Genomic DNA, 56,245 nt, shown 5'->3' with positions numbered 1-56,245 from the left:
CGGAAAATATGCGACATTGGAGGGAACGCGGACGCACAGCTTCCGCACAGGTCACGCAGCGTGGAGGGCCGGTCGATGTCTGTAGTCGAGCAGTACGCGCGAGCCCACATCGTCACGGACGCGGACCTCCTCGAAGAGGAGCAGCGGGCCGTCCCCGTCGTCCTGCGCTACGACCCCGAGGACGATCCCCGCTCCGTCCGGGTCGGTCTGCCCGACCGGCGCGAGTGGACCCTCGCCCGCGCCCTGCTCGAACAGGGACTGCGCGCCCCGGTCGGCGCCGGGGACGTGCGGGTGTGGCCCTGCGGCCGGGTGCAGACCGTGGTCGAGTTCCACTCCCCGTGGGGCGTCTCGGTGGTGCAGTTCGACACCAAGACGCTCGTACGCTTCCTGCGCCGTACGTACACGACGGCGGCCCAGCCCGTCAGCCGGTAGCCGGCTTGCGGGCGCCGCTCGGCCGCCCGCGCTCGGCCGCCCGCGCTCGGCCGCCCGCGCTCGGCCGCCCGCGCTCAGCCGCCCGCCCTCAGCAGCGCCGCCACGATCGGCCCGGCCGTCTCGCCGCCGTGGCCGGCCGCCTGGACGACGCCCGCGGCCGCGAGGTCGCCGCGGTAGGCGGTGAACCAGCCGTTGGGCTTCTCCTGGCCGTCCACCTCCGCCGAGCCGGTCTTCGCGCCGTAGTCGGGGCCGAGGCCGGACATCGCCTCGGCGGCCGTGCCGTACGCGGCCGTGTAGTTCATCAGCCCGCGCAGCTGGGACAGCGTCGACGACGACATCGTGCGGGCGGCGGTGGCGAGCGTGCGGTCGTCCACCGACGGGGCCACCAGGTACGGCTGGTGGAAGGAGCCCGACTTGACCGTCGCGGAGACCGACGCCATGTTCAGCGGGTTCATCCGCACCCCGCCCTGGCCGATCAGGGACGCGGCCATCTGCGCCGCCGACTGCACCGGGACCGATCCGTCGAAGGTGGGCACGCCGACCGCCCAGTTGTTCAGGGACAGGCCGAAGACCTGCTGGGCCTGCTTGGTCAGGCTGTCGTTGTCGAGTTCGCCGGCCTGGCTGATGAAGGCGGTGTTGCAGGAGCGAGCGAAGCTCGCCTTGAAGGTGCCGCTCTTGATCTCGAACTCGTCGTCGTTCTGGAACTTCCAGCCGCCGTAGCTGAAGTACTTCGGGCAGGGGTGGGCCTTGTCCGCCGACGCCAGTCCCTTCTCGATCAGCAGCGAGGAGGTGATGACCTTCATCGTGGAGCCGGGGGCCAGGGAGCCCTGGAAGGCCGTGTTGAAGTTCGGGTTGCTGTTGGCGACGGCGAGGATCTCGCCCGTGGAGGCGCGCATCATCACGACCGACGCGCGCGACCGGCTCGCCACCTGCTTCTCCGCCTCCGCCTGCAGGGTCGGGCTCAGGGTCGTCCGGACGGTGCCCGGCGTGCCCTCGCTGAGCTCCAGGAGGGTCTTGTCGGAGGACTTCTTCGCCTTGGAGGCCTTGCCGCGCACCACCCGCAGTTCGACGCCCGCCGTGCCGCCGGCCTTCTTGCCGTACTTCTCGCGCAGTCCGTCCAGCACGGTCCCCAGCGACGGGTACTTCTCGGCGGTCAGCTCGCCGCCGTGCTTGTCGAGCGCCTTGACGGGCGGGGTGCCGGACTCGCCGGTCACTAGGGTGTCGCCGTCGGTGAGGTCGGGGTGGACCACGGAGGCGTGCCAGTCCACCAGTGGCCTGCCGTCCTCCGCCCGGCGCACGACGGTCAGCGCGCTGCTGTACGCCAGGGGCTTGCTCGCCTTCTTGTAGGTCACCGTGCCCTTCACCGAGAACGGGACCTTGTCGCCCGCGCGCGGGCCGGCGGTGAGGGTGACGCCGGTGATGTGCGCGTCCTTGGTGTAGCCGGTGAGCAGGGCGGTGGCGGCCGTCGGGTCGTCGGTGGCCGCGGCCGCCTGGGCGACCTTGCCCTGCTGCCAGGCCGTGAGGAAGGTCCGGGCCGCGGTGGTGACCTCGGTGGCCGACAGCGGGCCGGTCCTGACCGCCGGCTTCTTCCCGGCGGACGTCGCCGAACCGTCCTCGGCCGCCGCTCCGCCGCCGTAGAGCGCGTAGGCGCCGATGCCGGCAGCGCCGAGGACGACGGCGATCATGCCGGCGACCATGACGGGCCGCTTGTTCCGCCGCTCGGCGACGCGCCTTCTCTTGCCCACTGCCTGAGTCCTCCGCGCTTCCGGGGCCGTCTCGCCCCAACGGCCCCACCGTTGTCGTTGCCCTCACCGACCCCAACGACGGCGACCAGCCTAGAGTCCCCTGCTGTGAGGGTGACGTCACCTGTGACGTCACCCACCTCGCCTACAGGACCCTCCCGCGCGCTCAGCCGCCGGCCCGCAGGACCGCCGCCACGATCGGGCCGGCCGCGTCGACGCCGTGGCCGCCGTCCTCGGTCATGGCCGCGGCGGCGACGTCGTCGCGGTAGCCGGTGAACCAGCTGTTGGACTTGGTCTTCCCGTCCACCTCGGCGGAGCCGGTCTTGGCGCCGATGCGGCCGGTCAGGCCGGACATCACCCCCTGGGCGGTGCCGCTGGTGGCGGTGCGGTTCATCATCGAGCGGAGTTGCCGCACGGTGCCCGCCTCCAACCCGCGCGCACGGGCCAGTTCACGGTCGTCGAGGCTCTGCGGCACGATGACCGGCTGCCGGAAGACGCCGGTCATCGCGGTCGCCGTCACCGACGCCATGTTCAGCGGGTTCATCTGGACCTGGCCCTGGCCGATCAGGTTGGCGGCGGTGTCCGGGCCGCCCGAGGCCGGGACGGAACCGTCGAAGGAGGGGATGCCGGTCTTCCAGTTGTCCCGCCCGAGCCCGAAACGATCCTGCGCCTCCTTGGTGAGCGAGTCGACCTGCACCTCGTCCGCGAACTTCACGAACGCCGTGTTGCAGGAGCGCGCGAAGCTCCAGGAGAGGGTCGCGTCGTCGTTCGGGGCCAGGTCCTTGATGTTGTGGAAGGTCTGGCTCTCGGAGATCGCCTCGTCGGGGCAGGGCGCCGGCCCGTTCGCCGTGGTGAGCCCGTTGTCGATGAGGGTGGCCGCGCTGATGATCTTCATGGTGGAGCCGGGCGCCGCCTGGCCCAGGAAGGCGGCGTTCCAGGCGTCGGTGCGGTGGTTGGCGACCGCCAGCACCTCCCCGGTGCTCGGCTTGACGGCCACCACCGACGACTGGCTGTACTCGCGCACCGCCTTCTCGGCGGCCGCCTGCACGTCCGCGTCGAGGGTCGTGGGCAGCCGGCCCGCCTTGCCCTCGGTGAGGGTCAGCAGCGGGGTGTCGGCGGTGTCGGGCGTGGCGTGCCGGATCGCCAGCTCGACGCCGGCCGTTCCGCCCGCCTTGTCGCCGTACGCGGCGCGCAGTTCGTCCAGGATCGGCCCGAGCGAGGGGTACTTCTCCTTGGTGAGGACCCGGCCGTCACGGTCCACGGCCTCGATCGCCGGCGCCGCCGACTCGCCCGTGACCAGCGTGTCGTCCATGTTCGTCAGCCGCGGGTGCACCACCGACGGCAGCCAGTCCACCAGCGCCCGCCCGGTGGTGAGCCCCCGCACCACCGTCAGCCGGCTCTGGTACGTCAGCGGCTCGGACACCCCCTCGTGCGACACCGTCGCCCGCACGGTGAACGGCACCGTGTCCCCGGTCGCCGCCCCCGGTGTGATCTTCACCCCGGTGATGTGCGCGGCCTGACCGTACGAGGTCAGCAGCGGCTCCGCCTTCTGCGCGTTGTTGGTGTACGACGCCGCCGTCGCCGCCTCGCCCTTCTCCCACGCCGCGAAGAACCGGGCGGCCGTGTCCTTCACCTCGGAACCGCTCGGCGGTCCGCTCTTCTTCACGGTCGCCGGCCCGCCGTCCGCCGATCCGCCGCCCCCGTCGCCGCTCAGCGCGTTCACCATGTTGTACGTGCCGTAGCCCGCCCCGCCCACCATCACGGCGAACACCGAGCCGACGATCGCCGCCTTGGCTCCTTTGCGCATGATCCGAACCCTCCCCGTCTCTCCCCGTTTCCCCGTGCGCCTCTCCGGACGTTTTCTGAACGCGTTCAGAAAGGCCGGTCATGTGCGCACTGTATGCGGAGCGGGGGGCTCACGTGGTCGGAGTTTCCGGAAGTTGTCCTAACGGAGATCGGGTCATGGTGACAAATGTGCGATCACGGGGGCGACTCAGACCCAGGTGTCGAGCCACATCCGCGACCGCCAGTCGTCGATCGGGATCGCCTGGCCGGTGTAGATCGGCCAGAAGTAGATGAAGTTCCACGCGATCAGCAGCACCAGCACGCCCGCGCCCGTCGCGCCCGCCACCCGGCGGGCGTCGCTCGACCCCGGCCGGCCGACGATCGCCCCGATCATCATCGCCACCGCCAGACACAGGAACGGCAGGAAGACGACGGCGTAGAAGAGGAAGATCGTGCGCTCCTGGTACAGGAACCACGGCAGGTACCCGGCCGCGATGCCGCAGACGATCGCGCCGGCGCGCCAGTCGCGCCGGAAGAACCAGCGCCACAGCACGAACAGGATGGCGAAGCAGGCCGCCCACCACAGCATCGGCGTACCGAGCGCCAGGACCTCACGCGCGCACTTCTCGCCCGCGTCCACCGGGCAGCCGTCCCTGCCGGGCGCCGGCGACTCGTAGAAGTACGACACCGGACGGCCCAGGACGATCCAGCTCCACGGGTTCGACTGGTAGGTGTGCGGAGACGTCAGATGGGTGTGGAACTCGTACACCTCGTGCTCGTAGTGCCACAGGCTGCGCCACCAGTCCGGGAACAGCCACGTCCAGCTGCCGCCCTTGCCGTCGCCGGCCGCCCAGTTGCGGTAGTAGCCGCCCGAGCCGTCGTCGGCGGACAGGATCCAGCCCGTCCACGACACGAGGTAGGTGACCAGCGCCACCGGGACGGTGGCCAGGAACGCCAGGCCCGTGTCCCGCTTCAGGACCGTCCGGTACGGGTGGCGCGCACCGGCCACCCGGCGCGAGGCGACGTCCCACAGGACCGTCATCAGGCAGAACGCGACCATGATGTACAGGCCGTTCCACTTGGTGCCGATGGCCAGGCCCAGCATCAGGCCGGCCGCCCAGCGCCACGGCCGCCACCCCAGGCGGGTCGTCTCGGCGACGTGGGCGTCCGGGCGGTGGCGGCCCTCCGCGTCCGGTGGCAGCGCGGCCGCGAGCCGCTCACGCGCCTTGTCGCGGTCGACCACCAGACAGCCGAACGTCGCCAGCACGAAGAACATCAGCACCCCGTCCAGCAGCGAGGTGCGGCTCATCACGAAGTGCAGGCCGTCGACGGCCATCAGCGCGCCCGCCAGGCAGCCCAGGAACGTGGAGCGGAAGATCCGGCGGCCGATCCGGCACAGCATGAGGACCGACAGGGTCCCCAGCAGCGCGGTCATGAACCGCCAGCCGAACGGGTCGAACCCGAAGATCAGCTCGCCCAGCCCGATGACGTACTTCCCGACCGGAGGATGGACCACGTACGCCGCGTCCGCCGGGATGGTGACATCACCGCCCGAGGAGAGGATGAGGTCGTTGGCGTTCTTGTCCCAGTTGACCTCGAAGCCGCGGTGGACGAGCGCCCAGGCGTCCTTGGCGTAGTACGTCTCGTCGAATATCACCGCCTTCGGGCTGCCCAGGTTCCAGAACCGCAGCACCCCCGCCACCAGCGTGACCAGCAGCGGACCGCCCCAGCCCGACCAGCGCGTGAACCGTTCCGCCACGGTGGGCGGGACACCGAGCGCCTGCCACAGGCGCGGGCTCGGCTCGGCGAACGGCGGCACCAGCCGCTCACGGACGTCGCGGGCCGGCTCCGCCGTGTATCCGAATCGGCGCAGCCGCTGCTGCCACGACGGCCGCCGGTCCTGCGGCGCCTGGTCCTGCCGGTAGTCCGTGGAGTCCGTGGAGGACGCGGTACTGGTCACCGCGCCATCGTAGGGAACCCTTCTGTGGGATTCCCGTGCTTGGGGTCCTGCGAGACTGGAAACGTGACAGTCGCACCCGGAACCCTGGTCCTTGCAGGCACCCCCATCGGGGACATCGCGGACGCCCCGCCCCGGCTCGCCGAGGAGCTGGCAGGCGCCGACGTCGTCGCCGCCGAGGACACGCGCCGGCTGCGCCGGCTGACGCAGGCGCTGGGCGTGACGCCCAAGGGCCGGGTGGTGTCGTACTTCGAGGGCAACGAGTCCGCCCGTACGCCCGAGCTGGTCGAGGACCTGCTCGGGGGCGCGCGGGTGCTGCTCGTCACGGACGCCGGGATGCCGTCCGTCTCCGACCCCGGGTACCGGCTGGTCGCCGCGGCCGTGGAGAAGGACATCCGGGTGACCGCCGTGCCCGGCCCCTCCGCGGTCCTCACCGCCCTCGCCCTGTCCGGCCTGCCCGTGGACCGCTTCTGCTTCGAGGGGTTCCTGCCGCGGAAGGCGGGGGAGCGGTTGTCGCGCCTGCGGGAGGTGGCCGGGGAACGCCGGACCCTGGTCTACTTCGAGGCTCCGCACCGGCTGGACGACACCCTCGCCGCGATGGCCGAGGTGTTCGGCGGGGACCGCAGGGCCGCCGTCTGCCGGGAACTGACCAAGACGTACGAGGAGGTCCGGCGCGGCCCGCTGGCCGAGCTGGCGGCGTGGGCGGCCGAGGGGGTGCGCGGCGAGATCACGGTCGTCGTCTCCGGGGCGCCCGAGCCCGGGCCCGAGGAGCTCGACGCGGAGGAACTCGTGCGGCGGGTGCGGGTGCGCGAGGAGGCCGGCGAGCGCCGCAAGGAGGCGATCGCGGCCGTGGCGGCGGAGGCGGGGCTGCCGAAGCGGGAGGTGTTCGACGCCGTCGTCGCCGCGAAGCACTCCACGGCCTGAGCGGGTCCGGACCGTCCCGCGGGCGGATCGCCGTGGGGTAGTCCCACCCGGCGGTAAAGAGTTCCCGTCGAGTGCAAAGCCCAGGAGTCACCCTCCGTACCGCCTCGGCAAGGAACGGCCAAATCGGATCCAACACTCGACAGGCCTGCTGCGCTCGTCCCGGCGCGGGAGTCCACTGGACCGAGGGACGCACCCGTCCCGCGTCCCCGAGGGATTCCGGGGGGAATCCCCGTGCCGGGGGCGTTCGTCCGGCGGACGGACAGGAGCTGGCATGAGCGAGATCACAGGGCGGACCGGCCTGCGCACCGCGGCGACACCGGTCGTGCACGAGTCGTACTCCTTCGCCTGCATGCGCTGCGGGCACGCCTGGGAGCAGTCGTACGAGATCGAGCACCACAGGGACGCCGACGGACACGAGTTCGTCGTCTACGTGGCGAACGGCCGGATCGTGCCGTCCCCGCTGAGCCGCCCCGCGTGCCAGAACTGCGACGGGCACGTCGTGCGGATCATGCGGGCGGGGCAGGTGTCCTCGGTGCTCAGCGCCGCCCGGAGGCAGCGCCCGATGCCCCCGGCCGGCCCGGTGGAGGCGCCGACGACCGCCGTGGAGGACGCGGGCGGCGGCAGCCGTGCGGCGCACGGAGGACCGCACGGCGAGCAACCGCGGCACCACCACTGGCACCTGTCCGGCCTGCTGCACCCCTTCCAGCGCAAGGCGGGCTGAGCCGGTCGGCGACCGATGGGCGGCCCCGCACGCGGGCATGGACCCTTTCGTAGGATCGGGGCATGCCTTCGAACGCCGACAAGAACGCGGCGCCGCCGCTCCCGGCCCCCCTCCAGGTGCCGGTCGCCGACTCCCACACCCACCTCGACATGCAGTCCGGCACGGTGGAGGAGGGCCTCGCCAACGCCGCGTCGGTCGGCGTGACGACGGTGGTCCAGGTCGGCTGCGACGTCCGCGGCTCCCGGTGGGCGGCCGAGACGGCGGCCGCGTACGACTCCGTCCACGCCGCCGTCGCCCTGCACCCCAACGAGGCTCCGCGCATCGTGCACGGCGACCCCGACGGCTGGTCCCGGCAGGGCGCGCGGCAGCCGGGCGGAGCGGCGGCGCTCGACGAGGCCCTCGCCGAGATCGACCGCCTCGCCGCGCTTCCCCAGGTGAAGGGCGTGGGCGAGACGGGACTGGACTACTTCCGCACCGGCCCCGAGGGCAAGGAGGCGCAGGAGAGGTCCTTCCGCGCCCACATCGAGATCGCCAAGCGGCACGGCAAGGCCCTCGTCATCCACGACCGAGACGCCCACGCCGACGTCCTGCGCGTGCTGAAGGAGGAGGGCGCCCCCGAGCGCACCGTCTTCCACTGCTACTCCGGCGACGCCGAGATGGCGGAGATCTGCGCCCGCGCCGGGTACTACATGTCCTTCGCCGGCAACGTCACCTTCAAGAACGCCCAGAACCTGCGCGACGCCCTCGCCGTCGCGCCGCTGGAGCTGGTCCTCGTGGAGACCGACGCGCCGTTCCTCACCCCGGCGCCCTACCGGGGACGGCCCAACGCCCCGTACCTCGTGCCGGTCACGGTCCGCGCGATGGCCGCCGTCCGCGGCATCGACGAGGACGCCATGGCGACCGCCCTCGCCGCCAACACGGCACGCGCGTTCGGCTACTGACCCTCCCGGCGGCCATCCGAACACAACTCTGGGTAGTGGGGTTGCTTGGGAGAGTCACGATCGCTCCGCTAGGTTCTGGGGGCCCGATCCGGACCCCTCCGGACCCAGGACCCTGGAGCGTGTCGGCGTGACCAACTCGCACTCCTCGCGGGACGCGCGGTACGCGCACAACCCCGACCACGGCCCCTACGGCCACCACGGCCCGTACATCGACGTCCACAACGCGCAGACGCTGGCCTACGGCGTGTACGCGGCGCCCGAGGACCAGGGCGCGCCCGTCGCCCACGGGACGCCCGCGGCGTACGAGGACACCTACCGGCCCGCGTACGAGGCCGCCGAGCGTGAGCGTGCGCGCCGGGCGGACCGGGGTGCCGGACGCCCAGGAGCGGGAGCCGCGGCGGAGACGCGCACGCCGGCCCGGGAGGCCGCCGCGCCCGGGCCCCTCCCGCGCACCGGGACCGGGCGGCGGGCCGCGCACCGGCGCAGGCCGCGCTACGCGGAGCGCCCGGACGTCGCCTCCATGCGCCGACTGCTCCCCCAGGCGCTCGTCGTCGCCTTCCTCGCCGGCGGCACCACCGCGTTCGTCGCCAAGGACAAGGCGGTCGAGCTGACCGTCGACGGCAGGTCGCGGACCCTGCACACCTTCGCCGACGACGTGACCGAGCTGCTGGCGGAGGAGGGCGTGCGGGTGGGGGCCCACGACGTGGTGGCGCCCGCCCCCGGCACGGCGCTCGCCAGCGGTGACGAGATCGCGGTGAGCTACGGCCGCCCCGTGCGGCTCACCCTCGACGGACAGCGGCGCGAGGTGTGGACGACGGCGCGCACGGTGGAGGAGGCGCTCAGACAGCTCGGGGTGCGCCCCGAGGGCGCCTACCTCTCCGCCTCGCGCTCCCAGCCCATCGGGCGGGAGGGCCTCGCCCTCGACGTCCGCACCGAGCGCGCGCTGACGATCATGGCCGACGGCCGCTCCCGCACCCTGCGCACCAACGCGGCGACCGTGCGCGAGGCGGTCGAGGAGGCCGGGATCACCCTGCGCGGCCAGGACACCACCTCCGTGTCGCCCGGCAGCTTCCCGCGCGACGGGCAGACGGTCACCGTGCTGCGGATCACCGGCGCCAAGGAGGTGCGGGAGGAGCCGATCCCGTTCGAGGTGCGGCGGACCGAGGACCCCTCGCTGCTCCGGGGCACCGAGGTCGTGGAGCGGGCCGGACAGCCCGGGCTGCGGCGGCACACGTACATGGTGCGCACCGTCAACGGCGTCCGGCAGAAACCGAAACGGCTCAGGACCGAGCTGGTGCGCGAGCCGCGCCCGCAGACGGTGAAGGTGGGCACCAAGCCGCGGCCCGTCGCCGTGCGCGACGCCGACGACCTGAACTGGAAGGGCCTCGCGGCCTGCGAGTCCGGCGGGCGGCCCGACGCGGTGGACCCGTCGGGGACGTACGGCGGGCTGTACCAGTTCGACACCCGCACCTGGCAGAAGCTGGGCGGCACGGGGCGCCCGCAGGACGCGCCGGCGGCGGAACAGACGCTCCGCGCGAAGAAGCTGTACATGCGCCGGGGCGCGACCCCCTGGCCGCACTGCGGATCCCGCCTCTACAGCTGACGACCCACGCCCCGGCTCCCCTGCGAGCGGGGCCTTCGGCCGCGGGCGGTCCGTGGGGTTGCTCGCGCAGGGATTTGCGGCCGCGGGCGGTCCGTGGTTGCCCGCGCAGTTCCCCGCGCCCCTTGGGGGTGGCCCCGCCGCCGGCCGAACGGTCCCGCCGGGCCGCGGGCGGTCCTGCCGCGTTACGGCGCGGTCGAGCCGTGAACCGCGGGGCGGTTGTGCCGCCACCGTCGCCTGCTGCCGCGTTCCGGCGCGGTCGAGCCGCAAACTGCGGGCAGTCGTGCCGCCTGGGGCGGCACGGGTGGGCGCGGCGGCACCCCGCCGGCGCCGGGCTGCGCGTCCCACCCCCCGGCACCAGCCCCCCGCACCCGCGCCGCCCGGCGACCCGGCGACCTGGGACGGCCGGGCCCGGCACCCCCCGTACCCTTGTCCCGTGAGCAGCCCCTCCCCCGACGCCCTCCTCGGCCCCGCCGACATCCGCGAACTCGCGGCGGTCCTCGGCGTGCGCCCCACCAAGCAGCGCGGCCAGAACTTCGTGATCGACGCGAACACCGTCCGCCGGATCGTCCGCACCGCGGAGGTCCGCCCCGACGACGTGGTGGTCGAGGTCGGCCCCGGGCTCGGGTCCCTCACCCTCGCGCTGCTGGAGGTCGCCGACCGGGTCACCGCCGTCGAGATCGACGACGTGCTGGCGGGCGCGCTGCCCGCGACGATCGCGGCGCGCATGCCGGAACGCGCGGAGCGCTTCGCGCTGGTGCACTCCGACGCGATGCACGTGACCGGGCTGCCGGGCCCCGCCCCGACCGCGCTGGTCGCGAACCTGCCCTACAACGTCGCCGTGCCCGTGCTGCTGCACATGCTCGACACCTTCCCGAGCATCGAGCGCACCCTCGTCATGGTCCAGTCGGAGGTCGCCGACCGCCTCGCCGCCCCGCCCGGCTCGAAGGTGTACGGCGTGCCGTCCGTGAAGGCCAACTGGTACGCCGAGGTCAAGCGGGCCGGCGCCATCGGGCGCAACGTCTTCTGGCCGGCGCCGAACGTCGACAGCGGGCTGGTCTCCCTGGTCCGCCGGGCCGAGCCGCTGAAGACCACCGCCTCGAAGGGCGAGGTCTTCGCCGTCGTCGACGCGGCGTTCGCACAGCGCCGCAAGACGCTGCGGGCCGCGCTCGCCGGCTGGGCCGGTTCCGCCGCGCGGGCCGAGGAGGCGCTCGTCGCGGCCGGGGTCTCCCCGCAGGCGCGCGGGGAGTCGCTCACCGTCGAGGAGTTCGCGCGCATCGCCGAGCACAAGCGGAAGGACTCCGAGTGACCGTCACCGTGCGCGTGCCCGCCAAGGTCAACGTGCAGCTCGCCGTGGGCGCCGCCCGCCCCGACGGCTTCCACGACCTGGCGAACGTCTTCCTCGCGGTCGGCCTGTACGACGAGGTCACGGCGGCCCCGGCCGAGGAGCTGCGCGTCACCTGCGAGGGCCCGGACGCCGGCCAGGTCCCCCTGGACCGTACGAACCTGGCCGCGCGGGCCGCCCTCGCCCTCGCCGAACGGTACGGCCGCAGCCCCGACGTGCACCTGCACATCGCCAAGGACATCCCCGTCGCCGGCGGCATGGCGGGCGGCAGCGCGGACGGCGCGGCCGCGCTCGTCGCCTGCGACGCGCTGTGGGGCACCCGCGCGAGCCGCGACGAACTCCTCGACATCTGCGCCGAACTGGGCAGCGACGTGCCCTTCAGCCTGGTCGGCGGGGCCGCCCTCGGCACCGGCCGGGGCGAGAAGCTGACCGCCCTGGAGGTCGGCGGAACCTTCCACTGGGTGTTCGCGATGGCCGAGCGGGGGCTGTCGACACCGGCCGTGTTCCGTGAGTTCGACCGCCTGGCCGAGGGCGTCGACATCCCGGAGCCCGTCGCCTCCGACGCACTCCTCGACGCCCTCGCCGACGGCGACCCGGACGCCCTCGCCGCCGCCGTCTCCAACGACCTCCAGCCCGCCGCCCTCTCGCTCTTCCCCGAGCTCGCCGGCACCCTCGCCGCCGGCCGCGCGGCGGGCGCCCTCGCCGCGCTCGTCTCGGGTTCGGGCCCGACCACCGCGTTCCTCGCGCGCGACACGGCCTCCGCGACGGAGATCGCCGAGACGCTGCGGACGTCCGGGACCTGCCGGAGCGTGCGCACCGCGTCGGGGCCGGTGCCGGGCGCGACGCTGCTCGGCGGGCGCCCCTGACCTGCGGGGGAACGGTCACCGACCGGCGCACATTACGCTGGGAGGCTGACCGATCCCCCCGGGCAGGAGAGAAATGGCCGTCAACCTGGTCAATGTCGAGAACGTCAGCAAGGTGTACGGCACGCGTGCCCTGCTCGACGGCGTCTCCCTCGGCGTCTCCGAAGGGGACCGCATCGGCGTGGTGGGCCGCAACGGCGACGGCAAGACCACCCTGATCCGGATGCTCGCCAAGGTGGAGGAGGCCGACACCGGGCGGGTCACCCACTCCGGGGGCCTGCGCCTCGGGGTGCTGACGCAGCACGACTCCCTCGACCCGGCGGCCACCGTCCGGCACGAGGTCATCCGGGACATGGCCGACCACGAGTGGGCCGGCAACGCCAAGATCAGGGACGTCCTCACCGGCCTCTTCGGCGGGCTCGACCTCCCCGGCTTCCCCCAGGGCCTCGACACCGTCATCGGGCCGCTCTCCGGCGGCGAGCGCCGCCGCATCGCGCTCGCCAAGCTGCTCATCGACGAGCAGGACCTGATCGTCCTCGACGAGCCCACCAACCACCTCGACGTCGAGGGCATCGCCTGGCTCGCCCAGCACCTGCGCGAGCGCCGCTCCGCCCTGGTGTGCGTCACCCACGACCGCTGGTTCCTCGACCAGGTCTGCACCCGCATGTGGGACGTCCAGCGCGGCACCGTCCACGAGTACGAGGGCGGCTACTCCGACTACGTCTTCGCGCGCGCGGAGCGCGAGCGCATCGCGGCCACGGAGGAGTCCAAGCGGCAGAACCTCGTCCGCAAGGAGCTCGCCTGGCTCCGCCGCGGCGCCCCCGCGCGCACCTCCAAGCCCCGCTTCCGGGTCGAGGCGGCCAACGAGCTCATCAAGGACGTGCCGCCGCCCCGGGACAGCAGCGAGCTGATGAAGTTCGCGTCCTCGCGGCTCGGCAAGACCGTCTTCGACCTCGAGGACGTCACCGTCCAGGCCGGTCCGAAGGTGCTCCTCAAGCACGTCACCTGGCAGCTCGGCCCCGGCGACCGCATCGGCCTCGTCGGCGTGAACGGCGCCGGCAAGACCTCCCTGCTGCGGGCCATGGCCGAGGCGGCCCGGACGCAGGGCGAGGCGCAGCCCGCGGGCGGGCGGATCGCCGTCGGCCGGACCGTCAAGCTCGCCTACCTCTCCCAGGAGGTCGCCGAACTCGACCCGAACTGGCGGGTCCTCGAAGCCGTCCAGCGGGTCCGGGAGCGCGTCGACCTCGGCAAGGGGCGTGAGATGACCGCCGGGCAGCTCTGCGAGACGTTCGGCTTCGGCAAGGAGAAGCAGTGGACGCCGGTCGGCGACCTGTCCGGCGGTGAGCGGCGCCGCCTCCAGCTCCTGCGTCTGCTGATGGACGAGCCCAACGTCCTCTTCCTCGACGAGCCGACCAACGACCTCGACATCGAGACCCTGACCCAGCTCGAGGACGTTCTCGACGGCTGGCCCGGCTCGATGATCGTCATCTCCCACGACCGCTTCTTCGTCGAGCGGACGACCGACCGCGTCTTCGCGCTCCTCGGCGACGCCACCCTGCGGATGCTGCCGCGCGGCATCGACGAGTACCTGGAGCGCCGCCACCGCATGGAGGAGGCGGCCGCCGCCGCGGCCCCCGTACCGGCCGCCCAGAAGGCCGTCCCCGAGAAGAGCGCCGCCGACCAGCGCGCCGCCAAGAAGGAACTCCAGAAGATCGAGCGGCAGTTGGACAGGATCTCCGAGAAGGAGACGAAGCTCCACACCCAGATCGCCGACGACGCCACCGACTTCGAGAAGGTCGCCCGGCTCGACGCCGAACTGCGGGAGTTGGCGGGGGAGCGCGAGGAACTGGAGCTGCGCTGGCTGGAGCTGGCGGAGGACGCGTAGCGGGGGACGCGCCGCGGGGGCTGCGCTGCGGAGGACGTGGAGTCACGGCGCGCATCGAACGTGCGCGCCGTCCAACGCGGGGGCGCGTGCGCCGCGTGAAGGGGGCGTGAAGGCGCGTAACGACGGCATCACGGGCCGGTGCTCCCTTGGGAACAGGCGTGCAGCCGGGCCCGTGGGGCGTCCGTCCCGGGTGATAGAAAGAGCCGTCTGAAACCTTTTTGAGAACGACTCTGGGTCCGTCACGAACCTCAGGGCGTGGCTAAAAATCAGTGAACGAGGGGGAACACGCTGATGACTCAGCCGCCCAACCAGCCGCCGCAGCCCGGCGGTTTCGGAGCACCGCAGCAGCAACCGCCCCAGGACCAGCCGCAGCCTCCGCAGCCGCCGCACGCTCCGCAGCCTCCGCAGGGTGGCTTCGGCGCGCCGCAGATGCCGGCCCAGCCGCCGCAGTCCCCGCAGCCCGGTTACGGCTACCCGCAGCCACAGCCCCCGCAGCCCGGCCCCTACGGCGCCCCGGCCGCCCCCGGCCCTTACGGCGGTCCGCCGCAGCCGGGCCCGTACGGCCGGCCCGGCGGGCCCTACGGACAGCAGCCCGGTTACGGCTACCCGCCCCCGCCCGGAGCCCAGTTCCCCGGTGCCCCCGGCACCCCGCCGCCGCCCGGCGGGCGCGGCCCCTCCAGGAGGAAGCCCGCTCTGATCGCCGGGGCGGCGGTGGCGGCGCTGCTGGTGATCGGCGGCACGGTGTTCGTGGTCACCGGCGGAGACGACGGCGGGAAGAAGAAGCCCGTCGCCGGGCCGAGCGACGACGCGAAGGCGTCCACGAGCGGGAGCCCGGTCAACCCCGGTGACGGCAGCGGCGACGGCGGCGAGGACCCGGAGGACTTCAACGCGGACCGCAAGTCCGGCGAGGCCAAGGTGCTCTGGTACAAGGAGGCGCCCGACGCGCCCGCCTCCGGCGCCGACGCCCCCGGCATGTGGATCACCTCCAAGACCGCGGTGAAGGCCGCCTACAAGGATCTCGTCGCCTACAACGTCGGTGACGGCAAGCCGACCTGGGACACCATCACGTTCCCGCAGAAGATCTGTGCCGTCACCCCGCAGAAGACGGCGGACGACAAGGTCGTCGTCGCGTACATGAGCGGCACCAGCGACCGCGCCAAGTGCAACCAGCTCCAGCAGATCGACCTCAACACCGGCGCCAAGGGCTGGAAGGGCGTGGTCGAGGACGGCGCGCTGTTCGACAGCGCGATCACCATCGAGCTGTCCCTCGCGGGCAACACCCTGATGGTGGGCCGTTCGCAGTCCGGCACGGCCTACGACGTCCGGACCGGCAAACAGCTGTGGGAGAAGAAGAAGTACGGCGACGCCTGCTTCCCCACCGCCTTCGCGGGCGGCCCGAAGCTGATCTCGGTGGCCTCCTGCGACGCGAGCGGCGCCAACGAGCACGACGAGGTGCAGGAACTGGACCCGGCGACCGGCAAGGTCAAGTGGACCCAGAAGTTCGACAAGGGCTGGCGGGTCTCGCGGACCTACTCCGTCGACCCGCTGGTCATCTACAGCACCAACAGTGACAAGAAGGCCTGGAACATCTCGACGCTCAAGCCGAACGGCACGTTCCGTTCGCAGGTCTCCGTCGACGAGAACTTCCAGCCGGAGTGCGGCTGGGCCGTCCTGCAGCGCAAACTGACCGGCTGTGAGGGCACGGCCGCCGACGCCAACACCCTGTACCTGCCGACCGAGGCGACCAGCGGCCCCAATGAGATCGTCGCGATCGACCTCGGCACCGGCAAGGAGAAGTGGCGCGTGAAGTCACCGGCGGACGAGTCGATGCTGCCGGTGCAGGTCGAGGGCGGCAACCTCGTCGCCTATGTCGAGCCGTCGTACGACGCGGCCGGCCGGGTCGTGTCGATCCCCACGGGCGGCTCCGCGCACACGCCGACGACGCTGCTGCAACTGCCCGAGAGCACGATCGACCTCGAGGACGGCTTCTACTCGCGGGACATCGCCTGGGTCGACGGGCGCTTCTACCTCTCCTCCACCCGGCTGACGGGCAACGACGACGCGAAGGAGAAGCTGATGCTCGCCTACGGCAAGTGAGGCTGTCTCCCCGGTCCTTCCGTCCCGGCCCCGTGCCCCGTCTCCCCGAGCGTTCTCCCGAGGTACCCACACCATGACCCAGCCGCCACCCACGCCGCCGAACCAGCCCCCGCAGGGCACGCCCCAGGACCGGCCCCCGCAGCCCGCGCAGCAGCAGGGCGCCTTCGGCGCGCCCCAGCCGCCGCAGGCCCCCCAGGACGCCCCGCCGCAGGACGCGACTCCCCAGGACGCCCCGCCGCAGGACGCCCCGCCGCAGGGCGGTTCCGGCGCCCCGCAGCCGCCCGCGGCGCCGCCGGCGCCGCCCGGGGGCCCGCAGCTCGGCAAGTCGCCGGGCGACCCCACGCCCCAGCAGGCGGCGCAGAACCGCCAGGCGCCCCAGGCCGGTCAGCCCCCGCAGGCTCCGCCGACCCCGCCGCAGCCCCCGCAGCCCCAGCCGGGCTACGGCTACCCGCAGGCGGCCCAGCCCGCCCAGCCGCCGCAGCCCCCCACGGGCCCCGGCTACGGCTATCCGAACCAGCAGGCACAGCCGGGCCAGCCCGCGCAACCGGGTCAGCCGAACCCCTACGCCCAGCAGCCCGCGTACGGCCAGCAGCCTCCGTACGGCCAGCCGCCGGCGTACGGCCAGCAGCCCGCGTACGGCCAGCCGCCCGGCTACGGCTACCCGGGGCAGCCGGGCCAGCCCGGTCAGCCGGGTTACCCGGCCGGCTACGGCTACCCCGGCCAGCCGCCGACGATGCCCATGAACGCCCAGCCCGGCGGGCAGCCCGGCTCGGGCCGGAAGATGAACGCCCAGGTGGCCATCATCGTCGCCGCGGTGGTCGCGATCGCGCTGATCGTCGGCGGCGGCGTCTGGTACGCGAAGTCGGGCGACAGCGGCAAGAAGGACGACACCGCGAGCTCCGGCGGCACGAACGGGGGCGGCGACGACAAGGGCGGCACCGGTGGCACGTCCTCCTCGGGATCCGAGAAGGTGCCCTCCGACCCCGCCTCCAAGGTCCTCTTCCAGCTCCCGTCGCCCCCGGTCGCCAAGGACGACAGCGTCGTCGTGACCGGCTCCTGGCTGACCGAGAAGGCGTACGTGAAGTCGGGCGTCGCCGAGGTCGTCGGCTACGACCCGGACAAGGGCACGAAGCTGTGGACGATCAAGCTGCCCGGCCCGGTGTGCACGGCCAGCAAGTACGCCACCGAGGACGACAAGACGGCGATCGTCTTCCAGCCGAAGATGCCGCCCAAGGACTCCTCGGCCGGCTGCACGCAGGTCGCGGCGATCGACCTCGCCGCCGGCAAGCAGCTGTGGACGAAGAGCGTCTCGTCCGGCGACTACCCGGTCACCTTCGACAACGTCACGGTCAGCGCGAACACGGTGGCGCTCGGCGCGACCGAGGGCGGCGCGGCCTTCGACATCACCACCGGCAAGCAGCTGTGGGCCCCCAAGCCCGCCGACACCTGCTACGACTCCGGCTACGGCGGCGGCGCCAAGCTGGTCGCGGTGCGCAAGTGCGGTGACTACGACGCGCGCGAGCTGCACATCCAGACCATCGACCCGGCCTCCGGGAAGGTGCTCTCCGAGTACAAGATGGCGACCGGCATCGAGTACGCGAGCATCGTGTCGACGGACCCGCTGGTCGTGGCCGCCGACGTCGGCGACAGCGCCCAGGACGGCAGCGGCATCTCCGACTTCTTCTCCATCGACAACAAGACCGGCAAGCTGAAGACCCGCATCTCCGCGCCGGGCGAGCAGTTCGCGGCCCGCTGCGACGGCATCACCAAGATCGAGCACTGCACGGGCCTGGCGGTCGGCGGCAACCGGTTGTACATCCCGACCGAGGAGCACGACGGCACCGGGGAGTACAGCCGGACCAACGAGATCGTCGCCTTCGACCTCACCACCGGCAAGCAGACCGGCCAGCGCGCCGACGCCGGCGACGGCTACGAACTCGTCCCGCTGCGCATGGACGGCAACAACGTGATCGCGTACAAGCGGGCGCCGTACGACGAGGGCGGGCAGATCGTCAGCATCGACGGCGGCTCGTTCAAGCAGACGAAGCTGATGCAGAACCCGTCGACGGAGGCCGTGCGGGACGCGGAGTCCAGCATGCTCCCGGAGTACTCCGAGATCATCTACTCCCAGGGGCACCTGTACATGTCCGCGGTGTACGCGGACGACTCCAGCTCCGGCGACAAGGAGTACCTGGCACTCGCCTTCGGCACGAGCGGCTGATCGCGGGCGTCCGCTCGCCCCACCGGGTGCCGCCGACGGCCCCGCCCCGCTCGGGGGCGGGGCCGTTCGCGTACCGCTCGTCACCCTCACAGGAGAGGAAGTTCGGCGATCCGGGCACTTCTGACGAGTAGGGGGAGCGCAACGTCGAACAAGCGTGTAGCTTCCGGGGGCATGAAGGACGAGGTGCCGGGGGGCACCTTTTGTCTGTCGGAATCTGGCTGTTTCCGGCTTTGCCTGTTTGCCCGTGTGGGCATCCATGGGGGGACTGGGGGGTTGCTCGATGGGAGTGCGGCTCATGGTGGTCGACGACCACCGTCTGCTCGCCGAGGCCTTGGCCTCGGCGTTGAAACTGCGCGGGCACCGCGTGCTCGCCGCGGCGGCGCCCGCCGCGGGCGCGGCGGAACTCGTGATCACCCGGGCACCGGAGGTGTGCCTGCTGGGGACGGCGACCCCGGCCGAGCCGGGCATCTTCGACCCGGTCGTACGGATCAAGCGGGAGCGGCCCCAGGTCGCCGTGCTGGTCCTGGGCCCGGTGCCGAGCCCACGCGGCATCGCGGCGGCCTTCGCGGCCGGCGCCTCGGGGTACGTACGGCACGACGAGCGCATCGAGGGCGTCGAGCGGGCGATCATGAAGGCGCGGGCGGGCGAGGCGGCGGTCGCGCCGCAACTCCTGCAGGGCGCCTTCAGTGAGCTGCTGAACCCGGCCGCCCAGCCCGACGACGAGGGTCAGCGCCTGCTCCAGATGCTCACCCCGCGCGAGGTCGAGGTCCTCGTGCGTGTCGCCGACGGCGAGGACACCCGCCTGATCGCGGCCGGCATGGGCATAGCCCCCTCCACGGCCCGCACCCACGTCCAGCGCGTGCTGATGAAACTGGGCGTCGGGTCACGGTTGGAGGCCGCGGCACTGGCCGCCAGAACGGGCCTGCTGGACCGGGCGGGACCGTTGCCGCACGGTCCCCGGGACATGGCACAGGGGCCGGAGTCCTGAATCCTGGCTCATCACGCCGCGCCGACCACTCCGCCGCCCGCCCGTATGCCCGCGAGGAGGTGGGCCATGGCGGTGGGGGTGGCGGTGAGGGCGGTGGCAGGGGTGTCGCTCTCTCGGAGGTGGATCTCTCCGGGGGAGGCGGCGAGTTCGACACAGGTGTCGCCTTCGCCGCCACCGGAGAACGTGGACTTCTGCCAGTGCAGGGCGTGTTGGTCCATCGCGTACCTCACAGCTCCTTCGTCAGGCGGTGGATGAAGTCCCGTGACGCCACGGGGTCCAGTGACGCCTCCCTCACCCTACGGAAGAGTGTTCGGAGCTGTTTCAACTGCGCTTGCGCGTCGATGAAGAGAACGCCGGTGGGGCTGTCGCGAAGCCCGGTGTCCAGTTCGGGCACGGGCCCTGCCAGGTACATCATCGAGGCGGCAGCACCGCCGAATCCGTCCTGGTCGGTGGGAATGACGCGCACGCTGACGTGGCCTTGTTCGATCTCGTCGAGGATGCGGCGGAGTTGCGCGAGTGCGACCTGGCGGTCGGCAACGCGGACGCGCAGCGCGAACTCGTGGACGATCGTCTCGTACGGCATGGGGTTGTCGCCCTCGATCACGCAGCGTCGCCGCATCCGGTGTTCGACGCGGGGTGCCAGCTCGCTCTCGGGAAGTTCCGGACGCACGTAGCTGAAGACGGCGCGGGCGTAGTCGGGGGTCTGGAGCAGGCCGGGAACGTAGGTGATGACGATCTCCCGCAGGGCCGTCGCATGGTGTTCCGCCTCGGCCACGTCCAAGTGCACCTGCGGAAGAACGCCTCGGTATTCCTCCCACCAGCCACGTGTGCGGTCGGTGGCCATGGACACGAGGGCCTCGATCAACTCTTCGTCCGTGCAGGCGCAGTGAGCCGCCAGCCTCCGTAGTCGCTCCTCGCTGATGGCGGAGCTCCCGGCCTCGATCTGACTCATGTGGGCCGAGCTCGACCCGAGAAGCGCGGCCACCTCCTTGGCCGGCTTCCCCGCAGCATCTCGCAGTTTGCGCAGCTCGGAGCCCAGACGGACCTGTCGTGCGGTGGGCTGGTTCCGCATGGTCATCCGCGTAACTGCCTCTCTGGAGCTACTCGTTCGAGGGTCAGATTACGGGAGCCGGTTGCAGGGGTAGGAATTTCTACCCTACCGTCAGTGACGCGACCTTCACGCAGCGGAAGCGCACCGCTCCGTCCAGCCATGGCGGCTGCGGCACTGCCACCGCACCCCAACCACCCCCCTCACTGCCGGAGTTGACGCATGCCCACAACTGAAGCCGCATCCTGGGAGTACTCCCTCTACATCCCCAACGACCCCAGAGCCGTCCCCGTCTCCCGCCGCACCCTGCGCCTGATCCTCACCCTCCACGGTCTGATCCACCTCGCCGACACCGCGGAACTGATCGCCACGGAGCTGCTCGCCAACGCCGTCCAGCACACCACCGGCCCCGCCGCCCTCCGCGTCCGCTACACGGACGGCGTACTGAGGGTCGGCGCCTGGGATGCCGACCCCGAACCCCCCGACCCACCCGCCAAGCTCGACGAACTCACCGACGCCGAGGGCGGCCGGGGCCTCGCCCTGGTCCGGGCCTGCGCGGACGTCTGGGGCTGGCAGCCGCTCTCCCGGTTCGGGCACCGGGGCAAGTACGTCTGGTGCGACCTGGCCGTCGCGTAGTGCCCAGCCCCTCGTATGGGGGCCTCGATCCCCCGATTGGTGTCCGTTTGTTTGCCGTGGTCGGCCCCGGCGTGTTGGAGTGCAAAAGGTGCAATCGTAACATACGGTGCACAATCGTAACGTTCCGTGCTCGGACGGAGCGCAACCAGACTGAAAGGTACGTAATGCGCAAGCTTCGCAAGGCCGCTCTCGTGGCCGCCATGATCGGAAGCCTCAGCATGGCCGGCGCGGGCGTCGCCTCCGCCACGGACTACGCCAAGTCCACGGACGGCGGGGACGACGTCAGGCAGTGCCTGCAGAACGCTCAGGCGGGCAACCAGGAGGCGGGTGGCCTCATCAGCGCCCTGAACAACCTGAACGTCAACGTCCTCGGCGTTCAGACGATCTCCAACTCGGCCCAGAACTCCTGCGTCATCGGGGACAACTCCTTCTCGGCGAACTTCAACGAGGTGGAAGCCGACAGGAACGACGCCGGTCTCCTGAACCTTCTCTGAGCGGCTTAACCGAGGCGGCTCCGGGATCCAAGAACTCCGGATCCTGGAGCCAGCTCGTGCCGTCAGCAGGCGGCATCGCCTGACATAGCCGTACGGGGCCGGGACCCCCGCCGCACCTGGCGGGCCCCGGCCCCGTACGCATGCCGCTACTCGCCCCGCGGCCGCTCGCCCTCCGGCGACGCCGCCTCCGGCGGCAGCGTCGGCGTCGGGTGCGACGTCGGCCGCAGCTTCAGCCACACCAGGAAGAAGATCCCCAGCAGCAGCATGCCCAGGCCGGTCCACAGGTTGATGTTGATCCCCTGGGCCTTGTCGATGGCTGCCTGGTCGTCGGTCAGGCCGACGATCATGACGATGACGCCGTAGACGACGAACAGGCCGCCGATGATGCGGCGCAGGTCGAAGATGCGGGCCGCGGTCTCGGACTTCTCCTCGAGTTCGGTGACCTCCCGCTGGACGTCCGCCTCGGAGAATCCCGCATGCCGCAGTCGCTCGGCTGCCCTGGCCCGCTCGTCGGGCTCGAATTGCTCAGACATGGTCTTTCCATCCTCCCGCGATCGGCGTCGGCGGGCTCAGAACGAGAACGGGATGTAGCAGGCGGCGGCCAGGATCACCGCGCCCCAGCCCAGCAGGGCCGGCTTGCGGTACCAGGCCTCGTCGCCCGGCGCGGGCGGCTCGGCCATGCCGGGGGAGCGGGTGCCGTAGACGAGGCCCTGGAGCTCCTCGGTCGGCTTGGGGGCGGTGAAGAGGGACACCGCGAACATCACCACCGCGCCCGCCACGAAGCCGGCGATCGCCGAGACGAAGTTGGCGCCCTGGTCGGTGGGGATGTCGATGATGCCCTGCTTGTAGATCCAGAAGTAGTTGACCATCGCCGCCGTGGTGCCGGCGAGCAGTCCCCAGAAGCCCGACTTCATCGACGCCCGCCGCCAGAACATGCCGACGATGAAGACGACGAACATCGGCACGTTGAAGAAGGAGAACAGCGTCTGGAGGTAGGCCATGATGTTCGAGAAGGAGGAGGCCAGGAACGCCGTGCCGATCGACGCGAGCACACCGATCGCGGTGATCAGGCGGCCGAAGCGGACGTAGTAGTCGTCCTGCCGGCCCACCACCACGTACTTCGCCCAGATGTCGTTGGTGAAGACCGTGTTGAAGGACGAGACGTTGGCCGCCATGCCGGCCATGAACGCCGCCAGCAGGCCCGTCACCGCGATGCCGAGCACGCCGTTGGGCAGGAGCTGTTCCATCAGGTACGGGATGGCGTCGTTGTACTGCAGGTCGGAGTTCGCGGTGCCGATGTTCGGGACCAGGGCCGCCGCCACCAGGCCGGGGATCATCACCAGGAAGACGATGAAGATCTTCGGGAACGCGGCGATAAGCGGGGTGCGCTGGGCCGCGGAGAGGTTCCTCGCCGACAGGGCGCGCTGGACCTCCGCGAAGTTCGTCGTCCAGTAGCCGAAGGACAGCACGAAGCCGAGGCCGAGGACGATCGTCAGCCAGTTCGCGCCCAGCGGGTTGTCGCTGCCGATGCCGGTGCCGCCCCAGGCCGTCACGAAGTCGTCGCCCCGGGTCGTCGTCAGCGTGTCGGTCAGGCCGTCCCAGCCGCCGGCCCTCTTCAGGCCCAGCACCGTCAGCGGGATCAGGGCCGCCAGGATCACGAAGAACTGGAGCACCTCGTTGTAGATCGCCGACGACAGGCCGCCCAGGGTGATGTACGCGAGGACGAAGAAGCCCGCGACCACGATCGCCACCCACTGCGGCCAGCCCAGCAGCGCCTCGACGACGATCGCGAGGGCGTACAGGTTCACGCCCGAGATCAGGATGGCGGCGAAGGCGAACAGGACGGAGCTGAGCAGGTGCGCTCCCCGGTCGAAGCGCAGCAGCAGGAACTCGGGGACCGATCGGACCTTGGAGCCGTAGTAGAACGGCATCATCACCAGGCCGAGGAAGACCATGGCCGGGATGGCGCCGATCCAGTACCAGTGGACCGTGTACGCGCCGTACTGGGCGCTGTTCGCGGCCATGCCGAGGATCTCCGTGGCCGCCAGGTTGGCGGAGATGAAGGCGAGGCCGGTGATCCAGGCGGGCAGGGAGCGGCCCGAGAGGAAGAAGTCGAGGCTGGTCTTCACCGAGCGGCGGGCGGCGAAGCCGATGCCGAGGACGACCACGAAGTAGATCCCGAGGATCGTGTAGTCCAGCCAGTTGGTCGGAAGCCGTAGCTCCGCCGCGAGATACGTGGGGGTTCGCATGCGCTGCTCACTTCGCTTGGTGTTCTCTGTTTGGTTGTGGTGGTGACTTTCGTGGGGGATTGTGGTTTGATGTGTTCGGTTCTGTTTGAAGCATGAACTGCATGATCGTTTCGACCGTCACGGCTGTTCCGGCCGATTCGATCGGCTCGATCTGCTGTGCTCGGTGTACGGATGGAGAGTCGCGGTGAAGAAGACCTCGACCCGCTTGGCCGACGGTCGTGAGCTCATCTACTACGACCTGCGGGACGACTCGGTGCGCGACGCGGTGGACCGCCGCCCGCTGGAGCCCACGGTCACCACTTCGGAGGTACGCCGGGACGCGCTCCTCGGCGACTGTGTCGCCATCGCCTCGCACCGGCAGGGGCGCACCTACCACCCGCCGGCCGACGAGTGCCCCCTGTGCCCGTCGCAGGGCGAGCGGCTCAGCGAGATCCCCGACTCGTCCTACGACGTCGTCGTCTTCGAGAACCGCTTTCCCTCCCTCGCCGGCGACTCCGGGCGCTGCGAGGTCGTCTGCTTCACCTCCGACCACAACGCCTCCTTCGCCGACCTCACCGAGGAGCAGGCGCGACTGGTGCTCGACGCGTGGACCGACCGGACGTCCGAGCTGTCGCATCTCCCCTCCGTGGAACAGGTGTTCTGCTTCGAGAACCGCGGTGCCGAGATTGGCGTGACCCTGGGTCACCCGCACGGGCAGATCTACGCCTACCCCTTCACCACCCCTCGCACCGCCCTGATGCTGCGCCAGGTGGCCGCCCACAAGGACGCCACGGGCGGCGAGAACCTGTTCGACGCGGTACTGGAGAGGGAACTCGCCGACGAGCGGGTCGTCCTGGAGGGTGAACACTGGGTCGCCTTCGTGCCGTACGCGGCGCACTGGCCGTACGAGGTGCACCTGTACCCCAAGCGCCGCGTCCCCGACCTGCTCGGCCTCGACGAGGACGCGCGCACAGAGTTCCCCAAGGTCTATCTGGAACTGTTGAGGCGCTTCGACCGGATCTTCGGGGAGAGTGAGCCTCCGACGCCGTACATCGCCGCCTGGCACCAGGCGCCGTTCGGCCACCTGGAGGACTTCGAGGGCGTCAACCGCGACGACTTCGCGCTGCACCTCGAGCTTTTCACCATCCGCCGTACGTCCGGCAAGCTGAAGTTCCTCGCGGGTTCCGAATCCGGCATGAGCGTGTTCATCAACGACGTGCCGCCGGAGCGCGCGGCCGAGCGACTGCGAGAGGTAGCGAGTTCATGAGCGGCAAGTACCTGGTCACGGGTGGCGCGGGATACGTCGGCAGCGTCGTCGCCCAGCACCTGCTGGAAGCGGGACACGAGGTCGTCGTCCTCGACAACCTGTCCACCGGCTTCCGCGAGGGCGTCCCGGCCGGTGCCTCCTTCATCGAGGGCGACATCCGCGACGCCGCCAAGTGGCTCGACGCCTCCTTCGACGCCGTCCTCCACTTCGCCGCGTTCTCCCAGGTCGGCGAGTCGGTGGTGAAGCCGGAGAAGTACTGGGACAACAACGTCGGCGGCACCATGGCCCTGCTCGGCGCCATGCGCGAGGCCGGCGTGCGCAAGCTGGTCTTCTCCTCGACGGCCGCCACCTACGGCGAGCCGGTCAGCACTCCCATCACCGAGACCGACCCGACCGCGCCGACCTCCCCCTACGGCGCCTCCAAGCTCGCCGTCGACCACATGATCACCGGCGAGGCCGCCGCCCACGGGCTCGGCGCCGTCTCGCTGCGCTACTTCAACGTGGCCGGCGCCTACGGCGCGTACGGCGAGCGCCACGACCCCGAGTCGCACCTCATCCCGCTCGTCCTCCAGGTCGCGCAGGGCAGGCGGGACGCGATCTCCGTCTTCGGCGACGACTACCCGACCCCGGACGGCACCTGCATCCGCGACTACATCCACGTCGCGGACCTGGCCGAGGCCCACCTGCTGGCCGTCGAGGCCGCCACCCCCGGCGAACACCTCATCTGCAACCTCGGCAACGGCAACGGCTTCTCCGTCCGCGAGGTCGTCGAGACCGTCCGCAAGGTCACCGGCCACCCGATCCCCGAGGTCGTGGCCCCCCGCCGCGGCGGCGACCCGGCGGTCCTGGTCGCCTCGGCGGCCACCGCCCGCGAGCGGCTCGGCTGGAATCCGTCCCGCGCGGACCTCGCGGGTATCGTCGCCGACGCGTGGGAGTTCACGCAGAAGATCGCAAGGGAGCAGTAGTGGCGGCACAGCAGCAGGTCAGGGACGCCTTCGTCACGCTGTACGGGGCCGAGCCCGAGGGCGTCTGGTCGGCGCCCGGCCGCGTCAACCTCATCGGTGAGCACACCGACTACAACGACGGCTTCGTGATGCCCTTCGCGCTGCCGCACACCGCGGTCGCCGCGGTCTCGCGCCGCGAGGACGGCCGGCTGCGCCTGCACTCGGCGGACGTCGAGGGCGGCGTCGTCGACCTGGCGCTCGACGACCTCGCCCCCGAGTCGGACAGCGCCTGGACGGCGTACCCGGCCGGCGTGGTCTGGGCCCTGCGCGAGGCCGGCCACCCCGTCACCGGCGCCGACGTCCACCTCGCCTCCACCGTCCCCTCGGGCGCGGGCCTGTCCTCGTCGGCGGCCCTCGAGGTCGTCGTCGCGCTGGCCCTCAACGACCTGTACGACCTCGGCCTGCAGCGCTGGCAGCTCGCCCGCCTGTGCCAGCGCGCCGAGAACGTCTACGTCGGCGCCCCCACCGGGATCATGGACCAGACCGCGTCCGCCTGCTGCGAGGCCGGCCACGCCCTGTTCCTCGACACCCGCGACCTCTCCCAGAAGCAGATCCCCCTCGACCTGGCCGCCGAGGGCATGCGCCTGCTCGTCGTCGACACCCAGGTCAAGCACGCCCACAGCGACGGCGAGTACGGCAAGCGCCGCGCCGGCTGCGAGAAGGGCGCGGCCCTGCTCGGCGTCGACGCCCTGCGCGACATCGCCTACGCCGACCTGGACACGGCGCTGGAGCGGCTGGGCGACGAGGAGGAGATCCGCCGCCTGGTCCGCCACGTGGTGACGGAGGACGAGCGCGTCGAGCGGGTCGTGTCCCTCCTCGAGGAGGGCGACACCCGCGCCGTCGGCCCGGTCCTCACCCAGGGCCACGCCTCCCTCCGCGACGACTTCCGCATCTCCTGCCCCGAGTTGGACCTGGTCGTGGACACCGCTCTCGCCTCCGGCGCGCTGGGCGCCCGGATGACCGGCGGCGGCTTCGGCGGCTCGGCGATCGTCCTCGTGGAGGACACCGACGTCGACACCGTCACCAAGGCGGTCGTGGAGGCCTTCGCCGCGGCGGACTTCACCTCGCCGCGCGTGTTCGAGGCGGTGCCTTCGGCGGGGGCGCGGCGGCTCGTCTGAGCTTCCTCGCAGGTGTGGCGGCCCGCGTCTCCCGTCGACGCGGGCCGCCTCACCCCAGCCGCTTCGTCAGCGTGAACTCCGTGAGCCCGGGCGGGTAGTCCTCGATCACGCACGCCACCTCGTACCCGAGCTTCTTGTAGAACCCCGGCGCCTGGAAGTCCCACGTCTCCAGCCGCACCCGCCGGCAGCCCCGCTCCTCCTTCGCGAGGCGTTCGGCCTCCGTGAGCAGGTTGGTGCCGAGGCCCGTGCCGCGGTGGCGCTCGTCGACCCAGAGGTAGGTGACGTGCAGCCAGGTGGTCCAGGTGTGGCCGACGAGACCGCCGGCCAGTTCGCCGGCCGGGTCCATGGCCCACACGTGCAGGGGGGCCTCGCGTTCGGCGGGCGTACCGCGCAGGGCCCGCAGGATCGGGGAGGCCGCCGTGTTGGTGTCCAGGAGCCGCGAGCGGAGCAGATCACGCCGGGTCCTGTCGACTTCTGTCTCAAGACGAAACATGCGGCTCACCATAAACGTGCAGGACAGCCAGTTCTGCAAATTGCCTTCCGCTCCCCGCCCACAGCCCTACCCTGTGAACAGCACCGGTGGGGGCCGGTGCTGATCAGGGGGCGAGACAGTCGGGTACGGCGCCCGCGGTGGGGGTATCGATGTCTGCACGGCGGCGGCCGTGCGGTACGCACCACCCTGCGGGCGTCGTGTCCGCGCCGGTCGTCGTTCTCCGGACCTGGGGTATCCCCTGCTCTGTGAAGGAGCCTGGGGAAGGGGGTTTCGTGGTTCGCATCCGAGTTCTGGTCGTCGACGACCACCGTATCTTCGCCGAGTCGCTCGCCGCCGCACTGGCCGCCGAGCCCGACGTCGACGTCTCCGCCGCCGGCAGCGGCCCGGCGGCCCTGCGCAGCCTGGAGCGCGCGGCCGCCGAGGGACGCCGGTACGACGTGCTGCTCGTCGACGCCGACCTGGGCGGCCATCTGCCGGGCGTGCGGCCCGCGGTGCCCGTGCAGGAGGTGGGCGAGGACGGGCTCGTCGACGGGATCTCCCTCGTCACCGGCGTCCGTGCCGCCCAGCCGCACGTCCGGGTCGTCGTCCTCGCCGAGAAGGACGACCCGCGCCGCGCGGCCCTCGCCCTGCAGGCCGGGGCGTGCGGCTGGGTCGCCAAGGACTGCTCGCTGTCCCGGCTGCTCACCGTCATCCGCGGGGTGCTGCGCGAGGAGACGCATCTGCCGCCGGCCCTGCTCACGGGCGTGCTCAAGGAGCTGACCGCCGCGCGCAAGCACCGCACCGAGAGCGAGCGGCTCGTGGAGTCCCTCACCCCGCGCGAGCGGGAGGTGCTGCGCTGCATGGTCGCGGGACTGGGGCGCAAGGCCGTCGCCGAGCGCCTGTTCCTCTCCCCGCACACCGTCCGCACCCACATGCAGAACGTCCTCGGCAAACTGGGCGTGCACTCCACCCTGGCCGCCGTCGCCCTGGCCCGCCGCGCGGGCGTGGGGCCGGTGGATCTGGGGCCCGCCGGACGGATCATGTCGGAGGAAAGCAGCACCGCCTGATGGGTACCGGACAGCAGTAGCGCTCCGAAGGGGCGCGGGGAACTGCGCGACCAGCCGCGACGGCGCCGCAGCCGAACGAGGGCACATCGCGGCACCACCCACGGCTGTCCCAGCGGAGCGCCTAGCCGGGGATGTTGTCGAACGGCGCGGTCAGCTGGCGCAGCAGGCCGGCCAGTTCACCGCGCTGGGCGTGCGACAACTCGGCCAGGATCGCCCGCTCCTGGTCGAGCAGCCCGGCCAGCGCCTGGTCGGCGCGGTCCTTGCCGTCGTCCGTGAGCCGCACCAGCACACCGCGCCGGTCGCTCGGGTCCGGCAGCCGCTCCACCAGGCCCTTCTTCGCGAGCCGGTCGATGCGGTTCGTCATCGTGCCCGACGTGACCAGCGTCTGCGTCAGCAACTGCCCCGGCGACAACTGGTACGGCGCCCCGGCGCGCCTGAGCGCCGTCAGGACGTCGAACTCCCAGGGCTCCAGCTGGTGCTCGGAGAACGCCAGACGGCGCGCCCGGTCCAGATGCCGGGCCAGTCTGCTCACCCGGCTCAGCACTTCCAGCGGCTCCACGTCGAGGTCCGGGCGCTCCCGGCGCCACGCTGCGACCAGCCGATCGACCTCGTCCTCCATGACGATCAGTGTAGTGGTTGTGTCGACGTGAAGTCTCTTGATATCGAGCTTCTTGACGTCGAGAGAAGGTCGGGAGGAAAGTAGGAGACATGACCAACCCCACCTGGGACCCCGCCCAGTACCTGCGCCACGCCGGCCACCGGGCCCGCCCCTTCACCGACCTCCTCGCCCGCGTCCCCGACCCGCCCCGGCGACCACCCGCGGGGCCCCGCATCGCCGACCTCGGCTGCGGCCCCGGCACCCTCACCGCCGTCCTCGCCGACCGCTGGCCCACCGCCCGCGTCACCGGCTACGACAACTCCCGCCAGATGCTCGACCGGGCCCAGGCGCACGCGGGCGCACACCTCGACTTCGCCTACGCCGACCTCACCACCTGGGCGCCGACACAGACCTACGACCTGATCGTCTCCAACGCGGCCCTCCACTGGGTCCCCGGCCACCTCGACGCCTTTCCCGCCTGGCTCGACGGCCTCACCCCCGGCGGCACCTTCGCCTTCCAGGTCCCCCACAACATCGACGCACCCCTGCACGCCCTCATGCGCGAACTCGGCAACACAACCCGCTGGAAGGACCGCCTCGGCCACGTGCTGCGCCCCGAGGACTCCGTCCACGCCCCGGGCGTCTACCTCGACCGGCTCGCCCGCCTGGGCTGCGACACCGACGTGTGGACGACCACCTACCAGCACGTCCTCCAGGGCGAGGACGCCGTCCTCGACTGGGTCAAGGGCACCGGCCTGCGCCCCGTCCTCACCGCCCTCGCCGACGACCCAGAGGCCCGCGACGCCTTCGTCGCCGACTACCGCGACCTGCTGCGCGAGGCCTACCCCCGCCACGCCTACGGCACGGTCCTGCCGTTTTGCCGCCTGTTCGCCGTCGCCCGGAAGAAGGCCTGACCGTGCTCACCGCCGTCGACCACGTCCAGCTCGCCGCCCCACCCGGCTCCGAGGACCTCCTGCGCCCCTTCTACACCGACGCCCTCGGCATGACCGAGATCCCCAAACCCCCCGCCCTCGCCGCGCGAGGAGGCTGCTGGTTCCGGGCGGGAGACGTCCAGCTCCACCTCGGCGTCGAGGACGGCTTCCGGCCCTCGCGCAAGGCCCACCCGGGTCTGAGGGTCACCGCCATCGAGGCGTACGCCGGCCGCCTCGAAGCCCACGGCGTGCACGTCACCTGGGACGGCGACCTCCCCGGCCACAGGCGCTTCTACGCCCACGACCCCGTCGGCAACCGCCTGGAGTTCCTGGAGCCCCGCGTTTGAGCCGCGCGCGAGCGGGTCACCCGGGGGAGCAGGCGAAGACGCAACGGCCGCGTGAGGTGATTGACGGTGGCACGACAGCGGAAGTCCGGGGACCAGAAGTCCAAGGCGAAGATGGAACAGGCCAAGGGCAAGGCCAAGGAGACGATGGGCCGAGCCGTGGGCAACGAGCGGATGACGGCCGAGGGCCGCGCCGAGCAGGTCAAGGGCGACGCGCGCCAGGCCAAGGAGAAGACCAAGGACACCTTCAAGCACTGAGCGACCGCGGCCGCCGGCACCGGCCGCTCCCCGCAGACACCTGGGGGCCCCGTCCGCCGGACGGGGCCCCCAGGTCACGTGTCAGCTCTTGCGGTGCCCGATCAGCCGCGGCTTCTGCTCCAGCCCGTCCAGACCGTGCCACGCCAGGTTCACCAGGTGCGCCGCCACCTCCGCCTTCTTCGGACGGCGCACGTCCAGCCACCACTGCCCGGTCAGCGCGACCATCCCCACCAGCGCCTGCGCGTACAGCGGCGCGAGCTTCGGGTCGAAACCGCGGCTCTTGAACTCGCGGCCCAGGATGTCCTCCACCTGTGTGGCGATGTCCGAGATGAGGGAGGCGAAAGAACCCGTGGACTGCGGGATGGGCGAGTCCCGTACCAGGATGCGGAAACCGTCCGTGTACTCCTCGATGTAGTCCAGGAGGGCGAACGCCGCCTGTTCGCACAGCTCACGCGGGTGCCCGGCGGTCAGCGAGCTCGTCACCATGTCCAGCAGGCGCCGCATCTCCCGGTCCACCACGACCGCGTACAGCCCCTCCTTGCCGCCGAAGTGCTCGTACACCACCGGTTTGGACACTCCGGCCTTCGCCGCGATCTCCTCCACCGACGTGCCCTCGAACCCCTTCGCCGCGAAGAGGGTGCGACCGATCTCCAGCAGCTGCTGGCGGCGCTCGGCACCGGTCATCCGGGTGCGACGCGCTCGCCGCGGCTTCTCATTGCTCGGGTTACTGCTGGAGTCGGTCGCCACGGCGTCCATCATGCCGCTTCAGCGGTCACCTTCCGGCGCCGGGAGCCGTCCCCGCCCGTGTTCCGGCGCGAATCGATACGCGAGCGTGACGGCCAGCGCACGTCGTACGCCCAGCCGAGCATCTCGAACCAGCGGATGAAGCGCGCCGACGAGTCGAGCTGCCCGCGCTCCACCCCGTGCCGCGCCGACGTCGGGTCGGCGTGGTGCAGGTTGTGCCACGACTCCCCGCACGACAGGATCGCCAGCCACCACACGTTCCCCGAACGGTCACGCGACTTGAACGGACGCTTGCCCACCGCGTGACAGATCGAGTTGATCGACCAGGTCACGTGGTGCAGCAGCGCCACCCGCACCAGCGAGCCCCAGAAGAACCCGGTGAACGCGCCCCACCAGGACATCGTCACCAGCCCGCCGATCAACGCCGGCAGTGCCAGCGAGACCGCCGTCCACAGCACGAACTGCCGGGAGATCGTCCGGATCGCCTTGTCCTTGATCAGGTCCGGCGCGTACTTGTCCTGCGGAGTCTGCTCCTCGTCGAACATCCAGCCGATGTGCGCCCACCACAGGCCCTTCATCAGCGCCGGAACCGTCTCCCCGAACCGCCACGGCGAGTGCGGGTCGCCCTCCGCGTCGGAGAACTTGTGGTGCTTGCGGTGATCGGCCACCCACCGCACCAGCGGCCCCTCCACCGCCATCGACCCCATGATCGCCAGCGCGATCCGCAGCGGCCGCTTGGCCTTGAACGAGCCGTGCGTGAAGTACCGGTGGAAACCGATCGTGATGCCGTGGCATCCGAGGAAGTAGAAGAAGACCAGCAGACCGAGGTCCAGCCAGCTCACCCCCCAGCCCCAGGCCAGCGGCACCGCCGCCAGCAGCGCCAGGAACGGGACGGTGATGAAGAGCAGCAGCGTGATCTGCTCGATCGAACGCTTCTGTTCGCCGCCCAGCGTTGCGGAGGGCGTGGAGGAGTCGGGCTCCTTCGAAGGGTCTTCGATCACGTCGGAGCTTGTGGTCATGCGCGTCCCCTGGGGGGTCGTGGATGTGAGACAGATGCCGGGCCGGCAGCCGCTGTGTACTTCCTACGGTTCCGTAACCTACGGCGTCGTAAGTATGGCAGTGCGTAGCCCGGCGGCAAGAGCCCCAGAAACTGCCCGTCCGCACGGACACCTATCCTTGGAGACGGTCGGACAGCGCGGTCCGCTCTGTTTTCTTCCCTGATGTCCGGCCCGTATGCGGCAGCCGCCGCCCGGCCCGGCTGACGGGTTCCCTCCCAGACGAGCTTCAACACTGCAAGGAGCCGCACCTGTGAGCAGTGCCGACGACCAGACCACGACCAGCACCGAGCTGCGCGCCGACATCCGCCGACTGGGTGACCTCCTCGGTGAGACCCTCGTCCGGCAGGAGGGCCCCGAGCTCCTCGACCTGGTCGAGAAGGTCCGCCGCCTCACCCGCGAGGACGGCGAGGCAGCCGCCGAACTGCTGCGTGGCACCGAACTGGAGACCGCGGCCAAGCTGGTCCGCGCCTTCTCCACCTACTTCCACCTGGCCAACGTCACCGAACAGGTCCACCGCGGCCGCGAACTGCGCGCCAAGCGCGCCGCAGAGGGCGGCCTCCTGGCCCGCACCGCCGACCGCCTCAAGGACGCCGACCCCGAGCACGTCCGCGAGACCGTCCGCAACCTCAACGTCCGGCCCGTCTTCACCGCCCATCCCACCGAGGCCGCACGCCGGTCGGTACTCAACAAGCTCCGGCGCATCGCCGCGCTCCTGGAGACCCCCGTCATCGAGTCCGACCGCCGCCGCCACGACACCCGGCTGGCGGAGAACATCGACCTCGTCTGGCAGACCGACGAACTGCGCGTCGTACGCCCCGAGCCCGCCGACGAGGCCCGCAACGCCATCTACTACCTCGACGAGCTCCACGCGGGCGCCGTCGGCGACGTCCTGGAGGACCTCACCGCCGAACTCGAGCGCGTCGGCATCACCCTCCCGGACGACACCCGCCCGCTGACCTTCGGCACCTGGATCGGCGGCGACCGCGACGGCAACCCCAACGTCACCCCCCAGGTCACCTGGGACGTCCTCATCCTCCAGCACGAACACGGCATCAACGACGCCCTGGAGATGATCGACGAACTCCGCGGCTTCCTCTCCAACTCCATCCGGTACACCGGCGCCACCGAGGAACTCCTGGAGTCCCTGAAGACCGACCTCGAGCGCCTGCCCGAGATCAGCCCCCGCTACAAGCGCCTCAACGCCGAAGAGCCCTACCGCCTCAAGGCCACCTGCATCCGGCAGAAGCTGGAGAACACCAAGCAGCGCCTCGCCAAGGGCACCCCCCACGACCCCGGGCGCGACTACCTCGGCACCAGCGAACTCCTGCAGGACCTGACCCTCGTCCAGACCTCCCTGCGCGAACACCGCGGCGGCCTCTTCGCCGACGGCCGCATGAACCGCACCATCCGCACCCTCGCCGCCTTCGGCCTCCAGCTCGCCACCATGGACGTCCGCGAACACGCCGACGCCCACCACCACGCCCTCGGCCAGCTCTTCGACCGCCTCGGCGAGGAGTCCTGGCGCTACGCGGACATGCCCCGCGAATACCGCACCAAGCTCCTGGCGAAGGAACTCAGGTCCAGGAGGCCGCTGGCCCCCACCCCGGCCCCCGTCGACGCGGCCGGCGAGAAGACCCTCGGCGTCTTCCTCACCGTCAAGCGCGCCCTGGAGGTCTTCGGACCCGAGGTCATCGAGTCGTACATCATCTCCATGTGCCAGGGCGCCGACGACGTCTTCGCCGCCGCCGTCCTCGCCCGCGAGGCCGGCCTCATCGACCTCCACGCCGGCTGGGCGAAGATCGGCATCGTCCCGCTGCTGGAGACCACCGACGAGCTCAAGGCCGCCGACACCATCCTGGAGGACATGCTCTCCGACCCGTCGTACCGGCGCCTGGTGGCCCTGCGCGGCGACGTCCAGGAGGTCATGCTCGGCTACTCCGACTCCTCCAAGTTCGGCGGCATCACCACCAGCCAGTGGGAGATCCACCGCGCACAGCGCCGCCTGCGCGACGTCGCCCACCGGTACGGGGTGCGGCTGAGGCTGTTCCACGGCCGCGGCGGCACCGTCGGCCGCGGCGGCGGCCCCTCCCACGACGCCATCCTCGCCCAGCCCTGGGGCACCCTCGAAGGCGAGATTAAGGTCACCGAACAGGGCGAGGTCATCTCCGACAAGTACCTCATCCCCTCCCTCGCCAGGGAGAACCTGGAACTGACCGTCGCCGCCACCCTCCAGGCCTCCGCCCTGCACACCGCCCCCCGCCAGTCCGACGAGGCCCTCGCCCGCTGGGACGCCGCGATGGACGTCGTCTCCGACGCCGCCCACGCCGCCTACCGTCGCCTCGTCGAGGACCCCGACCTGCCGACGTACTTCCTCGCGTCGACGCCGGTGGACCAGCTCGCCGACCTGCACCTGGGCTCCCGGCCCTCCCGCCGCCCCGGCTCCGGCGTCTCGCTCGACGGCCTGCGCGCCATCCCCTGGGTCTTCGGCTGGACCCAGTCCCGGCAGATCGTCCCCGGCTGGTTCGGCGTCGGCTCCGGCCTCAAGGCCCTGCGCGAGGCCGGCCTCGACACCGTCCTCGACGAGATGCACGAGCAGTGGCACTTCTTCCGCAACTTCATCTCCAACGTCGAGATGACCCTCGCCAAGACCGACCTGCGGATCGCCCAGCACTACGTCGACACCCTCGTCCCCGACGAGCTCAAGCACGTCTTCGACACCATCAAGGTCGAGCACGAGCTGACCGTCGCCGAAGTCCTGCGGGTCACCGGCGAACGCGAACTGCTCGACGCCACACCCGTCCTCAAGCAGACCTTCACCATCCGCGACGCCTACCTCGACCCCATCTCCTACCTCCAGGTCACGCTCCTCAAGCGCCAGCGTGACGCCGCGGCCGCCGGCGAGGAACCCGACCCCCTCCTCTCCCGCGCCCTCCTCCTCACCGTCAACGGCGTGGCGGCCGGCCTGCGCAACACCGGCTGACCCGCACGACACACGAGGGGCGCCCCCGAGCTCGTACGAACTCGGGGGCGCCCCTCGTATGCGCAGCGCCGTCAGCCGCGGCGGCGACGCGCCAGCAGGTAGCCGCCCGCGGCGAGCAGCGCCGCCGCGACAGCCGCGAGGACGCCGACCGGGGCGCCGTTGCCCGTCTCGGCCAGGTCACCGCCACCGCCCTGCGGCGAGGACGACGACCCGGTCGAGGAACCCGGCGCGACAGACGCCGACACCGAGGGCGAGGACGGCGAGGACGGCGACATCGAGGACGGCGACGAGGACGCCGAGGGCGACGCCGGGGAACCCGGACCGCCACCCCCCTCCTCGTCCTCGCAGTCCGTCCAGAAGACCTTGTGCTTCGCGGCCCCGTTCTCGCCGTCGAAGTTCCAGAACAGTTTGTAGTGCCCGTCGGGCAGCGACAGATCCTGGGTACGGCCGTGACCCGAGCCGTCCAGCGTCAGCGTGCCGGACTTCACGGTCTCGCCCTTGACGCCGGCGGACGGCGCCCACGCCTCGATGTGCCAGGCGACCTGCTGACCGCTGTCGAAACCGAAGGCGTCCAGGTAGAACGTGCAGACGTGCGGCTCGTTGTGCCGCAACTCCTCCCCGGTGGCGGCATCGTGGATCTTGACGGTGCCGTTGTCCCCGGGCGGGGTGGCATGAGCGGAAGGGGCCACGCACAGCGCGGCCGCGGCGACGGCGGACAGGGCGCCGGCGCGGGAGAGGTTACGCATGGGGCAGTCGTCCATCTTCGAGATACGAACGGGAAGACGTGGAGGGGGCGGCTCAGCATCCAGCCGGGACTGACCGAGGGTCAATCACGAACAGGCAACACACACACTCTCCACAGACTGAGGAACGCCCCAACCCTCAAATCGTCACGAACACCGCCGTCAACAACGCCACCCCCGACCCCGCCAGCACCCACCCCACCCGGGTCCGCCCCAGTCCGCCCGCGACCACCACCGACGCCAGCAGCAGCGCCCCGCCCATCGGCACCCACGAATACAGCACGCCCGCCGGACCGGACCGCACCACCTCGTCACCCTCAGGCTTGACCACCACGGTGTACGTCTGCCCCGCCCGCACGGCCACCGTCTTCTCGATCACCACCCGCGTCCGCGCCTGCGAACCCGCCGACAACGGCCTGTACGGCCCCGAACACGACTCCGCACCGCACCGCGCCACCTCGATCGTGCCCTGCTCCCGCCCCTTCGTCAGCATCACGTGCTGCGCGGTCCCCCACGACCCCCACACCCCCGCGACCAGGATGAGCACCGCGACCGCGGCCATCGCCGCCAGCCGGCCGAACCGCAGCGCGGCGACCGAGAGTTGACGGGACGGGCGGGCGGCCCCCCGGCGGGAGGACCCCTTACGGGACGGCGACGCCCGACGCGACGACGCCCGGCGAGAGGAGGCGGCTGTGGCAGGCATGGCGGGGATCATTGGCCATGCCTGAACGGCCCGTCAACTTCGCCGGGGGACAAGTCAGGAGTTGTACGTGCTTTGCGCCCGCTCCAACCCGTCGATCACCAGACACTCCACCGCGTCCGCCGCCCGGTCCACGAAGTAGTCCAGCTCCTTGCGCTCCGCCGACGCAAAATCCTTCAACACGAAGTCCGCCACCGGCATCCGCCCCGGCGGCCGCCCGATCCCGAACCGCACCCGGTGATAGTCCGCACCGAACGCCTTCGTCATCGACTTCAGACCGTTGTGCCCGTTGTCACCGCCACCCAGCTTCAAGCGCAAGGTCCCGTAGTCGATGTCCAGCTCGTCATGGACCGCCACGATGTTCGCCACCGGCACCTTGTAGAAGTCCCGCAGCGCGTTCACCGGACCACCGGACAGGTTCATGTACGACATCGGCTTCGCGAGGATCACCCGCCGGTTCGCCGGCCCCGGCGGCCCGATCCGCCCCTCGACGACCTGCGCCTGCGCCTTGCTCGCCCGCTTGAACCTCCCCCCGACCCGCTCCGCCAGCAGATCGGCCACCATGAACCCCACGTTGTGCCGGTTCATCGCGTACTCCGGACCCGGATTGCCCAGCCCCACGATCAGCCAAGGGGCACTGGGGTCGCTCGTCACGTGCATGTCTCCTTGATACGCGCCAGCCGCTGACCCCGTGCACGACGCACGGGAACAGCGGCTGACGAACGAACGACGAAGGCGAGGATCAGGCCTCCGCGGCCTCTTCGCCCGCGGTCTCCTCGCCCTCCGCGGCCTCCTCGACCTGCGCGGCCAGGACCTGCAGGACGACCGCGTCCTCGTCGACAGCCAGCGTCACGCCGCTCGGCAGCGCGATGTCCTTGGCGTGGATCGAGGCACCGGCCTCCAGACCCTCCACCGACACGGTGACGGCCTCGGGGATGTGCGTCGCCTCGGTCTCGACCGGCAGCGCGTTCAGGACGTGCTCCAGCAGGTTGCCGCCCGGAGCCAGCTCACCCTCGGCGTGCACCGGGATCTCGACCGTGACCTTCTCGCCACGCTTCACCAGCTGCAGGTCGACGTGCTCCAGGAAACCCTTCAGCGGGTCACGCTGCACGGCCTTCGGGATCGCCAGCTCGTTGGTCTTGCCGTCGATGTCCAGCGAGATCAGCACGTTCGGCGTACGCAGCGCCAGCAGCAGGTCGTGACCCGGCAGCGTCAGGTGCAGCGGGTCGGAACCGTGCCCGTACAGAACACCCGGAACCTTGTTGTCGCGGCGGATACGACGCGCGGCACCCTTGCCGAACTCGGTGCGCGTCTCGGCGGCGAGCTTCACCTCGGACATATGGATCACTCCTCGTAGGAACTAGGAACGGACGTGGTCACCCGGCCACGAACGGCCTGCTACGAAGAGCGCGTCGATAACGGACCGCCGACCCCGTCTCACGGGAACGGCCTCCCTCGCCGAGCAACCCGGACAGTCTACTCGGCGCGGGAGGCCGCGGAGAAATCGATCAGCAGAATCGATCAAGCGCCCCGGTCAGCGGCTCACTGCTCGTCGAACAGGCTCGTCACCGAACCGTCCTCGAACACCTCACGCACCGCACTCGCGATCGTCGGAGCGATGGACAGAACCGTGATCTTGTCCAGCTCCAGCTCGGTCGGCGTCGGCAGCGTGTTCGTGAACACGAACTCACTCACCTTCGAGTTCTTCAGACGGTCGGCGGCCGGCCCGGACAGCACACCGTGCGTCGCCGTCACGATGACGTCCTCCGCACCATGCGCGAACAGCGCATCCGCAGCGGCACAGATCGTGCCACCCGTGTCGATCATGTCGTCCACGAGCACACAGACCCGGCCCTTGACCTCACCCACGACCTCGTGGACCGTCACCTGGTTCGCCACGTCCTTGTCACGCCGCTTGTGCACGATCGCCAGCGGCGCACCCAGCCGGTCGCACCAACGGTCGGCGACACGCACACGACCGGCGTCCGGAGACACGACCGTCAGCTTCTCCTTGTCGACCTTGGCGCCCACGTAGTCCGCCAGCAACGGCAGAGCGAACAGGTGATCCACCGGACCGTCGAAGAAGCCCTGGATCTGGTCCGTGTGCAAATCCACCGTCAGGATCCGGTCCGCACCCGCCGTCTTCATCAGATCCGCGATCAGACGCGCCGAGATCGGCTCACGCCCACGGTGCTTCTTGTCCTGCCGCGCATAACCGTAGAACGGCACGATCACCGTGATCGAACGCGCCGACGCACGCTTCAACGCGTCGATCATGATCAACTGCTCCATGATCCACTTGTTGATCGGCGCCGTGTGGCTCTGGATCAGGAAACAGTCCGCACCACGAGCCGACTCCTGGTAACGGACGTAGATCTCGCCATTGGCGAAGTCGAAGGCCTTCGTCGGGACGACCCCGACACCCAGCTGGTGGGCGACCTCCTCGGCAAGCTCGGGGTGGGCGCGGCCGGAGAAGAACATCATCTTCTTCTCGCCGGTCGTCTTGATCCCGGTCACAGCACTGTCTCCTCAGAGGTTTCTCAGCCGGCAGTCGAGAGACCTCGCCACTGGGCGCGACGGGCCATCTCAGCTGGTGGGGTGCGGATGTGCACTTATCACGGTACGCCGTGTTCGCAGCGCCCGTTTCCGGTCAGTCCTCGCCGCCACCCTGCCGGGAAGCCGCCTCGGCCGCCTTCGCCGCCGCACTGCCCGGACGCTTACGAGCCACCCAACCCTCGATATTCCGCTGCTGACCACGGGCCACAGCCAGCGAACCCGCCGGCACATCCTTCGTGATCACCGACCCCGCAGCGGTGTACGCCCCGTCCCCGATCGTGACAGGAGCCACAAACATGTTGTCCGACCCCGTACGACAGTGCGACCCGACGGTCGTGTGGTGCTTGTCCTGCCCGTCGTAATTCACGAACACACTCGCAGCACCGATGTTCGTGTACTCACCGATCGTCGCGTCACCCACGTACGACAAGTGCGGAATCTTCGTCCCCTCACCGATGGACGCGTTCTTCGTCTCCACGTACGTACCGATCTTGCCCTTCGCACCCAGGCGCGTACCCGGACGAAGATAGGCGAACGGCCCCACCGACGCGCCCGCACCGACGGTGGCACTGTCGGAAACCGTGTTGTCCACCCGAGCACCGGCCCCGACCGCCGTGTCCCTCAGCCGGCAGTTCGGACCGACCTCCGCACCCTCACCGACACGCGTCGAACCCAGAAGCTGCGTCCCCGGATGCACCACCGCGTCCTGCCCGAACGTCACCGTGACATCCACCCACGTCGTCGCCGGATCCACCACGGTCACCCCCGCCAGCATCGCCGCCGTCAGCAGCCGGTCGTTCAGAATCCGACGAGCCTCCGACAACTGCACACGGTTGTTGATCCCGGCGATCTCACGATGATCGGCCGCCACCGACGCACCGACCCGGTGACCCGCCTCCCGAAGAATGCCGAGGACGTCCGTCAGATACTCCTCACCCTGACTGTTGTCCGTACGCACCTGCTTCAGCGCCTCCGCGAGCAGCTGCCCGTCGAACGCGAACACCCCGGAATTGATCTCCCGGATCGCCCGCTGCGCCTCGGACGCGTCCTTGTGCTCCACGATCGCCGTCACGGCCCCCGAAGCCGGGTCCCGCACGATCCGGCCGTACCCGGTCGCGTCCGGCACCTCCGCCGTCAGCACCGTCACGGCATTGCCGTCGGACCGGTGCGTCGCCGCGAGCTGAGCGAGCGTCGCACCCGTGAGGAGAGGCGTGTCCCCACAAACGACGACGACCGTCCCGTCGACGGCCCCGCCGAGCTGCTCCAGGCCCATCCGGACCGCGTGCCCGGTGCCGTTCTGCTCCGCCTGGATCGCGGTGCGCACGTCCGGGTCGATCTCGCTCAGGTGCGCGGTGACCTTCTCCCGCGCGTGCCCGACCACGACGACCAGGTTCTCGGGCTTCAACTCACGGGCGGCGGCCAGGACGTGACCGACGAGGCTGCGACCACAGATCTCGTGCAGGACCTTGGGTGTGGCCGACTTCATACGGGTGCCCTCACCCGCTGCGAGAACGACGACGGCTGCCGGGCGAATGGCGCTCACGGAGTTGCCCTTCGGCTGTGTAGGGGTGGGGACACCCGAAGGATACCGGGGCGTTTCCTGGGGGACATGAGAGCGGGCCCTGACGTTGCTGTCAGGGCCCGAGCTCGGGACTTGTGTGTCGTGGGCTCCCGGAGAAGGATTCGAACCCTCATTCAACGGACCAAAACCGTTTGTCCTGCCCTTAGACGATCCGGGACGGTTCACGCATTATGTCCGAATTGGCTGATCGGCTTCACGCGCGGACTCCACTATGCCGTACCAGGAGCCCTCGATGCGACGGTACAAGTCCGCACCCTTCAGGACTTTGATGGCCAGGCAGCCTCGGTAGGACTCGCCGATGTTCTTCCGGGCGGTCTTGGGATTGTGCTTCTTGAGTGTCGTCTTGTTGAACTGGGAACGGTCGGCGCCGACCAGGCCGGCCCAGTACTCCTCGGCGCCCGTCACGTCCGCGGTCTCGTGGATCATCACGGAGAACCTGAGGCGCTCGCGCGCGATGCCGAGGAGGTCGAGCCAGGCGAGAAACACTTCGATCATCCCCGCGTCGCTGTTGACGAATGTGACGTTCTCGCGGCGCTCGTACGGCTTGTCCTTGCCGCCCTCGGCCCAGTAGAGGCCCACGCCCACAAGGAACAACTCCCGCGGCGAGAGGTCTCCGACCGCCTGCTTCGCAGCCGCCTTGGTGCGCTGACGCTCCTCGTCCCGGATCCGCAGCTTCGCTTCCCAGCCGCGCCTCGCATTTGCCGCGGCCGCTTCCGGGGTTCGCTTCCGCTCCGGCCTCGGCAGGTCCCGCACCCACAGTGAGACCGAGCTCCTGGAGCACCCCAGCTCCGCCTCGATCCGGTCGTACGTCCAGCCCTGGAGGCGCAGCTCCCTCGCCCGGGCGCGCAGGTCGTCCTTGGCGCGTGGCCTCTTCGTCCACTCGGGCGGCGGCTCGCCCTTCACCAGCTGGTTGAGGATGTCGTTGTTGAAGATCTTCAGTTCGTCGCGGATCTGCCGGAGGCTGCGGCCCGCGCGTCGCAGGGCGACCGCCTTCTCCCGCAGGCCCTCGAAGTCGGCGTATTTGCTGGGGCTATGTGCCATGCGCATACCGTCCGGCCGGAATGGACGGTTCCGGGGTCGAACGGGGGTGGTTCAGCAGTTCGAGGGATACCGGTGGGTTTCGGTGTTGTTCGGTTGTGGGGTGTGGTGTGAGCCGGTCGTGGAAACTCGCCGGAAAAGCCGGGGCGGACGCCCGTAGGCTGGGGGCATGACCACGACGGGGGAAGAGCGCACGACGGCTCGGGGAGGGCCGTTGTGGTGGAGCAGGCGCCGCAGTGCGGTGTTCGACTGGAGTCTCGCGGCGGTGTCCGCCGCGGAGTGCGCGATGGAGGGTGTTCCGTTCGCGCGGGACGCGGGGATCCCGGTGCCGGCGGGGGTGGTGTTCGGGCTGTTCGCCGGGTCGGTGTTGCTGGTGCGCAGGCAGTGGCCCATCGCGGTGGTGCTGGTGTCGATCGCGATCACGCCTGCCCAGATGGGGTTCCTGATGGGCATCGTCGGGCTGTACACGCTGGCCGCGTCGGAGCTGCCCCGGCGGATCATCGGGGCGCTGGCGGGGATGCAGCTGGTGGGGACGTTGATCGTGACGTTCGTGCGGGTGCGGCAGGACATGGTGCGGGGGGATCTCGACCTGGGGGACTGGTTCGTACCGTTCGCGTCGATCGCGACGTCTCTGGGGCTGACGGCTCCGCCGTTGCTGCTCGGTTTGTATGTGGGGGCGCGGCGGCGGCTCATGGAGAGTCTGCGGGAGCGGGCGGACAGTCTGGAGCGGGAGCTGCAGTTGCTCGCGGAGCGGGCGGAGGAGCGTGCGGAGTGGGCGCGTAACGAGGAGCGGACGCGGATCGCGCGGGAGATGCATGACGTGGTCGCGCACCGGGTGAGTCTGATGGTGGTGCACGCGGCGGCGCTGCAGGCGGTTGCGCGGAAGGATCCGGAGAAGGCGGTGAAGAACGCCACGCTGGTGGGGGACATGGGGCGGCAGGCGCTGACCGAGTTGCGGGAGATGCTCGGGGTGTTGCGCAGTGGTGACGGTGTGGGGGATCGGCGGGCGTCGGTGCCGGTGGCGGCGGTGGCCGCGGTGGCCGCGCGGGTGGGGGAGGACGGTGAGGGGCCGTGTCTGTCGGAGTTGGAGGAGTTGGTGGGGCAGTCGGCGGCTGCGGGGATGGTGGTGGAGCTGTCGGTGGAGGGGGAGGTGCGGGGGTATGCGCCGGAGATCGAGCAGACGGCGTACCGGGTGGTGCAGGAGGCGTTGACGAACGTGCACAAGCATGCGGCGGGGGCGAAGACGCATGTGCGGTTGGCGCATCGAGTGGCGGAGATCGCGATGCAGGTGGAGAACGAGCCGCCGCCGGAGGTGGGGTCGGCGTCGTCGGCGCGGTTGCCGTCGGGCGGCAATGGGTTGGTGGGGATGAAGGAGCGGGTGGTGGGTTTGGGTGGCGTCTTCGTGTCGGGGCCGACGGAGGCGGGGGGTTTCCGGGTGTCGGCGGTGATTCCGGCGGCGTAGGGGTGCCGACGGAGGGGGCCGCTGGGGTGGCGGCGTCGGGGTTCGGTCAGCCTGCGGTGAGGCGGACGGGTTCGATGCCGGAGACGAGGGCGCCGAGGGCGTGGTCGATGTCGGGGCCGAGGTACCAGTCGCCGGTGTGGTCGAGGGCGTAGATACGGCCTTCGGTGTCGATGGCGAGGAGGGAGTGGGTGTCGCTTTCGGCGCCGAGGGGGGCGACGTCGGTGTCGAGGGCGCGGCCGAGGTCGGCGAGGGTGCGGGCGAGGTGGAGGCCGTGGAGGGGGTTGAGGTCGAGGGTGGCGGGGGCGATCTGGCGGCCGGGGCCGGTGGGGGTGATGCGCAGGCCGCCGAATTCGGCCCAGGCTTCGACGGCGGCGGGGAAGACGGCGTGGCGGTGGCCGGCGGGTGAGGTGTGGTCGCGGAGGGTGTCGGCCCAGATCTCGGCTTGTTTGATGTCCCAGCGTCCGGGTTGCCAGCCGGCGGCGCGGAGGGCGGCGTCGACGGGTACGGGGAAGCGCGTGGTGGAGGTGCGGTCGGGGTGCATCTGCCCTTCGTTCGTCGAGGTGGTGCGGGTGTTCGTTCGGTGGGGGTGGGGGGTCAGCCGTCGGTGGCCGTGGGGTCGACGATGCGGACGCCGAAGTGGGCGCTGAGGGCGGTGCAGGCGCGGCAGGGGGTGGCGAAGCTGCCGTGGAGGGGGTCGCCGTCCTCGCGGATGCGTCGGGCGGTGAGTTTGGCGTGTTTGAGGGCTTTGCGGGCTTCGCCGTTGGTCATGGGTCTGCGGGCGGCGCGTTTGCTGCGGGCGGCGTCGACGGTGGCGATGTGGCGGGAGATGAGGAGTGCTTCGGCGCAGCGTCCGGTGAAGCGGTCGCGTTGGCCGCTGGTGAGGGTGTCGAGGAAGTCCTGGACGAGGGGGTGGAGCGCGGGGGGCTGGTCGCCGCGGGCGGCGGTGCCGGTGAGGGTGGCGCCGCGGACGGAGAGGGCGGCGGCGACGGTGGGGAGTATGCCGTCGCGGCGGTGGCGGAGGGTGGGTGCGTGGGGGGTGTCGTTGTTGCTCCAGCCGATCCGGGGGTCGCCGGAGTGGCCGGTGTGTGGTCCTGTTTGCGTGGCGTTCATGATCGTCTTTCCCCTCCCGTGCATCCCCCGGAGGACACAGGGTGCCAAATGGCGTGGCGCGTGCGGAAGCTGGGGCGGTGCGACACGCCCGGGTCGGGGCACGCTGTCACGCCAGGGTGACGGCTGGTCACGGAAGTGGAGGGCCGGTGACCGGTGTCGTCGTACCGCATAGGCTGTCGGCACCGCCTGGCGCGCGGTTGACGCGCGTTGGAGACCGTTGGAGACAGTCGGATACGGGGCGTGGTGGTCGGGACCGGAAGCGGAACCGGCGGCTGTGGTCCGTACAGAGTGCCGCAGGGGGCAACCGCCATGACGACAGGTCGGCTCGGGCAGCAAGCCGCGCCGCCGAACGCGGCCTACGCCGGGCAGGTCGTGCATTTCCCGGATCCGGTTCGGGCCGCGCGTCACCCGAGGGGGGTACGGGTCGACGAGCGTGGTTACCCCGACTTCTCGCCGTACGCGCGGGCGGCTGCGGAGATCGCGGAGCCCCCGGAGGGTTTCGGTGTCGACGAGTTGCGGCTGACGGATTACGTGTCGGCGAACGCGGCGTTGGCGGCGTCGGGCCATGAGCTGTGGGACACGGTGGAGAGTGTGGCGACTCCGCACGGCTGGACGTGGCACCACGTGGTGGGTTCGCGGCGGCTGGAGTTGGTGCCGGTCGAGGTGAAGGCCTTGTTGCGGCATCACGGTGGGATCGCGACGTCGGTGGTGGATCAGTCGAAGCGGGGGACGCGTCCGTTGCAGGAGACGCGTCCGGCGCATTTCGGGCTGCCGAAGTCGGGTGTGGCGGTGACGGAGGCGCAGGTGCAGGGGGTCGAGGAGGACCTGGGGTACCGGTTGCCGGGTGCGTATCGGTCGTTTTTGAAGGCGGCGGGTGGGTGTGCGCCGGTGGGGGCCGCGCTGGACGCGGAGTTGGGGCTGCTGGTGGACCAGCCGTTCTTCACGGTGCGGGACGAGGCGGCGGTCAACGACCTGGTGTACGTGAACAAGTGCCTGCGTGATCACCTGACCAAGGACTATCTGGGGGTCGGTTTCGTGCAGGGTGGTCTGCTGGCCGTGAAGGTGAAGGGTGACCGGATCGGTTCGGTGTGGTTCTGCGCGTACGACGACGCGCGTGACGTGGATCCGGCGTGGTCGCCGGCGGAGCGGGTGGAGCGGTTGTTGCTGTCGTGCGGTGAGGATTTCGACGTGTTCCTGTCGCGTCTGGCGGGTCGTCCGCCGGAGTTGGAGACGGTGGCGAACCTGATGGTGGACGGTGGGTTCGCGCGGGCCGTTTCCGTGTCGTCCGTCGGTGCGGGGGAGTGATCCGGCGATGGTGACGTTCGCGCAGGCGCAGGAGCGCGGTGAAGAGTGGATCAACGGGGACGTTCCGGCGTACCAGCATCGTGAGGTGCGGGTGCGGGAGTTCGGGCTCGGGTTCGTGGTGTGGGGCGAGGACCGTGCGGAGGGCCCGCGTTCGGACGGGGGTGCGCAGCGGTTGGTGCTCGCCCGGGACAGTGGCGAGGCGTCGTTGTGGCCGTCGCTTCCGGTGGGTGAGGTGATTCGCCGGTACGAGGAGGAGTACGGGCGTCCGGAGGGCGAGGCGGCCGAGCCGGCGCCGGCGCCGGCGGCTCGGGTGGACCTGAACCAGACGTCGTTCTTGTTGACGCCGCCGGAGTGGTTGCAGGAGGCGGCGGACAGGCTGGGGATCGGGGAGCAGCGGGGGGCGGAGTCCTCGGGGGCCTCCGGGTCGTCCGGTTCTTCTGGTTCCTCCGGTTCGGCTGGTTCTGCCGGTTCCCCCGCTTCGCTCGGTTCCTCCGGTGGGTCGGTCGGTGCCGGTGGGCCGGTGACCCCTGATCCGGCGTTGCCGCAGACGCAGGCCGGGGTGCCTGTGGACGCGGGTGCCGGTGCTGGCGCTGGGGCCGGGGCGGGTGCGGCCGGTGCGTCCGTGCCGTCCGTTCCGGGGACGCCGGCCACGCCGGTCGGGGCCACGCCGTGGACGGGTACGGACACCAACGCCGATTCCGGTGAGGACCGTTCGGTGCCGCTTCCCGCGACGGTGTTCGCGCCGCCGTTGAGCGGTTCGGACGAGGACGCGCCGCCGTCCTCGTTGCCCGACGCCAAGACGGCTCTGATGTCGGGTGGCAGTCAGCTTCCGGCGACGACCGTCGCGCCGGCGCTCGACGACCCGAACGCGCCGGGGCGCATGCCCCCGGCGTCGGCGGGCCCGGGCGGCGCGCAGGGCAACACGCCGCCGCCTCCGCCGTCGTACGGTTATCCGCAGGGGCCCGGTGCTCCGGCCGGCCCGGGTACTCCGCCTCCGGGCGTCCCGCAGGGCACGCCTCCGCACAGCGTGCCTCCGCAGGCCGCGCCCCCGCAGGGCACCCCTCCGCACGGTGCGGTGAACGCGCCGGGTGCTCCGGCGACCCCCGCGCGTCCGCTCCCGCCGAACGCCGGTGACATCGCCGACGCCGCGACCAGCAAGGCGGCGCCGCCGCCGCGTCGTGCCCGCGGTGGCGGGGCGACACCGCCGCCTCCGCCGGGTGTGCCGGGAACGCCGGGTGCGCGACCGGGCGCCACGCCTCCCCCTCCGCCCGCCTCCGGACCTGGTGCGCCGGGTACTCCGGCGGGTGGTTACGTGCCCACGCAGCTCGTGTCCGCGCTCGGCCCCGAGGGGCCGGCGGGTCCGGCCGGGCCGGGGGCCCCGGGTGCGCCGAACCCGCCGGGTGCTCCTGGTGCGCCGGGTGTCCCCGGTGGGCCGAGTACGCCTGCTCCGCCGAACGCCGGTGGGGGTACGCCTCCGGGTGGGGTGCACCATGCGGCGACGATGCTGGCCGATCCGGGTCGGATGGGCGGCCCGGGTGTGCCCCCGCCGCCGGCCCCCGGCGCGCCGCAGCCCCCGGGAGTTCCGGGTGCGCCGCAGCCTCCGGGTGCTCCGGGCGCGCCGAACCCGCCGGGCCTGCCGAACCCGCCGGGTGCGCCGGGTGTCCCCGGTGGGGCGAGTACGCCTGCTCCGCCGAACGCCGGTGGGGGTACGCCTCCGGGTGGGGTGCACCATGCGGCGACGATGCTGGCCGATCCGGGTCGGATGGGCGGCCCGGGTGTGCCCCCGCCGCCCGCCCCCGGCGCGCCGGGTGGTCCGGGTGTCCCCGGGATGCCTCCGGGTGCGCCGCAGCCGATGCCTCCGGGCGCGGTGCCGCCGGGTGCGATGCCACCGCCCGGTGCGATGCCCCCGCCGGGGGCGCCCGTGCCGGGGCAGCCGCCTGCGTACGGCTATCCGCAGCAGGGGCAGCCGACGGTCGGCCCGGGCTATCAGGCCGTGTTGCGCTACCGCGCTCAGGACGGTTCGGAGCAGCAGCTGATCCGGCGTTCGGCGCCGGGGACGCCGCACCCGGAGTGGCAGATCTTCCATGAGCTGCGGGCGATGAACGTGCCGCCGGACCAGGTGCTGGAGCTGCACACGGAGTTGGAGTCGTGTGAGCTGCCGGGTGCGTACTGTGCGCGGATGATCCGGGAGCAGTGGCCGCAGGCGCGGATCACGAGCATCGCGCCGTACGGCACGGATCACGCGAGCCGGCAGCAGGGGATGCAGCAGTTGCTGGCGCATCAGGGCGAGTTGCACCAGGTCGCCGATGGTCCCGCGCGTCCTGCGCCGGTGCGGGCGCCGTTGCCGCCGGTGCAGCCGGTGCCGCCGGTTCCGCCGGAGGCGATCGCGCAGGAGCTGGGGGCGGCGTTCGGGCCGGGGGTGTTCCGGTTCGAGCAGGCGGCGGTGTCCCGGCAGGGTGTGCCGCCGGTCGTGGCGCACACGCTGGTGGTGGCGGGTCTGCCGATGGACATGGGCCCGTTCTTCTGGGCGCAGGCCCAGCCGGGGCGGCCGGTGCCGACGCTGGCGGAGCTGGCGGCCGAGCGGGGTGTGCAGCCGGCCTCGGACGCGGGTTCGTACCTCGTCATGGGCAGTGACTTCGGCAAGGCCATCTGTGTGCAGTACGGGACGGCGAACATCGTCGCGGTGCCCGTGGAGGCGGGGCCGGGCGGGGCGCCGGTGCCGCCGCAGTTCGTGAACACCGGGCTGCCGGAGTTCGCGCGTTGCCTGGCGTTGCTCGGGCGGATGTGGCGGCTGCGGTTCGGCCTGAACCAGGAGCAGGCGGGCCGCTGGACGGTCGACTTCCAGGCCCAGTTGGCGTCGCTGGATCCGGCGGCGCTGGGTTCGCCGGAGAGCTGGTGGTCGGTGCTGCTGGAGCAGATGTGGGACGGGCTGCTGTGAGGGGTACGTCCCGCTGACACCGTGTGTGTCGAGGGCCGGGCCGGGTCGTATGACCGGGCCCGGCCCTTTTTGTTGCAAGATTGCCCGCGAATCGTTCCGGAGTGTCGCGTTATGAACACTTAAGCCCGATACATCAAGATATGCACGAAATCATCATTTCGCGTCCGTCTGGTGGAGAGGGGCTACAGGATGAGCAGCGCAAGAGTGTCACCGCCGGGGTTCGTGACCGTCCTCGGGCGCGGCTACCGGCCCAAAGAGGTCGATACGTACACCGCCGCGCTCTCCGCCGAACGCGACGCCGCCTGGGAGCGTGTGGCCCGGCTGACGGTGCTCGTCAAGGACATGATGGAGGAGGCCGAGCGGTTGCGTGAGGCCGTGTCCGAGATCGGGCCGCAGACCTACGACAGCCTCGGGGAGCGCGCGCGGAGCCTCTTCGAGCTCGTGCAGGAAGAGGCGGCCCGCGTGCGGGAAACCGCCCGGCGTGAAGCGCAGGAGGACGTCGCGAGGGCCGAGGAGCACGCCCTCAACATGCGTCAGGCGGCGCAGGAGGAGGCGGACGCGCTCCGCACCGAGGCCAAGGAGTACGCCCGTCGGCGGACGCTCGCCGCGCGCGCCGAGGCGCACGGGATCCGTGTCACCGCCCGGCGCAAGGTGAAGGAGTTCCGGGGCCAGTCGCTCGAGGAGCTGCGCGAGGTGCGGCGGCGCACCGCCTACCTGCTCGTCGAACCGAAGAAGGAGCACGCCGCGCGGCTGGCCGCGCTGGACCGCGAGGTCACCGAACGCGCCGAGGCGTTCGACGCGCAGCACGCCCGGTCGCTGGCCCGCGCCGAGGAGAAGCTGGCCGAGGCGCAGCGGGAGCTCGCCGAAGCCGAGGAGGCGTCCCACCGGCGCCAGGAGGAGGCTCGCGCACGGGCCGGCGAGATCCTCGCCGAGGCCCGTCTGCGGGAGGAGCGCATCGCGCGGGAGACCGAACGGGTGCTGCGTGAGCACGGCGAGCGCTGGGACGACGTACAGGCGCACATGGACCAGATGCGCACCAGCCTGAAGGTGCTCACGGGGCAGGCGGTGGAGTGACCGTCCGCTGACCCCGTGCGCCGTACGGTGGGGCGGCCGTCAGTTCTCCTTGCGCACCGCCCCCGCGAGGATCCCGCCCTCCACCGCCTCGTACCGGCGGCGTTGTTGCTCGGCGTCGCGCCGGCCGGAGGCGAGGGTGCCGAGCCAGCCGAGGGCGAAGCCCAGGGGGATGGTGACGAGGCCGGTGGTGGTGAACGGGAACCAGTTGAAGTCGGCGTCGGGGAAGGCGGCGGCGGGGGAACCGGAGACCAGGTTGGTGCCCGGCATGAGGAGGAGGACGGACAGGGTGCCGCCGATGAGGGTGCTCAGCAGGCCCGTTCGGGTGTAGCGGCGCCAGAAGAGGCTGTAGACCAGAGCGGGCGCCAGGGCCGAGGCCCCCAGGCAGAAGGAGAGGGTGATCAGCGGCTGGAGGCTGCGGTGCTGGACCTGGGCGGCCAGCAGGATCGTCGTGACGCCGACGGCCAGGGCGGACAGGCGGGCCAGCAGCATCTCGCGGCGGGGGGAGGTCTCCCGCGAGCCGGCGGCGAAGACGTCGTGGGCGAGGGAGTTGGCGCAGGCGAGGATCATGCCGGCGACCGAGGCGAGGACGGTGAGGAAGATCGCCGTCGTCACGGTCGTGAACAGCAGCGTCTCCGCCGTGGACACGTCCTGGCCGAACGCGGCGCGGGCTCCCAGCAGGTAGGCGGTGTTGCCCTGCGCGTCGGCCTGGGCGATCACCGCGCGGCCGATCATGGCCGTCGCCCCGAACCCGACGACGGTCATGATCAGGACGAACAGGGCCACGCCCGACACCGCCCAGGACATCGAGCGGCGCACCTGGCGCGCGGAGGAGGCGGTGTACATGCGCATGGTGATGTGCGGCAGGCAGGCGCCGCCGAGCACCACCGCGAGCTGGGAGCTGATCATGTCGAGGCCGGGGTAGGGGCCGGTGGAGAACTGGAGGCCGGAGTGGAGGAACGCGTCGCCGATGCCGCTGCCGTCGGCGGCCGCGTCGAAGAGGGTGCCCGGGCTCCAGTCGAAGCGGTGGAGGACCAGGACGGCGACGACGGCGCCGGAGCCGAGCAGCATCACGATCTTCACGATCTGGATGAGGGCGGTGCCCTTCATGCCGCCGATCGCCGCATAGCTGATCATCAGGACGCCCATGCCGACCATGCAGGCCGTCTTGAGCGAGTCGCCGGAGAAGCCGAGGAGGAACGCCAGCAACTGGCCGGTGCCCGCGAGCTGCACCAGCATCAGCGGCAGCAGGGCGGCGATGGTGACCGCGCACGTGGTGATGCGCACCGCGCGCCCCGGCATGCGCAGGGCGAGGGCGTCGCCCATGGTGAACCGGCCGGCGTTGCGCAGGGGTTCGGCGAGCAGGAACATCAGCAGCATCAGGGACAGGGCGGTGCTCAGGGCGAGGACGACACCGTCGTATCCGTACAGGGCGATGACTCCGCCGGTGCCCAGGACGGTGGCCGCGGAGATGTAGTCGCCGGCGACGGCCAGGCCGTTGCGCAGCGGGGACAGGGAGCGGTAGCCGGTGTAGAACTCGTCGAGGTCGTCGCGGTCGGGGCCTGTCATCACGCACAGCAGCAGGGTGACGGTGACCACGGCGGTGAACGCGACGAGGGACATCGTCTGTGCGTCGCCGCTGAGTTCGGTGAGGGAGCCGGCGGCCTGCCGGACGTCGTCGGCCTGTGTCATCGTGCCGTCCCCTCGTGGCGGGTCGCGCGCTTGGCGTCGAGTGCGGACTGTTTGCGGATGCGGTCGGCGAGCGGGTCGACGTGGCGGCGCGCGGTGTGTTCGTAGAGGACGATCGCCAGCCAGGTGACGGGGAGTTGGAGCAGGGCGAGCAGCAGTCCGGCGGGCAGGCCGGTGGCGACCGGGTCGGTCATCAGGGACGGCGCGAAGGCGGACAGGACGAGGAAGAGGACGAAGTAGCCGAGTGCGGTGAGCGTGGCGACGCGCCGCTGGCGGCGGTAGGCGCCGCGCAGGACCCGCAGGTCGCTGTGGTGGCCGAGGGGCGCGTGGACGGGGGGCCGGTGGGCGGGCCCGGTGGGCGGTGGCGGCGTCTGCCAGGGGTAGGTCAGGTGGGGCGGGGGCGGGTCGTGGGACATCCCGGCTCCTTGCATGGCTCGGGTCCGTGGCGGCGGACCGCAGGGAGGTGGGGGGTGGGAGTCACGCACGTTACCCGGCAGTAGCCACTTGTGCGAGCGTTTCGGCGAACTGATCGGTCGGTATGCGCTTGCTCGTGTCGAACCGTTACTGACCTGGGGTGTTACCGGCGTTAACAAGGCGGGTGATGCTCGTGTGACGTCCTGTCGGCGCCGGCGGCTCGTCGGCGGCTCGGCATGGGCCGACTCCCCGCCGCGTCAGCACCTCTCATCGGCCTTCAGCTTCAGGACGACGACCTGGACGGTGGCCGAGCCCAGTCGGCGGCGGTCGGTCAGCCGCGAGGTGTCGAATGTGATCGCGTACATGGTGTCCGGGTGGCCGGGCACCGCCGGCCAGACCGTGCCGAGGAGTGCCAGCTGCTCGTCGAGCGTGTCGTCGGGGTCGGAGGGCTCCGGGTAGACGCGCCGGACGTCGGCGTAGGTGGAGCCCGGTCCGATGCCCTCGGGGGTGCGGGCGTTCTCCGCGGTGAGCGAGTGGACGCCCAGCTCAGCTCGCCCGACCAGCCGACCGTGATGCCGTCGGTGCCGGTGTCGGCCATGCGGGTTTCGGGGTTCTCCGCGCGCCGCTCCCATGCCCCGGTCGCCTCGGCCTCGTCGAGGCTCATGCCGAGCCGGAACGGCCCCACCCCGTCCGGGCCGAGCGGGCGCTCCGAGGCGTCCGACGGCACGGACGTCACCTCGGGGGCGGGCGCCGGGCCCGGCCCGTCGAGGTCGAAACCGCAGCCGGCGAGCAGCAGGGGGGCGGCCAGGGCGCCGGGGCCCGCTCGAAGCGCATGGCGGATCCAAGGTACGGACGGTCGTGTCTCCCCCTGTTGTTCCGGCTGTTCCCCGGCGTGGGGTCCCGCGGCGCCCTGCCCCCTGACCGGCGGCGAGTCTAGAACGCCCGTTCGTCCTCAGTCGCCCGGATTCCCCAGCACCGGGAAACGGCGCGGGGCCACGCACAGCAGGATCAGGAAGGCGAGCGCGGCGGCGCAGGCCGCGCCCAGGTAGACGGCGTGCACGGCGTCCGCGACGGCGCGCCGGGTAGCTTCATGCGCCTCTCCGGCGTCGAGGGCACGCGTGACGGAGTCCAGGTCGCCCGCGCCGCCCAGCCGTGCGGCCAGGACACCGTTGGCGACGGCGCCGAACACCGCGGCGCCCACCGTCTGCCCGGTCTGCCGGCAGAACAGCACGGACGCCGTCGTCGTACCGCGCTCCGACCAGCCGACCGTCGACTGCACGCCCACGATGAGCGGCAACTGGAACAGGCCCAGCGCTGCGCCGAGCAGCAGCATCAGCACCGTCGGCTGCCAGGCCTCGCCGGGGTACGGCAGGAACGGGAACGCCAGCAGCACCAGCGTGGCCGCGCCGACACCGATCAGGGCGGTGTCGCGGAAGCCGATGCGCCGGTAGACGTGCTGGCTCAGCGCGGCCGACACCGGCCAGCTCAGCGTCCACACCGACAGCACGAACCCGGCCGTCACCGGATCCAGGTCCAGCACCGACTGGGCGTACGTCGGCAGGAACACCGTAGGGGCCACCATGAGCAGCCCCAGCGCACCCAGCGCCAGGTTGACCGCCGCGATCGTACGGCGGCGCCAGACCCAGCCCGGGATGATCGGCTGCGCGGCCCGGCGCTCGATGACGACGACGAGGCCGGCCAGGGCGAGACCCGCGGCGAACAGCGCGAGCGACGGCGCCGACAGCCACGGCCAGGCCACCCCGCCCTGCACCAGCGCGGTCAGCACCACCCCGCCGCACGCGAACACCGCCAGCGCCCCCGCCCAGTCGACACGCGCGCGTTCCCCCGACTCCCGCCTCGGCTCGTGCAGATGACGCACGATCAGCCACAACGCCACCGCGCCGACCGGCAGGTTGACCAGGAAGATCCAGCGCCAGTCCGCGTACGCGGCCAGCAGCCCGCCCACGCCCGGGCCCGCCACGGCGGACACCGCCCACACCGTGGACAGCTTGGACTGGATCTTCGGACGCTCCTCGAGCGGGTACAGATCGGCGGCCAGCGTCTGCACGGTGCCCTGCAGGGCGCCGCCGCCCAGGCCCTGCACGACACGGAACGCGATCAGCGCGCCCATGTTCCAGGCGAGGGCGCACAACAGCGAGCCCAGCAGGAACACGGCCGCGCCGGCCACCAGCACCGGCTTGCGGCCGAAGGTGTCGGAGAGCTTGCCGTAGACCGGCAGGGTGACCGTGACGGCGAGCAGATAGCCGGAGAACAGCCAGGAGAAGACGGAGAACCCGCCGAGGTCGCCGACGATCTGCGGCACGGCCGTGGCGACGATCGTGGAGTCGAGGGCGGCCAGCGCCATGGACAGCATGAGCGCGGCGACGACCGCTCCCCGTTTCCCACCGGCCGTGCTGCGGGCGGCCTCCCGTGTCGCGGCTCTCGTGTCGTCCACCTGATGCCCTCCCGGCGTATTCCGTGCCCCTTGCAGCTAACCGCCCGCACAGCTTGCCACTTGACCCTGACGCGGCGGGAGGGTGAAGGCTGAAGGGGCCGAGGACGGAAGCCGGAGCCGCTCGTAGGGCGGCAACCGGGGCCGCCGGAAGGTGGAGCCGCCCCCGAGGAGCACTCCGCCCCGCGGCGGACTGCCCCTAGGGGTACCTCCGTACTACGGCTCGGGGAGGGTTCGTACCGCCGGAGGAGGAGACGGACCCGGCCCGGTCCTTAACCTGGCTTCACGCCGCTGGGGGCGGGCCACCCCCACGGTCGAGGGGTGGGGTTAACCCCCCGCAAAGACGGGCCCGAGCACCAGCGCGCCCGACCCGGCCTCGCCGACAGACTCTTCGACGTACCACCTCGCACCGCGGCTCACCGAGCACCGACGCGGTACCTCTCGCGTCTCATCCGATCCCGACATAGGAGATTCACCGTGACTTCGGCTGTAACCATTCCCAGGCACGGGGGCACTGGAGGGCGTACGGCCGTTGCCGCGCGGGCGCGGCAGGTCGTCAAGGCGTACGGCTCCGGGGAGACCAAGGTCGTCGCCCTGGACCACGTCGACGTGGACATCGCACGCGGCCGGTTCACCGCGATCATGGGCCCCTCGGGGTCCGGCAAGTCCACCCTGATGCACTGCCTCGCCGGCCTCGACACCGTCACCTCCGGCCAGATCTACCTGGACGAGACCGAGATCACCGGGCTGAAGGACAAGAAGCTCACCCAACTGCGCCGGGACCGCATCGGGTTCATCTTCCAGGCGTTCAACCTGCTGCCGACGCTGAACGCCATCGAGAACATCACCCTGCCGATGGACATCGCCGGGCGGAAGCCGGACAAGGCGTGGCTGGACCGGGTCGTGGAGACCGTCGGCCTCGCCGGGCGGCTCAAGCACCGCCCCACCCAGCTCTCCGGCGGCCAGCAGCAGCGCGTGGCCGTGGCGCGCGCCCTCGCCGCGCGCCCCGAGATCATCTTCGGCGACGAGCCGACCGGAAACCTCGACTCGCGCGCGGGCGCCGAGGTCCTGGGCTTCCTGCGCCGCTCCGTGGACGAACTGGGCCAGACCATCGTGATGGTCACCCACGACCCGGTGGCCGCCTCCTACGCCGACCGCGTGCTGTACCTCGCCGACGGCCGGATCGTCGACGAGATGCACAACCCGACGGCCGACCAGGTCCTGGACCGCATGAAGGACTTCGACGCCCGGGGGCGCACGTCATGACCGTCATGAAGACCTCGATGCGCAACTTCTTCGCGCACAAGGGACGCATGGCCCTCTCGGCCGTGGCGGTCCTGCTCTCGGTGGCCTTCGTCTGCGGGACGCTGGTCTTCACCGACACCATGAACACCACCTTCGACAAGCTGTTCGCGGCCACCTCCTCCGACGTCACG

Annotated in this window: 51 protein-coding genes and 1 tRNA gene (1 of these 52 cut by a window edge); 27 read left to right on the top strand and 25 right to left on the bottom strand. The window is 71.4% G+C overall.

Features of this window, described 5'->3' with window-relative positions; genetic code table 11:
- The first annotated feature begins 75 nt into the window (after window positions 1-75).
- Entirely contained in the window at window positions 76-432 is a 357-nt protein-coding gene (locus tag ACIHAR_RS13770) for an SsgA family sporulation/cell division regulator (protein ID WP_365463716.1), read from the top strand.
- Window positions 433-506: 74 nt separating this feature from the next.
- Here ACIHAR_RS13770 and ACIHAR_RS13765 read toward each other — a convergent pair whose 3' ends face one another.
- The 3 genes from ACIHAR_RS13765 to ACIHAR_RS13755 form a co-directional block, all read right to left on the bottom strand.
- Window positions 507-2,177 carry a penicillin-binding transpeptidase domain-containing protein gene (locus ACIHAR_RS13765; protein WP_365463713.1) on the bottom strand — a complete coding sequence of 557 codons (1,671 nt, stop codon included), beginning with the start codon at window positions 2,175-2,177 and terminating at the stop codon, window positions 507-509.
- Between the two features lie 163 nt (window positions 2,178-2,340).
- Window positions 2,341-3,981 (bottom strand): penicillin-binding transpeptidase domain-containing protein, encoded by a 1,641-nt coding sequence (locus ACIHAR_RS13760; RefSeq protein ID WP_365463710.1) that lies wholly within the window; start codon window positions 3,979-3,981, stop codon window positions 2,341-2,343.
- A 186-nt stretch (window positions 3,982-4,167) separates the two neighbouring features.
- A complete protein-coding gene (locus tag ACIHAR_RS13755) occupies window positions 4,168-5,919 on the bottom strand; it encodes a dolichyl-phosphate-mannose--protein mannosyltransferase (RefSeq protein ID WP_400019320.1) in 1,752 nt (583 codons plus the stop codon).
- A 63-nt stretch (window positions 5,920-5,982) separates the two neighbouring features.
- On the opposite strand from ACIHAR_RS13755, the gene rsmI reads away from it, so the two are divergent.
- The 10 genes from rsmI to ACIHAR_RS13705 all read left to right on the top strand — a co-directional run bounded on the left by rsmI (window position 5,983) and on the right by ACIHAR_RS13705 (window position 19,501).
- A complete protein-coding gene (rsmI, locus tag ACIHAR_RS13750; protein ID WP_365463705.1) occupies window positions 5,983-6,840 on the top strand; it encodes a 16S rRNA (cytidine(1402)-2'-O)-methyltransferase in 858 nt (285 codons plus the stop codon).
- A 271-nt stretch (window positions 6,841-7,111) separates the two neighbouring features.
- Window positions 7,112-7,561: a hypothetical protein gene (locus ACIHAR_RS13745; protein WP_365463702.1), complete on the top strand. Its 450-nt coding sequence runs from the start codon at window positions 7,112-7,114 to the stop codon at window positions 7,559-7,561.
- A 62-nt stretch (window positions 7,562-7,623) separates the two neighbouring features.
- Window positions 7,624-8,502 (top strand): TatD family hydrolase, encoded by an 879-nt coding sequence (locus ACIHAR_RS13740; RefSeq protein WP_400019318.1) that lies wholly within the window; start codon window positions 7,624-7,626, stop codon window positions 8,500-8,502.
- A gap of 127 nt (window positions 8,503-8,629) precedes the next feature.
- Window positions 8,630-10,105: a ubiquitin-like domain-containing protein gene (locus ACIHAR_RS13735; RefSeq protein ID WP_400019317.1), complete on the top strand. Its 1,476-nt coding sequence runs from the start codon at window positions 8,630-8,632 to the stop codon at window positions 10,103-10,105.
- A gap of 433 nt (window positions 10,106-10,538) precedes the next feature.
- On the top strand, window positions 10,539-11,411 hold the full coding sequence (rsmA, locus tag ACIHAR_RS13730) for a 16S rRNA (adenine(1518)-N(6)/adenine(1519)-N(6))-dimethyltransferase RsmA (RefSeq protein ID WP_400019315.1): 873 nt from the start codon (window positions 10,539-10,541) through the stop codon (window positions 11,409-11,411).
- Entirely contained in the window at window positions 11,408-12,313 is a 906-nt protein-coding gene (locus tag ACIHAR_RS13725) for a 4-(cytidine 5'-diphospho)-2-C-methyl-D-erythritol kinase (protein WP_365463691.1), read from the top strand. Before rsmA ends, ACIHAR_RS13725 begins: the two co-directional genes overlap by 4 nt.
- Before the next feature lie 73 nt (window positions 12,314-12,386).
- Entirely contained in the window at window positions 12,387-14,195 is a 1,809-nt protein-coding gene (locus ACIHAR_RS13720) for an ABC-F family ATP-binding cassette domain-containing protein (protein WP_400019312.1), read from the top strand.
- A 291-nt stretch (window positions 14,196-14,486) separates the two neighbouring features.
- Window positions 14,487-16,292 carry a PQQ-binding-like beta-propeller repeat protein gene (locus ACIHAR_RS13715; protein WP_400019310.1) on the top strand — a complete coding sequence of 602 codons (1,806 nt, stop codon included), beginning with the start codon at window positions 14,487-14,489 and terminating at the stop codon, window positions 16,290-16,292.
- Window positions 16,293-16,365: 73 nt separating this feature from the next.
- Window positions 16,366-18,513, top strand: coding sequence for a PQQ-binding-like beta-propeller repeat protein (locus tag ACIHAR_RS13710; protein ID WP_400019308.1), 2,148 nt, complete (start codon window positions 16,366-16,368; stop codon window positions 18,511-18,513).
- A 280-nt stretch (window positions 18,514-18,793) separates the two neighbouring features.
- Window positions 18,794-19,501 (top strand): LuxR C-terminal-related transcriptional regulator, encoded by a 708-nt coding sequence (locus ACIHAR_RS13705; protein WP_384650184.1) that lies wholly within the window; start codon window positions 18,794-18,796, stop codon window positions 19,499-19,501.
- 11 nt (window positions 19,502-19,512) lie between these two features.
- Here the strand turns inward: ACIHAR_RS13705 and ACIHAR_RS13700 are convergent, their stop codons facing one another.
- Window positions 19,513-19,719 carry a DUF397 domain-containing protein gene (locus tag ACIHAR_RS13700; RefSeq protein ID WP_400019305.1) on the bottom strand — a complete coding sequence of 69 codons (207 nt, stop codon included), beginning with the start codon at window positions 19,717-19,719 and terminating at the stop codon, window positions 19,513-19,515.
- An 8-nt stretch (window positions 19,720-19,727) separates the two neighbouring features.
- A complete protein-coding gene (locus ACIHAR_RS13695; protein WP_400019303.1) occupies window positions 19,728-20,579 on the bottom strand; it encodes a helix-turn-helix domain-containing protein in 852 nt (283 codons plus the stop codon).
- A 192-nt stretch (window positions 20,580-20,771) separates the two neighbouring features.
- Between ACIHAR_RS13695 and ACIHAR_RS13690 the strand changes: the two genes are divergently transcribed.
- Both ACIHAR_RS13690 and ACIHAR_RS13685 read left to right on the top strand, forming a co-directional pair.
- The gene (locus tag ACIHAR_RS13690) at window positions 20,772-21,185 is read left to right on the top strand and encodes an ATP-binding protein (RefSeq protein WP_400019302.1); all 414 of its coding nucleotides are present in this window, start codon (window positions 20,772-20,774) and stop codon (window positions 21,183-21,185) included.
- A 164-nt stretch (window positions 21,186-21,349) separates the two neighbouring features.
- Complete coding sequence (locus ACIHAR_RS13685) at window positions 21,350-21,679, top strand: hypothetical protein (RefSeq protein ID WP_400019300.1); 330 nt, start codon at window positions 21,350-21,352, stop codon at window positions 21,677-21,679.
- 146 nt (window positions 21,680-21,825) lie between these two features.
- Here the strand turns inward: ACIHAR_RS13685 and ACIHAR_RS13680 are convergent, their stop codons facing one another.
- On the bottom strand, window positions 21,826-22,212 hold the full coding sequence (locus ACIHAR_RS13680; RefSeq protein WP_365463676.1) for a hypothetical protein: 387 nt from the start codon (window positions 22,210-22,212) through the stop codon (window positions 21,826-21,828).
- Window positions 22,213-22,248: 36 nt separating this feature from the next.
- Window positions 22,249-23,928, bottom strand: coding sequence for a sodium:solute symporter family protein (locus tag ACIHAR_RS13675; RefSeq protein WP_400019298.1), 1,680 nt, complete (start codon window positions 23,926-23,928; stop codon window positions 22,249-22,251).
- A 184-nt stretch (window positions 23,929-24,112) separates the two neighbouring features.
- Here ACIHAR_RS13675 and galT point away from each other — a divergent pair, with 184 nt between their 5' ends.
- From galT to galK, 3 genes are read left to right on the top strand one after another with little or no spacing between them, the layout of a single operon-like run.
- On the top strand, window positions 24,113-25,174 hold the full coding sequence (galT, locus tag ACIHAR_RS13670) for a galactose-1-phosphate uridylyltransferase (RefSeq protein ID WP_400019296.1): 1,062 nt from the start codon (window positions 24,113-24,115) through the stop codon (window positions 25,172-25,174).
- A complete protein-coding gene (galE, locus tag ACIHAR_RS13665) occupies window positions 25,171-26,139 on the top strand; it encodes a UDP-glucose 4-epimerase GalE (RefSeq protein ID WP_365463668.1) in 969 nt (322 codons plus the stop codon). Before galT ends, galE begins: the two co-directional genes overlap by 4 nt.
- Window positions 26,139-27,296 (top strand): galactokinase, encoded by a 1,158-nt coding sequence (gene galK / locus ACIHAR_RS13660; protein WP_365463666.1) that lies wholly within the window; start codon window positions 26,139-26,141, stop codon window positions 27,294-27,296. Before galE ends, galK begins: the two co-directional genes overlap by 1 nt.
- Window positions 27,297-27,345: 49 nt before the next feature.
- On the opposite strand, the gene ACIHAR_RS13655 is transcribed toward galK, so the two are convergent.
- Window positions 27,346-27,801 (bottom strand): N-acetyltransferase, encoded by a 456-nt coding sequence (locus ACIHAR_RS13655; RefSeq protein WP_365463663.1) that lies wholly within the window; start codon window positions 27,799-27,801, stop codon window positions 27,346-27,348.
- A 260-nt stretch (window positions 27,802-28,061) separates the two neighbouring features.
- Here ACIHAR_RS13655 and ACIHAR_RS13650 point away from each other — a divergent pair, with 260 nt between their 5' ends.
- Window positions 28,062-28,835, top strand: coding sequence for a response regulator transcription factor (locus tag ACIHAR_RS13650; RefSeq protein WP_365463660.1), 774 nt, complete (start codon window positions 28,062-28,064; stop codon window positions 28,833-28,835).
- A gap of 121 nt (window positions 28,836-28,956) precedes the next feature.
- Here ACIHAR_RS13650 and ACIHAR_RS13645 read toward each other — a convergent pair whose 3' ends face one another.
- Window positions 28,957-29,454: a MarR family winged helix-turn-helix transcriptional regulator gene (locus ACIHAR_RS13645; RefSeq protein WP_057600602.1), complete on the bottom strand. Its 498-nt coding sequence runs from the start codon at window positions 29,452-29,454 to the stop codon at window positions 28,957-28,959.
- 89 nt (window positions 29,455-29,543) lie between these two features.
- On the opposite strand from ACIHAR_RS13645, the gene ACIHAR_RS13640 reads away from it, so the two are divergent.
- From ACIHAR_RS13640 to ACIHAR_RS13630, 3 genes are all read left to right on the top strand, one after another.
- A complete protein-coding gene (locus tag ACIHAR_RS13640; RefSeq protein WP_365463657.1) occupies window positions 29,544-30,347 on the top strand; it encodes a trans-aconitate 2-methyltransferase in 804 nt (267 codons plus the stop codon).
- Window positions 30,348-30,349: 2 nt separating this feature from the next.
- Entirely contained in the window at window positions 30,350-30,712 is a 363-nt protein-coding gene (locus ACIHAR_RS13635) for a VOC family protein (RefSeq protein WP_400019290.1), read from the top strand.
- A gap of 66 nt (window positions 30,713-30,778) precedes the next feature.
- Entirely contained in the window at window positions 30,779-30,967 is a 189-nt protein-coding gene (locus ACIHAR_RS13630; RefSeq protein WP_365463651.1) for a CsbD family protein, read from the top strand.
- 81 nt (window positions 30,968-31,048) lie between these two features.
- Here ACIHAR_RS13630 and ACIHAR_RS13625 read toward each other — a convergent pair whose 3' ends face one another.
- Complete coding sequence (locus ACIHAR_RS13625) at window positions 31,049-31,726, bottom strand: TetR/AcrR family transcriptional regulator (RefSeq protein ID WP_365466276.1); 678 nt, start codon at window positions 31,724-31,726, stop codon at window positions 31,049-31,051.
- Window positions 31,723-32,730 (bottom strand): acyl-CoA desaturase, encoded by a 1,008-nt coding sequence (locus ACIHAR_RS13620; RefSeq protein ID WP_400019288.1) that lies wholly within the window; start codon window positions 32,728-32,730, stop codon window positions 31,723-31,725. Before ACIHAR_RS13620 ends, ACIHAR_RS13625 begins: the two co-directional genes overlap by 4 nt.
- A 289-nt stretch (window positions 32,731-33,019) precedes the next feature.
- Between ACIHAR_RS13620 and ppc the strand changes: the two genes are divergently transcribed.
- Window positions 33,020-35,749: a phosphoenolpyruvate carboxylase gene (ppc, locus tag ACIHAR_RS13615; RefSeq protein WP_400019286.1), complete on the top strand. Its 2,730-nt coding sequence runs from the start codon at window positions 33,020-33,022 to the stop codon at window positions 35,747-35,749.
- Between the two features lie 71 nt (window positions 35,750-35,820).
- Here the strand turns inward: ppc and ACIHAR_RS13610 are convergent, their stop codons facing one another.
- The 8 genes from ACIHAR_RS13610 to ACIHAR_RS13575 form a co-directional block, all read right to left on the bottom strand.
- The gene (locus ACIHAR_RS13610) at window positions 35,821-36,495 is read right to left on the bottom strand and encodes an LPXTG cell wall anchor domain-containing protein (RefSeq protein WP_365466280.1); all 675 of its coding nucleotides are present in this window, start codon (window positions 36,493-36,495) and stop codon (window positions 35,821-35,823) included.
- Between the two features lie 136 nt (window positions 36,496-36,631).
- Entirely contained in the window at window positions 36,632-37,207 is a 576-nt protein-coding gene (locus ACIHAR_RS13605) for a hypothetical protein (protein ID WP_400019284.1), read from the bottom strand.
- Between the two features lie 42 nt (window positions 37,208-37,249).
- Complete coding sequence (gene pth, locus ACIHAR_RS13600; RefSeq protein ID WP_400019282.1) at window positions 37,250-37,852, bottom strand: aminoacyl-tRNA hydrolase; 603 nt, start codon at window positions 37,850-37,852, stop codon at window positions 37,250-37,252.
- Between the two features lie 82 nt (window positions 37,853-37,934).
- Window positions 37,935-38,531: a 50S ribosomal protein L25/general stress protein Ctc gene (locus ACIHAR_RS13595; protein WP_365466286.1), complete on the bottom strand. Its 597-nt coding sequence runs from the start codon at window positions 38,529-38,531 to the stop codon at window positions 37,935-37,937.
- Window positions 38,532-38,734: 203 nt separating this feature from the next.
- Window positions 38,735-39,709, bottom strand: a complete 975-nt coding sequence (locus tag ACIHAR_RS13590) for a ribose-phosphate diphosphokinase (RefSeq protein WP_360344691.1) — start codon at window positions 39,707-39,709, stop codon at window positions 38,735-38,737.
- Window positions 39,710-39,842: 133 nt separating this feature from the next.
- Window positions 39,843-41,291 carry a bifunctional UDP-N-acetylglucosamine diphosphorylase/glucosamine-1-phosphate N-acetyltransferase GlmU gene (glmU, locus tag ACIHAR_RS13585; RefSeq protein ID WP_365466289.1) on the bottom strand — a complete coding sequence of 483 codons (1,449 nt, stop codon included), beginning with the start codon at window positions 41,289-41,291 and terminating at the stop codon, window positions 39,843-39,845.
- Between the two features lie 125 nt (window positions 41,292-41,416).
- Window positions 41,417-41,487 (bottom strand) — tRNA-Gln (locus ACIHAR_RS13580).
- 11 nt (window positions 41,488-41,498) lie between these two features.
- A complete protein-coding gene (locus ACIHAR_RS13575; protein ID WP_400019278.1) occupies window positions 41,499-42,371 on the bottom strand; it encodes a helix-turn-helix domain-containing protein in 873 nt (290 codons plus the stop codon).
- 166 nt (window positions 42,372-42,537) lie between these two features.
- On the opposite strand from ACIHAR_RS13575, the gene ACIHAR_RS13570 reads away from it, so the two are divergent.
- Entirely contained in the window at window positions 42,538-43,830 is a 1,293-nt protein-coding gene (locus ACIHAR_RS13570) for a sensor histidine kinase (RefSeq protein ID WP_400019276.1), read from the top strand.
- 46 nt (window positions 43,831-43,876) lie between these two features.
- Here the strand turns inward: ACIHAR_RS13570 and ACIHAR_RS13565 are convergent, their stop codons facing one another.
- Together ACIHAR_RS13565 and ACIHAR_RS13560 are read right to left on the bottom strand one after the other, a co-directional pair.
- Window positions 43,877-44,371 carry an SUKH-3 domain-containing protein gene (locus ACIHAR_RS13565; RefSeq protein ID WP_365466295.1) on the bottom strand — a complete coding sequence of 165 codons (495 nt, stop codon included), beginning with the start codon at window positions 44,369-44,371 and terminating at the stop codon, window positions 43,877-43,879.
- Between the two features lie 53 nt (window positions 44,372-44,424).
- Window positions 44,425-44,940, bottom strand: a complete 516-nt coding sequence (locus tag ACIHAR_RS13560) for a YwqJ-related putative deaminase (protein WP_365466297.1) — start codon at window positions 44,938-44,940, stop codon at window positions 44,425-44,427.
- 309 nt (window positions 44,941-45,249) lie between these two features.
- Here ACIHAR_RS13560 and ACIHAR_RS13555 point away from each other — a divergent pair, with 309 nt between their 5' ends.
- The 3 genes from ACIHAR_RS13555 (at window position 45,250) to ACIHAR_RS13545 (ending at window position 50,257) form a co-directional block, all read left to right on the top strand.
- Window positions 45,250-46,245: an SMI1/KNR4 family protein gene (locus tag ACIHAR_RS13555; RefSeq protein ID WP_400019414.1), complete on the top strand. Its 996-nt coding sequence runs from the start codon at window positions 45,250-45,252 to the stop codon at window positions 46,243-46,245.
- 7 nt (window positions 46,246-46,252) lie between these two features.
- The gene (locus ACIHAR_RS13550) at window positions 46,253-49,183 is read left to right on the top strand and encodes an SUKH-4 family immunity protein (protein WP_400019273.1); all 2,931 of its coding nucleotides are present in this window, start codon (window positions 46,253-46,255) and stop codon (window positions 49,181-49,183) included.
- 189 nt (window positions 49,184-49,372) lie between these two features.
- Entirely contained in the window at window positions 49,373-50,257 is an 885-nt protein-coding gene (locus tag ACIHAR_RS13545) for a cellulose-binding protein (RefSeq protein ID WP_400019271.1), read from the top strand.
- Between the two features lie 39 nt (window positions 50,258-50,296).
- On the opposite strand, the gene ACIHAR_RS13540 is transcribed toward ACIHAR_RS13545, so the two are convergent.
- The 4 genes from ACIHAR_RS13540 to ACIHAR_RS13525 form a co-directional block, all read right to left on the bottom strand.
- Window positions 50,297-51,946 (bottom strand): cation acetate symporter, encoded by a 1,650-nt coding sequence (locus ACIHAR_RS13540; RefSeq protein ID WP_365466301.1) that lies wholly within the window; start codon window positions 51,944-51,946, stop codon window positions 50,297-50,299.
- Window positions 51,943-52,359 carry a DUF485 domain-containing protein gene (locus ACIHAR_RS13535; protein ID WP_400019268.1) on the bottom strand — a complete coding sequence of 139 codons (417 nt, stop codon included), beginning with the start codon at window positions 52,357-52,359 and terminating at the stop codon, window positions 51,943-51,945. The genes ACIHAR_RS13540 and ACIHAR_RS13535 overlap by 4 nt, the downstream gene beginning before the upstream one ends.
- 255 nt (window positions 52,360-52,614) lie before the next feature.
- Window positions 52,615-52,989 carry a hypothetical protein gene (locus ACIHAR_RS13530; RefSeq protein WP_400019266.1) on the bottom strand — a complete coding sequence of 125 codons (375 nt, stop codon included), beginning with the start codon at window positions 52,987-52,989 and terminating at the stop codon, window positions 52,615-52,617.
- A 320-nt stretch (window positions 52,990-53,309) separates the two neighbouring features.
- Complete coding sequence (locus ACIHAR_RS13525; RefSeq protein WP_400019264.1) at window positions 53,310-54,812, bottom strand: MFS transporter; 1,503 nt, start codon at window positions 54,810-54,812, stop codon at window positions 53,310-53,312.
- 474 nt (window positions 54,813-55,286) lie between these two features.
- On the opposite strand from ACIHAR_RS13525, the gene ACIHAR_RS13520 reads away from it, so the two are divergent.
- Window positions 55,287-56,075: an ABC transporter ATP-binding protein gene (locus ACIHAR_RS13520; RefSeq protein ID WP_365466309.1), complete on the top strand. Its 789-nt coding sequence runs from the start codon at window positions 55,287-55,289 to the stop codon at window positions 56,073-56,075.
- A protein-coding gene (locus tag ACIHAR_RS13515) for an ABC transporter permease (RefSeq protein WP_400019262.1) crosses the window boundary here: on the top strand, window positions 56,072-56,245 show its beginning. The gene runs 2,406 nt beyond the window's last position; only the first 174 of its 2,580 coding nucleotides appear in the window; its start codon is at window positions 56,072-56,074; the stop codon falls past the right edge of the window. The genes ACIHAR_RS13520 and ACIHAR_RS13515 overlap by 4 nt, the downstream gene beginning before the upstream one ends.

This window comes from Streptomyces sp. NPDC052016, from assembly GCF_044548445.1.
Classification (GTDB): Bacteria; Actinomycetota; Actinomycetes; order Streptomycetales; family Streptomycetaceae; genus Streptomyces.
This window is presented reverse-complemented; position numbering and strand designations above follow the sequence as displayed.

Bases quoted from the DNA above. Each gene is read 5' to 3' on its own strand.
- ACIHAR_RS13770 (WP_365463716.1), top strand. From the start codon at position 76: ATGTCTGTAGTCGAGCAGTACGCGCGAGCCCACATCGTCACGGACGCG.
- ACIHAR_RS13760 (WP_365463710.1), bottom strand. From the start codon at position 3,981: ATGCGCAAAGGAGCCAAGGCGGCGATCGTCGGCTCGGTGTTCGCCGTG.
- ACIHAR_RS13745 (WP_365463702.1), top strand. From the start codon at position 7,112: ATGAGCGAGATCACAGGGCGGACCGGCCTGCGCACCGCGGCGACACCG.
- ACIHAR_RS13740 (WP_400019318.1), top strand. From the start codon at position 7,624: ATGCCTTCGAACGCCGACAAGAACGCGGCGCCGCCGCTCCCGGCCCCC.
- ACIHAR_RS13720 (WP_400019312.1), top strand. From the start codon at position 12,387: ATGGCCGTCAACCTGGTCAATGTCGAGAACGTCAGCAAGGTGTACGGC.
- ACIHAR_RS13715 (WP_400019310.1), top strand. From the start codon at position 14,487: ATGACTCAGCCGCCCAACCAGCCGCCGCAGCCCGGCGGTTTCGGAGCA.
- ACIHAR_RS13710 (WP_400019308.1), top strand. From the start codon at position 16,366: ATGACCCAGCCGCCACCCACGCCGCCGAACCAGCCCCCGCAGGGCACG.
- ACIHAR_RS13705 (WP_384650184.1), top strand. From the start codon at position 18,794: ATGGGAGTGCGGCTCATGGTGGTCGACGACCACCGTCTGCTCGCCGAG.
- ACIHAR_RS13700 (WP_400019305.1), bottom strand. From the start codon at position 19,719: ATGGACCAACACGCCCTGCACTGGCAGAAGTCCACGTTCTCCGGTGGC.
- ACIHAR_RS13695 (WP_400019303.1), bottom strand. From the start codon at position 20,579: ATGACCATGCGGAACCAGCCCACCGCACGACAGGTCCGTCTGGGCTCC.
- ACIHAR_RS13690 (WP_400019302.1), top strand. From the start codon at position 20,772: ATGCCCACAACTGAAGCCGCATCCTGGGAGTACTCCCTCTACATCCCC.
- ACIHAR_RS13685 (WP_400019300.1), top strand. From the start codon at position 21,350: ATGCGCAAGCTTCGCAAGGCCGCTCTCGTGGCCGCCATGATCGGAAGC.
- ACIHAR_RS13680 (WP_365463676.1), bottom strand. From the start codon at position 22,212: ATGTCTGAGCAATTCGAGCCCGACGAGCGGGCCAGGGCAGCCGAGCGA.
- ACIHAR_RS13675 (WP_400019298.1), bottom strand. From the start codon at position 23,928: ATGCGAACCCCCACGTATCTCGCGGCGGAGCTACGGCTTCCGACCAAC.
- galE (WP_365463668.1), top strand. From the start codon at position 25,171: ATGAGCGGCAAGTACCTGGTCACGGGTGGCGCGGGATACGTCGGCAGC.
- ACIHAR_RS13655 (WP_365463663.1), bottom strand. From the start codon at position 27,801: ATGGTGAGCCGCATGTTTCGTCTTGAGACAGAAGTCGACAGGACCCGG.
- ACIHAR_RS13645 (WP_057600602.1), bottom strand. From the start codon at position 29,454: ATGGAGGACGAGGTCGATCGGCTGGTCGCAGCGTGGCGCCGGGAGCGC.
- ACIHAR_RS13640 (WP_365463657.1), top strand. From the start codon at position 29,544: ATGACCAACCCCACCTGGGACCCCGCCCAGTACCTGCGCCACGCCGGC.
- ACIHAR_RS13625 (WP_365466276.1), bottom strand. From the start codon at position 31,726: ATGATGGACGCCGTGGCGACCGACTCCAGCAGTAACCCGAGCAATGAG.
- ACIHAR_RS13620 (WP_400019288.1), bottom strand. From the start codon at position 32,730: ATGACCACAAGCTCCGACGTGATCGAAGACCCTTCGAAGGAGCCCGAC.
- ACIHAR_RS13610 (WP_365466280.1), bottom strand. From the start codon at position 36,495: ATGCGTAACCTCTCCCGCGCCGGCGCCCTGTCCGCCGTCGCCGCGGCC.
- ACIHAR_RS13605 (WP_400019284.1), bottom strand. From the start codon at position 37,207: ATGATCCCCGCCATGCCTGCCACAGCCGCCTCCTCTCGCCGGGCGTCG.
- pth (WP_400019282.1), bottom strand. From the start codon at position 37,852: ATGCACGTGACGAGCGACCCCAGTGCCCCTTGGCTGATCGTGGGGCTG.
- ACIHAR_RS13595 (WP_365466286.1), bottom strand. From the start codon at position 38,531: ATGTCCGAGGTGAAGCTCGCCGCCGAGACGCGCACCGAGTTCGGCAAG.
- ACIHAR_RS13575 (WP_400019278.1), bottom strand. From the start codon at position 42,371: ATGGCACATAGCCCCAGCAAATACGCCGACTTCGAGGGCCTGCGGGAG.
- ACIHAR_RS13570 (WP_400019276.1), top strand. From the start codon at position 42,538: ATGACCACGACGGGGGAAGAGCGCACGACGGCTCGGGGAGGGCCGTTG.
- ACIHAR_RS13565 (WP_365466295.1), bottom strand. From the start codon at position 44,371: ATGCACCCCGACCGCACCTCCACCACGCGCTTCCCCGTACCCGTCGAC.
- ACIHAR_RS13560 (WP_365466297.1), bottom strand. From the start codon at position 44,940: ATGAACGCCACGCAAACAGGACCACACACCGGCCACTCCGGCGACCCC.
- ACIHAR_RS13555 (WP_400019414.1), top strand. From the start codon at position 45,250: ATGACGACAGGTCGGCTCGGGCAGCAAGCCGCGCCGCCGAACGCGGCC.
- ACIHAR_RS13550 (WP_400019273.1), top strand. From the start codon at position 46,253: ATGGTGACGTTCGCGCAGGCGCAGGAGCGCGGTGAAGAGTGGATCAAC.
- ACIHAR_RS13545 (WP_400019271.1), top strand. From the start codon at position 49,373: ATGAGCAGCGCAAGAGTGTCACCGCCGGGGTTCGTGACCGTCCTCGGG.
- ACIHAR_RS13540 (WP_365466301.1), bottom strand. From the start codon at position 51,946: ATGACACAGGCCGACGACGTCCGGCAGGCCGCCGGCTCCCTCACCGAA.
- ACIHAR_RS13535 (WP_400019268.1), bottom strand. From the start codon at position 52,359: ATGTCCCACGACCCGCCCCCGCCCCACCTGACCTACCCCTGGCAGACG.
- ACIHAR_RS13530 (WP_400019266.1), bottom strand. From the start codon at position 52,989: ATGGGAGCGGCGCGCGGAGAACCCCGAAACCCGCATGGCCGACACCGG.